Source organism: Corynebacterium stercoris (genome assembly GCF_024160105.1).
GTDB classification, from domain to species: domain Bacteria; phylum Actinomycetota; class Actinomycetes; order Mycobacteriales; family Mycobacteriaceae; genus Corynebacterium; species Corynebacterium stercoris.
Window position 1 is genome coordinate 1 of sequence record NZ_JAMFTQ010000005.1, and the last position, 54,669, is coordinate 54,669.

Annotated in this window: 58 protein-coding genes and 1 tRNA gene (1 of these 59 only partly in view); 39 read left to right on the top strand and 20 right to left on the bottom strand. The window is 66.1% G+C overall.

All coding sequences use genetic code 11. The features are described from left to right. Positions 1 to 11: 11 nt before the first annotated feature. Positions 12 to 1,193, top strand: coding sequence for an IS30 family transposase (locus tag M5J20_RS05455; protein WP_437177625.1), 1,182 nt, complete (start codon positions 12 to 14; stop codon positions 1,191 to 1,193). Between the two features lie 131 nt (positions 1,194 to 1,324). Here the strand turns inward: M5J20_RS05455 and rpsR are convergent, their stop codons facing one another. Genes rpsR through rpmB form a run of 4 tightly spaced genes read right to left on the bottom strand, consistent with a single transcriptional unit; the run spans position 1,325 to position 2,298 of the window. Further along, positions 1,325 to 1,573 carry a 30S ribosomal protein S18 gene (gene rpsR / locus M5J20_RS05460; protein ID WP_253577334.1) on the bottom strand — a complete coding sequence of 83 codons (249 nt, stop codon included), beginning with the start codon at positions 1,571 to 1,573 and terminating at the stop codon, positions 1,325 to 1,327. 15 nt (positions 1,574 to 1,588) lie between these two features. After that, a complete protein-coding gene (gene rpsN, locus M5J20_RS05465; protein WP_066530427.1) occupies positions 1,589 to 1,894 on the bottom strand; it encodes a 30S ribosomal protein S14 in 306 nt (101 codons plus the stop codon). Between the two features lie 3 nt (positions 1,895 to 1,897). Continuing rightward, on the bottom strand, positions 1,898 to 2,062 hold the full coding sequence (rpmG, locus tag M5J20_RS05470; RefSeq protein ID WP_006841072.1) for a 50S ribosomal protein L33: 165 nt from the start codon (positions 2,060 to 2,062) through the stop codon (positions 1,898 to 1,900). Beyond that, positions 2,062 to 2,298, bottom strand: a complete 237-nt coding sequence (rpmB, locus tag M5J20_RS05475; RefSeq protein ID WP_253577336.1) for a 50S ribosomal protein L28 — start codon at positions 2,296 to 2,298, stop codon at positions 2,062 to 2,064. Before rpmB ends, rpmG begins: the two co-directional genes overlap by 1 nt. Positions 2,299 to 2,506: 208 nt before the next feature. Here rpmB and M5J20_RS05480 point away from each other — a divergent pair, with 208 nt between their 5' ends. Further along, positions 2,507 to 3,802 carry a DUF418 domain-containing protein gene (locus tag M5J20_RS05480; protein ID WP_253577337.1) on the top strand — a complete coding sequence of 432 codons (1,296 nt, stop codon included), beginning with the start codon at positions 2,507 to 2,509 and terminating at the stop codon, positions 3,800 to 3,802. On the opposite strand, the gene mscL is transcribed toward M5J20_RS05480, so the two are convergent. Then, positions 3,738 to 4,160, bottom strand: coding sequence for a large-conductance mechanosensitive channel protein MscL (gene mscL, locus M5J20_RS05485; protein ID WP_253577339.1), 423 nt, complete (start codon positions 4,158 to 4,160; stop codon positions 3,738 to 3,740). The two genes, M5J20_RS05480 and mscL, sit on opposite strands and share 65 nt — an antisense overlap. A 226-nt stretch (positions 4,161 to 4,386) precedes the next feature. On the opposite strand from mscL, the gene M5J20_RS05490 reads away from it, so the two are divergent. From M5J20_RS05490 to M5J20_RS05520, 7 genes are all read left to right on the top strand, one after another. Beyond that, entirely contained in the window at positions 4,387 to 4,659 is a 273-nt protein-coding gene (locus M5J20_RS05490) for a type B 50S ribosomal protein L31 (protein ID WP_253577342.1), read from the top strand. Positions 4,660 to 4,680: 21 nt separating this feature from the next. Beyond that, entirely contained in the window at positions 4,681 to 4,854 is a 174-nt protein-coding gene (gene rpmF / locus M5J20_RS05495) for a 50S ribosomal protein L32 (protein WP_253577344.1), read from the top strand. Positions 4,855 to 4,954: 100 nt separating this feature from the next. After that, complete coding sequence (locus M5J20_RS05500) at positions 4,955 to 5,653, top strand: response regulator transcription factor (protein WP_253577346.1); 699 nt, start codon at positions 4,955 to 4,957, stop codon at positions 5,651 to 5,653. Continuing rightward, complete coding sequence (locus M5J20_RS05505) at positions 5,650 to 7,107, top strand: sensor histidine kinase (RefSeq protein WP_253577348.1); 1,458 nt, start codon at positions 5,650 to 5,652, stop codon at positions 7,105 to 7,107. Before M5J20_RS05500 ends, M5J20_RS05505 begins: the two co-directional genes overlap by 4 nt. A gap of 79 nt (positions 7,108 to 7,186) precedes the next feature. After that, a complete protein-coding gene (locus tag M5J20_RS05510) occupies positions 7,187 to 8,392 on the top strand; it encodes a S1C family serine protease (protein WP_253577350.1) in 1,206 nt (401 codons plus the stop codon). 55 nt (positions 8,393 to 8,447) lie between these two features. Further along, entirely contained in the window at positions 8,448 to 9,011 is a 564-nt protein-coding gene (locus M5J20_RS05515) for a MogA/MoaB family molybdenum cofactor biosynthesis protein (protein ID WP_253577352.1), read from the top strand. Positions 9,012 to 9,016: 5 nt separating this feature from the next. Then, positions 9,017 to 9,217, top strand: coding sequence for a hypothetical protein (locus tag M5J20_RS05520; RefSeq protein ID WP_253577353.1), 201 nt, complete (start codon positions 9,017 to 9,019; stop codon positions 9,215 to 9,217). On the opposite strand, the gene M5J20_RS05525 is transcribed toward M5J20_RS05520, so the two are convergent. Together M5J20_RS05525 and M5J20_RS05530 are read right to left on the bottom strand one after the other, a co-directional pair. Next, on the bottom strand, positions 9,214 to 9,825 hold the full coding sequence (locus M5J20_RS05525) for an SAF domain-containing protein (RefSeq protein WP_253577355.1): 612 nt from the start codon (positions 9,823 to 9,825) through the stop codon (positions 9,214 to 9,216). The two genes, M5J20_RS05520 and M5J20_RS05525, sit on opposite strands and share 4 nt — an antisense overlap. Positions 9,826 to 9,859: 34 nt before the next feature. Next, positions 9,860 to 10,447 (bottom strand): 5-formyltetrahydrofolate cyclo-ligase, encoded by a 588-nt coding sequence (locus M5J20_RS05530; protein ID WP_253577356.1) that lies wholly within the window; start codon positions 10,445 to 10,447, stop codon positions 9,860 to 9,862. 66 nt (positions 10,448 to 10,513) lie between these two features. Here M5J20_RS05530 and M5J20_RS05535 point away from each other — a divergent pair, with 66 nt between their 5' ends. The 6 genes from M5J20_RS05535 (at position 10,514) to M5J20_RS05560 (ending at position 15,377) form a co-directional block, all read left to right on the top strand. Further along, positions 10,514 to 11,485: a UTP--glucose-1-phosphate uridylyltransferase gene (locus tag M5J20_RS05535; RefSeq protein ID WP_253577358.1), complete on the top strand. Its 972-nt coding sequence runs from the start codon at positions 10,514 to 10,516 to the stop codon at positions 11,483 to 11,485. 33 nt (positions 11,486 to 11,518) lie between these two features. After that, positions 11,519 to 12,808, top strand: coding sequence for a molybdotransferase-like divisome protein Glp (gene glp / locus M5J20_RS05540; protein WP_253577360.1), 1,290 nt, complete (start codon positions 11,519 to 11,521; stop codon positions 12,806 to 12,808). Next, positions 12,809 to 13,468, top strand: coding sequence for a GNAT family N-acetyltransferase (locus M5J20_RS05545; protein ID WP_253577362.1), 660 nt, complete (start codon positions 12,809 to 12,811; stop codon positions 13,466 to 13,468). Positions 13,469 to 13,577: 109 nt separating this feature from the next. Then, positions 13,578 to 14,654, top strand: a complete 1,077-nt coding sequence (sepX, locus tag M5J20_RS05550) for a divisome protein SepX/GlpR (RefSeq protein ID WP_367614902.1) — start codon at positions 13,578 to 13,580, stop codon at positions 14,652 to 14,654. A gap of 72 nt (positions 14,655 to 14,726) precedes the next feature. Further along, positions 14,727 to 14,799: transfer RNA gene (locus M5J20_RS05555), tRNA-Ala, on the top strand. 65 nt (positions 14,800 to 14,864) lie between these two features. Then, positions 14,865 to 15,377: a cation transporter gene (locus tag M5J20_RS05560; RefSeq protein ID WP_253577366.1), complete on the top strand. Its 513-nt coding sequence runs from the start codon at positions 14,865 to 14,867 to the stop codon at positions 15,375 to 15,377. Positions 15,378 to 15,383: 6 nt separating this feature from the next. On the opposite strand, the gene M5J20_RS05565 is transcribed toward M5J20_RS05560, so the two are convergent. Both M5J20_RS05565 and M5J20_RS05570 read right to left on the bottom strand, forming a co-directional pair. Next, on the bottom strand, positions 15,384 to 17,042 hold the full coding sequence (locus M5J20_RS05565; protein WP_253577368.1) for a thiamine pyrophosphate-dependent enzyme: 1,659 nt from the start codon (positions 17,040 to 17,042) through the stop codon (positions 15,384 to 15,386). 33 nt (positions 17,043 to 17,075) lie between these two features. After that, positions 17,076 to 17,678 carry a DNA-3-methyladenine glycosylase I gene (locus M5J20_RS05570; RefSeq protein WP_253577370.1) on the bottom strand — a complete coding sequence of 201 codons (603 nt, stop codon included), beginning with the start codon at positions 17,676 to 17,678 and terminating at the stop codon, positions 17,076 to 17,078. A 52-nt stretch (positions 17,679 to 17,730) separates the two neighbouring features. Here M5J20_RS05570 and M5J20_RS05575 point away from each other — a divergent pair, with 52 nt between their 5' ends. Next, entirely contained in the window at positions 17,731 to 18,138 is a 408-nt protein-coding gene (locus M5J20_RS05575; protein WP_253577372.1) for a DoxX family protein, read from the top strand. Then, positions 18,131 to 18,757 (top strand): zf-HC2 domain-containing protein, encoded by a 627-nt coding sequence (locus M5J20_RS05580; RefSeq protein WP_253577373.1) that lies wholly within the window; start codon positions 18,131 to 18,133, stop codon positions 18,755 to 18,757. Before M5J20_RS05575 ends, M5J20_RS05580 begins: the two co-directional genes overlap by 8 nt. Before the next feature lie 4 nt (positions 18,758 to 18,761). Here the strand turns inward: M5J20_RS05580 and pmt are convergent, their stop codons facing one another. Further along, positions 18,762 to 20,357, bottom strand: coding sequence for a protein O-mannosyltransferase (gene pmt / locus M5J20_RS05585; protein WP_437177620.1), 1,596 nt, complete (start codon positions 20,355 to 20,357; stop codon positions 18,762 to 18,764). 40 nt (positions 20,358 to 20,397) lie between these two features. Here pmt and rsmI point away from each other — a divergent pair, with 40 nt between their 5' ends. The 9 genes from rsmI to M5J20_RS05630 all read left to right on the top strand — a co-directional run bounded on the left by rsmI (position 20,398) and on the right by M5J20_RS05630 (position 30,177). Beyond that, positions 20,398 to 21,258 carry a 16S rRNA (cytidine(1402)-2'-O)-methyltransferase gene (rsmI, locus tag M5J20_RS05590; protein WP_253577375.1) on the top strand — a complete coding sequence of 287 codons (861 nt, stop codon included), beginning with the start codon at positions 20,398 to 20,400 and terminating at the stop codon, positions 21,256 to 21,258. 88 nt (positions 21,259 to 21,346) lie between these two features. Next, positions 21,347 to 23,122 carry a BCCT family transporter gene (locus M5J20_RS05595; RefSeq protein ID WP_253577377.1) on the top strand — a complete coding sequence of 592 codons (1,776 nt, stop codon included), beginning with the start codon at positions 21,347 to 21,349 and terminating at the stop codon, positions 23,120 to 23,122. Positions 23,123 to 23,155: 33 nt separating this feature from the next. Beyond that, complete coding sequence (gene metG / locus M5J20_RS05600) at positions 23,156 to 24,991, top strand: methionine--tRNA ligase (RefSeq protein WP_253577379.1); 1,836 nt, start codon at positions 23,156 to 23,158, stop codon at positions 24,989 to 24,991. 163 nt (positions 24,992 to 25,154) lie between these two features. Then, entirely contained in the window at positions 25,155 to 25,817 is a 663-nt protein-coding gene (locus M5J20_RS05605; protein WP_253577381.1) for an HAD family hydrolase, read from the top strand. A 38-nt stretch (positions 25,818 to 25,855) separates the two neighbouring features. Further along, positions 25,856 to 26,887 carry a phosphate/phosphite/phosphonate ABC transporter substrate-binding protein gene (gene phnD, locus M5J20_RS05610; RefSeq protein WP_253577383.1) on the top strand — a complete coding sequence of 344 codons (1,032 nt, stop codon included), beginning with the start codon at positions 25,856 to 25,858 and terminating at the stop codon, positions 26,885 to 26,887. Between the two features lie 17 nt (positions 26,888 to 26,904). Further along, entirely contained in the window at positions 26,905 to 27,711 is an 807-nt protein-coding gene (gene phnC / locus M5J20_RS05615) for a phosphonate ABC transporter ATP-binding protein (RefSeq protein WP_253577385.1), read from the top strand. Next, entirely contained in the window at positions 27,711 to 28,520 is an 810-nt protein-coding gene (phnE, locus tag M5J20_RS05620) for a phosphonate ABC transporter, permease protein PhnE (RefSeq protein ID WP_253577387.1), read from the top strand. Before phnC ends, phnE (M5J20_RS05620) begins: the two co-directional genes overlap by 1 nt. After that, positions 28,521 to 29,405, top strand: coding sequence for a phosphonate ABC transporter, permease protein PhnE (phnE, locus tag M5J20_RS05625; RefSeq protein WP_253577389.1), 885 nt, complete (start codon positions 28,521 to 28,523; stop codon positions 29,403 to 29,405). It abuts the gene before it with no gap. Next, positions 29,368 to 30,177 (top strand): MurR/RpiR family transcriptional regulator, encoded by an 810-nt coding sequence (locus M5J20_RS05630; protein WP_253577391.1) that lies wholly within the window; start codon positions 29,368 to 29,370, stop codon positions 30,175 to 30,177. Before phnE (M5J20_RS05625) ends, M5J20_RS05630 begins: the two co-directional genes overlap by 38 nt. Positions 30,178 to 30,183: 6 nt before the next feature. On the opposite strand, the gene M5J20_RS05635 is transcribed toward M5J20_RS05630, so the two are convergent. Continuing rightward, positions 30,184 to 30,576, bottom strand: coding sequence for a DUF3806 domain-containing protein (locus M5J20_RS05635; protein WP_253577392.1), 393 nt, complete (start codon positions 30,574 to 30,576; stop codon positions 30,184 to 30,186). A gap of 12 nt (positions 30,577 to 30,588) precedes the next feature. Between M5J20_RS05635 and M5J20_RS05640 the strand changes: the two genes are divergently transcribed. From M5J20_RS05640 to M5J20_RS05675, 8 genes are all read left to right on the top strand, one after another. After that, a complete protein-coding gene (locus M5J20_RS05640) occupies positions 30,589 to 31,422 on the top strand; it encodes a TatD family hydrolase (RefSeq protein WP_253577394.1) in 834 nt (277 codons plus the stop codon). 181 nt (positions 31,423 to 31,603) lie between these two features. Then, complete coding sequence (locus M5J20_RS05645) at positions 31,604 to 32,737, top strand: resuscitation-promoting factor (RefSeq protein ID WP_253577396.1); 1,134 nt, start codon at positions 31,604 to 31,606, stop codon at positions 32,735 to 32,737. Between the two features lie 22 nt (positions 32,738 to 32,759). Beyond that, on the top strand, positions 32,760 to 33,608 hold the full coding sequence (gene rsmA / locus M5J20_RS05650; protein WP_253577398.1) for a 16S rRNA (adenine(1518)-N(6)/adenine(1519)-N(6))-dimethyltransferase RsmA: 849 nt from the start codon (positions 32,760 to 32,762) through the stop codon (positions 33,606 to 33,608). Next, positions 33,601 to 34,575 carry a 4-(cytidine 5'-diphospho)-2-C-methyl-D-erythritol kinase gene (locus M5J20_RS05655; protein WP_253577400.1) on the top strand — a complete coding sequence of 325 codons (975 nt, stop codon included), beginning with the start codon at positions 33,601 to 33,603 and terminating at the stop codon, positions 34,573 to 34,575. The genes rsmA and M5J20_RS05655 overlap by 8 nt, the downstream gene beginning before the upstream one ends. Before the next feature lie 24 nt (positions 34,576 to 34,599). After that, positions 34,600 to 35,259 carry an exonuclease domain-containing protein gene (locus tag M5J20_RS05660; RefSeq protein ID WP_253577402.1) on the top strand — a complete coding sequence of 220 codons (660 nt, stop codon included), beginning with the start codon at positions 34,600 to 34,602 and terminating at the stop codon, positions 35,257 to 35,259. Positions 35,260 to 35,273: 14 nt separating this feature from the next. After that, a complete protein-coding gene (locus M5J20_RS05665) occupies positions 35,274 to 37,067 on the top strand; it encodes an ABC-F family ATP-binding cassette domain-containing protein (protein ID WP_253577404.1) in 1,794 nt (597 codons plus the stop codon). A 152-nt stretch (positions 37,068 to 37,219) separates the two neighbouring features. Further along, a complete protein-coding gene (locus M5J20_RS05670; RefSeq protein WP_253577580.1) occupies positions 37,220 to 38,383 on the top strand; it encodes an NRAMP family divalent metal transporter in 1,164 nt (387 codons plus the stop codon). 28 nt (positions 38,384 to 38,411) lie between these two features. Continuing rightward, on the top strand, positions 38,412 to 39,194 hold the full coding sequence (locus M5J20_RS05675) for a putative hydro-lyase (protein ID WP_253577406.1): 783 nt from the start codon (positions 38,412 to 38,414) through the stop codon (positions 39,192 to 39,194). Here M5J20_RS05675 and M5J20_RS05680 read toward each other — a convergent pair. The 3 genes from M5J20_RS05680 to M5J20_RS05690 are packed head-to-tail and all read right to left on the bottom strand — an operon-like array spanning position 39,191 to position 43,253. Beyond that, on the bottom strand, positions 39,191 to 40,918 hold the full coding sequence (locus M5J20_RS05680; protein ID WP_253577408.1) for an acetyl/propionyl/methylcrotonyl-CoA carboxylase subunit alpha: 1,728 nt from the start codon (positions 40,916 to 40,918) through the stop codon (positions 39,191 to 39,193). The two genes, M5J20_RS05675 and M5J20_RS05680, sit on opposite strands and share 4 nt — an antisense overlap. A 26-nt stretch (positions 40,919 to 40,944) precedes the next feature. Next, the gene (locus tag M5J20_RS05685; protein ID WP_367614896.1) at positions 40,945 to 42,498 is read right to left on the bottom strand and encodes a 5-oxoprolinase subunit B/C family protein; all 1,554 of its coding nucleotides are present in this window, start codon (positions 42,496 to 42,498) and stop codon (positions 40,945 to 40,947) included. Then, entirely contained in the window at positions 42,495 to 43,253 is a 759-nt protein-coding gene (locus tag M5J20_RS05690) for a LamB/YcsF family protein (RefSeq protein ID WP_253577410.1), read from the bottom strand. The genes M5J20_RS05685 and M5J20_RS05690 overlap by 4 nt, the downstream gene beginning before the upstream one ends. Positions 43,254 to 43,361: 108 nt before the next feature. On the opposite strand from M5J20_RS05690, the gene M5J20_RS05695 reads away from it, so the two are divergent. Next, a complete protein-coding gene (locus tag M5J20_RS05695; protein WP_253577412.1) occupies positions 43,362 to 43,970 on the top strand; it encodes a hypothetical protein in 609 nt (202 codons plus the stop codon). Between the two features lie 43 nt (positions 43,971 to 44,013). Next, complete coding sequence (ppk2, locus tag M5J20_RS05700) at positions 44,014 to 44,865, top strand: polyphosphate kinase 2 (RefSeq protein WP_253577413.1); 852 nt, start codon at positions 44,014 to 44,016, stop codon at positions 44,863 to 44,865. Here ppk2 and M5J20_RS05705 read toward each other — a convergent pair. Genes M5J20_RS05705 through M5J20_RS05715 form a run of 3 tightly spaced genes read right to left on the bottom strand, consistent with a single transcriptional unit; the run spans position 44,862 to position 46,901 of the window. Continuing rightward, positions 44,862 to 45,434, bottom strand: coding sequence for a DNA-3-methyladenine glycosylase (locus tag M5J20_RS05705; RefSeq protein ID WP_253577584.1), 573 nt, complete (start codon positions 45,432 to 45,434; stop codon positions 44,862 to 44,864). The two genes, ppk2 and M5J20_RS05705, sit on opposite strands and share 4 nt — an antisense overlap. Further along, positions 45,431 to 46,222 (bottom strand): HAD family hydrolase, encoded by a 792-nt coding sequence (locus tag M5J20_RS05710; RefSeq protein WP_253577416.1) that lies wholly within the window; start codon positions 46,220 to 46,222, stop codon positions 45,431 to 45,433. Before M5J20_RS05710 ends, M5J20_RS05705 begins: the two co-directional genes overlap by 4 nt. Before the next feature lie 19 nt (positions 46,223 to 46,241). Beyond that, entirely contained in the window at positions 46,242 to 46,901 is a 660-nt protein-coding gene (locus M5J20_RS05715; protein WP_253577418.1) for a biliverdin-producing heme oxygenase, read from the bottom strand. A gap of 106 nt (positions 46,902 to 47,007) precedes the next feature. Between M5J20_RS05715 and M5J20_RS05720 the strand changes: the two genes are divergently transcribed. Together M5J20_RS05720 and M5J20_RS05725 are read left to right on the top strand one after the other, a co-directional pair. After that, entirely contained in the window at positions 47,008 to 48,009 is a 1,002-nt protein-coding gene (locus tag M5J20_RS05720) for a 3-hydroxyisobutyryl-CoA hydrolase (RefSeq protein WP_253577420.1), read from the top strand. A gap of 170 nt (positions 48,010 to 48,179) precedes the next feature. After that, on the top strand, positions 48,180 to 49,571 hold the full coding sequence (locus M5J20_RS05725) for a glyceraldehyde-3-phosphate dehydrogenase (RefSeq protein WP_253577586.1): 1,392 nt from the start codon (positions 48,180 to 48,182) through the stop codon (positions 49,569 to 49,571). Here the strand turns inward: M5J20_RS05725 and M5J20_RS05730 are convergent. Further along, complete coding sequence (locus tag M5J20_RS05730; RefSeq protein WP_253577422.1) at positions 49,535 to 50,347, bottom strand: HtaA domain-containing protein; 813 nt, start codon at positions 50,345 to 50,347, stop codon at positions 49,535 to 49,537. The genes M5J20_RS05725 and M5J20_RS05730 overlap by 37 nt on opposite strands. 132 nt (positions 50,348 to 50,479) lie before the next feature. On the opposite strand from M5J20_RS05730, the gene M5J20_RS05735 reads away from it, so the two are divergent. Beyond that, positions 50,480 to 52,504: an HtaA domain-containing protein gene (locus M5J20_RS05735; RefSeq protein WP_253577424.1), complete on the top strand. Its 2,025-nt coding sequence runs from the start codon at positions 50,480 to 50,482 to the stop codon at positions 52,502 to 52,504. 124 nt (positions 52,505 to 52,628) lie between these two features. On the opposite strand, the gene M5J20_RS05740 is transcribed toward M5J20_RS05735, so the two are convergent. Together M5J20_RS05740 and M5J20_RS05745 are read right to left on the bottom strand one after the other, a co-directional pair. Further along, a complete protein-coding gene (locus M5J20_RS05740) occupies positions 52,629 to 53,666 on the bottom strand; it encodes an HtaA domain-containing protein (protein ID WP_253577426.1) in 1,038 nt (345 codons plus the stop codon). Positions 53,667 to 53,762: 96 nt separating this feature from the next. Beyond that, positions 53,763 to 54,669, bottom strand: partial view of an HtaA domain-containing protein gene (locus M5J20_RS05745; protein WP_253577428.1) — the 3' portion only. It continues 80 nt past the right edge of the window; only the last 907 of its 987 coding nucleotides appear in the window; its start codon lies off the right edge, out of view — the gene reads right to left on this strand; the stop codon is at positions 53,763 to 53,765.

Consider the following 54,669-nt stretch of genomic DNA (forward strand, 5'->3'; position numbering starts at 1 on the left):
CTGCGTGTGGGATGGGGTTACGTGGTGCGCTTGATGTTGATAAGGGGGTGATTAAAACACGTGGTCGGCGTGTGCCGTTTGTGCCTGATGGCCAGGCAGTTTATCGCTATAAACGGCTTATGCAGGTTCTTGCGTATGTTGATGGCCGGGTCAGTGTTCCGGTGGAGGTGTTGCCGCAGGCTGCGGTGGAGAAGGTGATTGACCGGCGGTACTTGTCGTTGGTGGAGCGGGAGCGCATCGCGGATCGGGTGAATCGGAATTTATCGGTTCGGGCGATTGCGCGTGAGCTTGGGCGTGATCCGGGGACGATTTCGCGCGAGATTAGTCGCAATAGTGGTGATGATGGCATTTATCGCCCGTATGAGGCGCACCGGAAGTCAACGCTTCGGAGGTTTCGGCCGAAGGTGTCGAAGATTGCGGCGAATCCGCGGTTGAAACAGCAGGTGTGGCAGTGGTTGCGGATGGAGTTTTCCCCTGAGCAGGTGGCTGGCCGGTTGCGCAGGGAATTCCCTGGCGATGAGACTATGCATGTGAGTCATGAAACGATCTATCAAGAGCTGTATTGCCAGGCCAGAGGCGAGTTGAAGAAGGTGGTGGCCCATGCCCTTCGTACGGGGCGGACGCGGCGTAAACCGCGTGGTCAGCGTGTTGCGAGGAGTCGGTTTATTGATCCGATGATCATGATTGCCGATCGTCCTGCTGTTGTTGAGGATCGGGCTGTGCCGGGGCATTGGGAGGGTGATCTGATTATCGGTGCAGGTGGAAGGTCTGCGATTGGGACGTTGGTGGAGCGGACGACGCGGTATGTGATGTTGCTGCATTTGCCGGATGGGCATGGTGCGGTGGCGGTGCGTGATGCGCTGGTGGAGGCGATTATGACGTTGCCGCAGCATCTTCGGGGGTCGTTGACCTGGGATCAGGGTTCAGAGATGGCTGGTCATAGGTCGTTTAGCATTGCGACGGATTGTCCGGTGTATTTCTGTGATCCGGGGTCGCCGTGGCAGCGGGGGACGAATGAGAACACTAATGGGTTGTTGCGTCAGTATTTTCCGAAAGGTGCGGATTTGAGTGTTTATGGGCGGGAGGAGTTGGAGCTTGTTGCTCATCGGTTGAATTGTCGGCCGCGTAAGACGTTGGGTTTTGCTACTCCTGCGGAGCGGATGGCGGAGCTGTTAGGTTTAGCTGAAAGCTAGGAAATGTTGCAACGACCCCTAGAATCCGCCCTGCTAGCCAAACACGAAAAGACCCGCTCTCAACCCCGGTGGGGGAGAGCGGGTCTTTGTTTAGCCGAAGGCTACGCTGCTGACGTCGTTACCGCTAGGGTTTAGCGGCTGGTGAACGGCAGAAGAGCCATCTCGCGCGCGTTCTTCACGGCGGTGGCAACCTGACGCTGCTGCTGCGGGGTCAGGCCGGTGACGCGGCGGGAGCGGATCTTGTGGCGATCCGAGATGAAAAGACGCAGGGTCTCAACATCCTTGTAGTCCACGGTCTCAATGCCCTTGGCCTTGAGCGGGTTCTTCTTCGGGCGGCGGGACTGCTCCATGCGCGGCTTGCGGGTGTTATTGCGCTTCATAGTGTGCGTTCCTCCTTACCACGAAGACTTGCGGACGCCAGGCAGCTCACCGCGGTGAGCCATCTCGCGCATACGGACACGGGAAACACCGAACTTGCGGAGGTAGCCGCGCGGGCGGCCGTCACGCGAGTCGCGGTTGCGCACGCGCACCGGGGAGGCGTCGCGCGGCTGACGGTTGAGCTCAAACTGAGCGTCGAGACGGTCCTCGTCGGAGGTCTCCGGGTTGCGGATGATCGCCTTCAGCTCGTTACGGCGCTCTGCGTAACGTGCGACGATCTCCTTGCGCTGCTCGTTCTTAGCGATCTTGGACTTCTTAGCCATTGATTATCGCTCCTCGCGGAATTCGACGTGCTTGCGCACAACCGGGTCGTACTTCTTCAGCGTGATGCGATCCGGGTTGTTGCGCTTGTTCTTGCGGGTGACGTAGGTGAAACCAGTGCCCGCGGTGCTCTTGAGCTTGATAATCGGGCGAATATCGTTACGTGCCATTAGACCTTCTCACCTCGTGCGCGGATCTGGGCGACAACGGACTCGATGCCGTCGCGATCGATGATCTTCAGGCCCTTGGTGGAAACGGTCAGGGTGATGGTACGGCCCTCGGAGGGCAGGTAGAACCGGCGCTTCTGCACGTTGGGGTTCCAACGGCGCGAGTGGCGGCGGTGCGAGTGCGAGACGGTCTTGCCGAACTGCGGCTTCCGTCCCGTGACCTGGCAATGTGCCGACATGGGTTGACTTCCTTTACTTCTGCCGCCCACGCACTGACTGCAGGTGAGGAATGTCCCGGCAAAGGCGAGCGGAGTGAGGGCCGCTACCACGCATCGGAACAGGTGCAATCGGTTGACGCAGGCGTAAACGTGTACTTCGACAACAGCGAGAGACAACCCTACACGCTGGCCCGGCGTATTCCTAATCGCTTTTGTTAGCATCGCCGCCATGCAACACTCAGCCGCCAAGCGGGCGGAGTTCACCACCTACCGGCGCATTGTCGCCCTCGATGTCGCCCGCGGGCTGGCCATTTTGGGCACCCTGGCCACGAACATCTGGATCTTCGCCACCTGGAACCTGGACAGCAGTGTATTGGAGGCTGCACTCGACCCGAACTACACCGTCGCCGGCGAGATCGCCGACGTCGCCGCGCACGGTTCCGGGCTCGAGCTTGCCGACGCGCTTTTCAGCGGCCTGTCCTACTTAATCACCGACGGCAAGTTCCTCGGCCTGCTCACCATCATGTTCGGCATCGGCCTCGAGATCCAGCGCCAATCCGCCCTCAAGCGCGGCGAGCGCTGGCCCGGCCGCTACTACTGGCGCGCGGCCATTCTGGTCGGAGAGGGCCTGTTGAATTACATCTTCATCTTCGAGTTCGACGTGCTCATGGGCTACGGACTCACCGCGCTCGCCGTCGCGCCGATCCTGGCACGCAGCGAGAAAGTGCAGAAGGTCTGGATGTGGATCGGTCTCAGCCTGCACACGATCATCATGGCCCTAATTTCCCTCAGCGCCTTGTGGGTGGCCAACTGGGCCGGCGAGGAATGGCAAGAAGCGCAAATCGCCGCAGACGACGCTGCGGCTGCCGACGGGGGCCTGGCCCTGTACACCGACACCAGCAACTACTTCGACATGGTGCGCACGCGCCTCGCGGACTTTGTCAATGGCCGTTTCGAGATCCCGATCATGGTGCTGATGGGCCTCGGCGTCTTCATCCTCGCCGCGCGGCTGTACCGCGCGGGCCTGTTCCAGCCGGCGATGGCCGCGTTGCGGCGCAAGGTGATGCTCGTCGGCCTCGGCGTCGGCCTCCCGCTCGACTGGGGCCTGCGCCTGTTCGCCAGCGGCGCCGCGGCGGCGTTCACCCGCTACGTCAGCTCCACCGTCGTCGCCTTCGGTGTGCTCGCGCTGATCGCCGCGTACTACGTGAAACGAGACAACCGCCTCGGCGCTGTGGGCAGCGCTTTGGCGGCTTTGGGCAGGATGGCACTCACGTGCTATCTGCTTCAGAACATCTTGGCCTCCATCGTGTTCTACGATTTTGGCCTCGGCGCGGCCCGGGTGACTGCCGGTGAGTGGCAGACGCTGTGGGTCACGCTGATTTACCTGGCTCTGTGCGGGGTGCTGATCGGCTTAAGCCTTCTGTGGCTGCGGTTCTTCCCGCGCGGGCCCGTGGAGTTAGCTATGCATTGGGCGTACGAGGCGCCTGGCCGGGCTGGGCGGCGAGCAGGTCGCGGATCTCGCTGAGCAGCTCGGTCTCGGTCGGAGCCGGGGCCTCCGGGTCGATGCCCTTGCGGCGCTTCTGGGCCTCATCCAGCTTGTTCATCGGGGCAACGATGATGAAGTACACAACTGCCGCGATGAGCAGGAAGTTGATGATGGCGGTGATCAGCGCACCGAAGTCGATGAAGGTCGCGTCGTTGCCCGGGATGACGTGGACGCCGAGGGGGGAGAAGTCGACGCCGCCGATGGAAGCGATCAGCGGGTTGATGATGTTGTCCGAGAACGCCGTGACAACAGCGGTGAACGCTGCACCGATAACCACACCGACTGCGAGGTCGATGACGTTGCCGCGCAAAATGAAATCTTTGAAGCCCTGAATCATGCAAACTCCTTAATATAACCGTCTGTGGATGACGGCTGCACAATCTACAACAGGTCAGAGACTTCCGCGCAATTAGGAAACCCCGCTCGTGCGCAGTAATATATTGCGGGTTGTCTGGCGAATGCCGGACGAAAAGACCACGATCCCAACTCAGGCACGATCCCGCACGCCATTTTCCCGCGGCAGGAACCGACCTGAAGTTCAATCCTGAGGGAGACAGATCCATATGAGGAATGACATTCACCCGGATTACCACCCGGTGATTTTCCAGGACGCGAACACGGGCCACAAGTTCCTGACGCGCTCCACCCTGAAGTCCGACCGCACCGAGCAGTGGGAGGACGGCAACGAGTACCCGCTCGTGGTTGTCGATGTGACCGCTGAGTCCCACCCGTTCTGGACCGGCGCACAGCGTCTCATGGACACCGCCGGCCGTGTTGAGAAGTTCAACCAGCGTTTCGGCGGCATGGCCCGCCGTAAGAAGAAGTCCGCTAACTAAGGCCGGAGAGGAGACACTTAAATGGCAACCCCGAAGTTCCGTATGTCCCGCGCGAACACCCGCATGCGTCGCGCGCAGTGGAAGGCAGACAACGCTGACCTGCAGACCGTCAAGATCGACGGCCAGGAGGTTCGCATCCCGCGCCGCCTGGTGAAGGCTGCTCAGGCTGGCCTGATCGACGTCGAGCAGTTCTAAGCTTTACGACGATTCCCTGCGAAACCGGACCGTTCCGAGCGAACGGGTCCGGTTTTTTCATGCCCGGTGACCGGAAGATGCATCGTTTATGATGAGCCGTATGAAAATACTTGTCGTTGATGATGAGCAGGCGGTGCGCGATTCGCTCCGGCGCTCCCTGCGCTTCAACGGCTACGAGGTCGTGCTCGCCGAGGACGGCGAGGAGGCCCTGGAGAAGATCCGTACTGAGCGGCCCGACCTGACGGTGCTCGACGTGATGATGCCGAAGATGGACGGGCTCGAGGTGTGCCGCGTGCTTCGTGAGGAGGGGGACCTCTCGCCGGTGCTCATGCTCACGGCGCGGGAGGGCGTGGCGGACCGGGTCGCTGGCCTGGACGCTGGTGCGGACGATTACTTGCCGAAACCTTTCGCGCTGGAGGAGCTGCTCGCGCGCGTGCGCTCGCTGCTGCGCCGCACCCAGGACCTCTCCTCAGACGGGACCTCTCTGGAGGACGCGACGATCAGCTTCGAGGATCTCTCGCTGAACACCGAGACGCGCGAGGTGCACCGCGGCGAGCGCCAGATCACGCTCACGCGCACCGAGTTCTCTTTGCTGCACCTCCTGATGACGAATGCCCGCCGCGTACTCTCGCGCCAGCAGATCCTGGAGGATGTGTGGGGCTACGATTTCCCCACCTCAGGTAACGCGCTGGAGGTCTACATTGGTTACCTGCGCAAGAAGACCGAGCTGGAAGGGGAGTCGCGGCTGATCCACACCGTGCGCGGTGTGGGTTACGTTCTGCGGGAGAACGCTCCGTGATCCTGCGGCAATCTGCCGCGCTGTATGAGCTGCGCAACCCGGAGGACGATGGCGAGGCCCCGAGCTTCACGCCCGCAGCGCTGTTCGGATCGGGCCTTTCATTGCGCGCGCAGCTCGCCGCGCTGACAGGCATGCTGCTGGTGCTCGGCATCGTGCTCGCCGGCGGCATCGGCTACTGGGCCGCCACCGCGGCGCGCAACTCCGTGCTGGACATGGAGCTCAACGACCGCTCCTGCGCGCTGGTACACGAGATCCGCGAGATTGAGAGCAGGGATCCTGCCGACGTCCGCAGCGCCGTGAGCGCGTTCAAGGAAGCCAACCCCCTGGTCCGGGCTGCCGTTTCACCCACCTGGACGGAGGCGTTCATCGGCGACCCGGTGCCCGTTGGCGGCACCTTCATCCAACAGCCGAGCGGCGACGAGCGCTCCACGCGCTCCATCGGAGACAGCCGCGTTGTCGCGCTGCGCACCGCGGAGGGCGAGGTGGTCGCGCTCGCGCAGCACGTGGATCCGCACGGCAGAATCCTCGGGCGCGTCGGCGGCGCGCTGCTTCTGCTGTTCGGCCTCGGGGTGCTGCTCACCACCGCCGTGGTGTTGGTGGTTCCCGCCGTCGCCATCCGCCCCTTCGCCCGGCTCAAGGAAACCGTCGACGACGTGACGCGCACCGGCGAGCTGCGATTCGTCCCCGTCGAGGGCGATGACGAGTTGGCGAGCGTGAGCCGCTCCTTCAACGACATGGTGCAGACGCTGCAGAAGATGCGCACCACCCAAGCCCAACTCGTCGCAGACGCCGGCCACGAGCTGAAAACCCCGCTGACATCGATGCGCACCAACATTGAACTGCTCCTGCTCGCGCACCGGACTGGGCGTGCCGACGAGTTGCCCGCGGAGGAGCGCGAAGCCATCGAGCGCGACGTGATCGCCCAGATGGACGAGATGACCGCGTTGATCAGCAGCCTCGTCGACCTCGCCCGCGAGGAGGCCCCGGGCCAGGTGTCGGAGGAGTTCCGCCTCGACGAGGTACTCGACGAGGCAGCACAACGCTGCAACCGGCGCCGCCCCGACCTGTTTTTCGATGTCGCTCTGGAGCCCTGGTTGATGTACGGCGACCGCGACGCCATGCTGCGCGCGCCGCTGAACATCATCGATAACGCCGCGAAGTGGTCGCCGCCGGGCGGGAGGGTGCGTATTTCTCTTGAGGCATCGCAGCGCCGGGCAGTGCTCATGGTCGACGATTCGGGCCCCGGCATTCCGCCTGAGGAGCGCGAGCGCGTCTTCCACCGCTTCTACCGCGCGACCGAGACGCGGTCCACGCCCGGCTCGGGACTTGGCCTCGCCATCACCAAACAGGTGCTGGAACGCCACGACGCCAAGGTCTACGTGGAGGAGTCCGACGACGGCGGCGCCCGTTTCCGCGTCGTGTTCCCCGGCCGCGTGCCGCCCGACGGGGATTAAGCAAACGCACAGGCAACATTGCGCTTCGTGTTTCCCGCCCGGAAGTGACCCCACAGAGCAGTACGGCACAATGTCGCGCATGAGTACCGCCTACCCGCCGCAGGAACCGCACGGCACTGCACCCATCCCCGTTACTGACCCTTACGCCACCGCCTACGGGCCTACGGTGACGCAAGCGAACGTCGAGAAGCCCAAGCGCCCCAGTGTGTGGCCTGCGGTGGCGGCGGCGGTGGTGACCTCGCTCATCGTGGGCGCCGGCGCCGGGTACGTGGCGGGATCGGCGGGAAGCGGAAACGCGCAGCAGAGCGAAACCCAGAACGCGCTGGAGCAGCCGGTGCGCGAGAGCCTCGAGGAGGCGCCGGACGGGTCGGTGGAGAAGGTCGCTGCCGCGGTCTTGCCGACGGTTGTGTCCATCGAGGTGCAGGGCACGCGCGGTGTTGCGGAGGGCTCCGGGTCGATCATTTCTTCCGACGGCTACGTGCTCACCAACCACCACGTCATCGAGGCGGGGGCGAGCGAGCAATCCCAGATCACCGTGACGCTGAACGACGGCTCGCGGCACCCGGCCACCTACGTCGCGTCCGACGTGAACACGGACATCGGCGTGCTCAAGATCGAGGGTGTGACCGATCTGCCGGTCATCGAGTTCGGCGACTCGGACAGTCTGCGCGTCGGCCAGCAGGTGGTGGCGGTCGGCTCGCCGCTGGGGCTCTCCGCAACGGTGACCAGCGGCATCGTCTCCGCGCTCAACCGCCCGGTGCGCGCGGGGCAGGGCGGGGGTGAGAGCTCGCTCATGGACGGCATCCAGACCGACGCCGCGATCAACCCCGGCAACTCCGGCGGCCCGCTCGTGGACATGCAGGGCCGCCTCATCGGCATGAACTCGGTGATTGCGTCGCTGTCCTCCGGAGGGTTCGGCCGCTCCGCCTCCGGCGGGTCGATCGGCCTGGGCTTCGCCATCCCGTCCAACTTCGCGCAGCGCGTGGCGCAGCAGCTTATTGAGAGGGGCGAAGCCACCCAGCCGATGCTCGGCGTGCAGGTCAGCGTGCTCGAAAGCGGTACCGACGGCGCGCTTATCTCCGGTGTCCAGCCGGGCAGTCCGGCGGAGGCGGCCGGGCTTACAGCGGGTGAGACTGTCACGCGGCTCAACGACAGGCTCATCGATTCGGCCGACGCACTTATCGCGGCGACCCGTTCCCGCGGGTTCGGCGAGACCGTCACGCTCGAGGTGCGTTCGCCGGATAACTCCCTGAGAACGGTAGATGTGACGCTGAGTAGCGAGTAACATCCCACACGAACATTCCCGCCCTTGACGCCCGCGAGAGAGTAGGCAACAACGTATGTCTGTCCCCCAGGATTCGCTCGATTTCCTTGAGCCGGACGAGGAGCTGCTGCGCGCCTCCGAGCTGGAGGGCGATACGCCGAACACCCCGTGCGCCCTTGTGGTGCTGGTGGGGGACCGCCGCTTCGAGGGACCGGGCGATAAGACGCACACCATGGTCTCTGAGTTGCTCACGGAGATCGGCTTCCAGGTGGACGCGGTCGTGCGCGCGAAGTCGAAGAAGTCCGAGATCCGCAAGGCGATCGAGACCGGCGTGGTCGGCGGCGTCGACCTGGTGCTCACCATCGGCGGCACGGGCGTGGGCGCGCGCGACAAGACGCCGGAGGCCACCCGCGCGGTGATCGACAAGATGGTCCCGGGCGTCAGCCAGGCGATCCGCTCCTCCGGCCAGGCGTGCGGCGCGGTGGACGCATGCACCTCCCGCGGCATCTGCGGCGTGTCCGGCTCAACGGTGGTGGTGAACCTCGCGCCGAGCCGCCAGGCGATCCGCGACGGCGTGGCCACGATCGGCCCCCTAGTCCAGCACCTCATCGCAGAGCTCAACGAGCACAGCGTCGCGTAAGAACCATGGCGCCAGAACCCCGCCAGCGCCGGCGTGCCCGCCGCGTGGCAGACGTAGATTATGACCGCACTGCGGACACCGCCCCGGAGGGCGTGGAGACCGCGGCCGATGCGGAGCGCGTGGTCGAGCTCGACGAGTTCGCGGACGAGCAGCTCACCGGCAAGGAGTTCTACGAGAGCGAGCGCCCGCCCCACCACGGCGATTAGCCTGCGCTGAGCACCACCGTCAACGGGTCGGTGAGCGAGGCCGCCGCTACCGCGGCCGCCTGCGTTTGGCGCAAGAGCACCAGCACCGTGCCCGCTTCGCCGACGGTGACAATTCGCCCGCCAGCAGCGACGATCGCGGGGCCCTCGCCGATCACATCCACCCGCGCGCCGTGGCGCAGCATCGGCAAGATGTCCGGCTCAGCCAACGGCACCGGCACCATGGTGAAAGCCTCGCCGGGCGGTTCCTCGGCTACCAGGGCTGTGAAGAGGTCGGGGCCGACCAGCCGTGTCGCCGTCACCACCTCACCGGGCGCTGCGCCGGCGGCGAGGATCTGTCCCTCCGCCTGGGCAACCTCGGTGAGCGCCCCCTCCGGCACGATGGCCGCCGGCAGACGCACCGCAGCGAGATCCGCAGACGTGAGTACGGCACCGGCAGGCACGGGTGCGGCGAAGGTGAGGACGAGGGGGTCGGCGCTGCGTGCGTCGAGAAGCATGCTGCCCAGCGCAACCAGCACCAGCGCCGCGGCGAGTGCGCGCCGGACCAGAGTGCTGCGGTGGTGGCCGGGTCGTGTGATGGCGTGAAAGCGGTCTATAAATACAGTGTCCATGCGTATTAGACGCACGGATCGCGCCGCCGGTTCCCTAAGCGCGCGAAATCACCTTAAAGCTGCTCGGGGTGATCACGGCGGAGACGGGCACGTCGTGCGGGTCGTGGGGGACGGCGTCCAAGCATTCTTCGTCGTAGACCACGGCCGCGACGGGTACCTCAAGGCCGGCAAGGGCCCGATCGTAGTAGCCCGCGCCCTTGCCCAGGCGCATGCCGCGCACGTCCACCGCCATCGCGGGAGCGAGGATCAGCTCGCACGATTTCAGCACGTTGGAGTTGAAGCGGGGGCCTGAAGGTTCGGTAATGCCGAGCGCACCGGGACGCGTCGCGCCATCCGCCTGGGCCCACGCGAGAATGCCGTTTGGCAGCGAAATGGGCAGCCACACCTTGTGGCCCGCGGCGGCGAGGCGCGCGGGGAAGTCCGCAGGGCCGGGCTCGGAAGGCAGCGGGGCATAGGCGGCGACGGAACCGGAAACACCGAAGTGCGCGAGGCAATCCAGGGTGGCGCTAAGCAAACTTTCGTCGAGAAGCGCCTGAGCCCCGGGCTGCGCCTTGCGCTGAACGCGCTGGGCGGAGATCGCGGTGCGGAGTTCCTGCTTGCGGGCGGCAGTGGTCTCGCTCATGCGCACATCTTCCCACGGCCGAGTCGGATACGGGGCAGCGCGCGTAGGCGGGTAAACTCACACCTTATGCAGAAGTCTCACGATCTCGCCCCGGATTCCGCCCAGCCCGCCGTGCGCACGGTGGTGGTACCGGCAGCGGGCATGGGGACGCGGTTCCTCCCGGCCACCAAGACGGTGCCGAAGGAGCTGCTGCCCGTCGTGGACACCCCGGGCATCGAACTGATCGCGGAGGAAGCCGCCGCGCTCGGCGCGGAGCGCCTGGCCATTGTGGTCGCGCCGGAGAAGCAGGAGATAATGCGCCACTTCGGCGAATTCTCCGCGCTGCGCAACCGCCTTATGGAACGCGGCAAGGACGAGCAGGCAGAGAAGGTCTCCCGCGCGAACGGCTTGATCCATGCGGTGGCGGTGACGCAGGATGAGCCGCTGGGTCTCGGCCACGCGGTGGGCTGCGCCGAGGCCGCGCTGGATGCGGAGGAGGACGTTGTCGCCGTCATGCTGCCGGATGACTTGGTACTGCCGGCCGGGGTGATGGAGAAGATGGTGCGCGTGCGCGAGGAGTTCGGCGGTTCCGTGCTCTGCGCCTTCAACGTCACCGAAGATGAGGTGTTCAACTACGGCGTCTTCGACGTCGTCCCCGCCGACGGCGACGTGGCAGGCGTCGAGGTGCTCAAGGTGCGCGGCATGGTGGAGAAGCCGTCCAAGGAGGAAGCACCCTCCACGCTGGTGGCCACGGGCCGCTACCTGCTGGATCGCGCCGTGTTCGACGCGCTGACCCGCATCACCCCGGGCAAGGGCGGGGAGCTGCAGCTCACCGACGCCATCGAGCTGATGATCCAGGAAGGCCACCCCGTGCACGTGGTGGTGCACGACGGCAAGCGCCACGACCTGGGCAACCCTGGCGGCTACATTCCGGCGAACGTGGACTTCGGCCTGCGCGACGAAAAGTACGGCCCGGCGCTCTACACCGCCATCAAGCAGATCATCGCCGATTTCGAGGCGGAGCACCCCGAGGTGCTCGCCCGCGGCGAGCAGGCGTAGGCACACACCAACCAGGCGAGGGGAGCGGGGCCGATGCGCAGCGTTGAACAGCAGCTGGACATGGTCGTTGATGCCGCCGTGGTGCCGGAGCCTGTCCGCGTGGGCATCGGCGACGCCCTCGGGTTGATGTGCGCCGAGGAGGTCAGCGCCACCCGCCCGCTGCCGGGCTTCGCGCAGGCCGCGGTAGACGGCTACGCGGTGCGCGCCGTGGACGTGGGCGGCACCGCTGGGCTTTCCGCGCGTCACGACGCAAGCGATCAGCCCGACGCGGAAGCCCCCAAACCCGCCCGCGACGGCGCGCTGCCCGTGGTGGGTGAAGTGGCTGCCGGCTCGCAAAAGCCGCTCCGCCTGCAGCCGCGCCAGGCGGTGCGCGTGGCCACGGGTGCACCCTTGCCGACGCTTGCCGACGCCGTCCTGCCGCTCGAGTGGACCGACCGCGGCGTGAAGCGCGTGACCCCGACCCGGCCCGTCGGCAGCGGCGAATTTGTGCGCCGCCCCGGTGCCGACATCCAGCCGGGCGACATCGCCGTGCGCTCGGGCGCGGTCCTCGGCCCCGCCCAGGTGGGCCTGCTTGCCGCCGCCGGCCGCGACAAGGTGCTGGTCTACCCGCGTCCGCGCGTCACCGTGATGAGCTACGGCCTGGAGCTCGTGGATGTGGACCGCGAGCCAGGTCTCGGACAGGTCTACGACGTGGCGTCGTACGTGGTCGCCGCCGCTGCCGAGGAGGCCGGCGCGGACGTGCACCGCGTGGGCATCATAAACGCCGAGCCGCGCCGCCTGCGCGAGGTGGTCGCCTCCGCCGTGGCGCGCAGCGAGCTAGTCATCATCTGCGGCGCCGTCGGCGGCTCGGGCGCCGGCGCGATTCAGGACGTGCTCGGCGAGCTGGGGGAGGTGGACACCACCCGCGTGGCCATGCACCCCGGCTCGGTCCAGGGCTTCGCCCTGCTCGGCGACGAACGCGTGCCCGCCTTCCTCCTCCCCGCCAACCCGGTCAGCGCCCTCGTCATCGCGGAGACGATCGTGCGCCCTGCGATCCGCAAATCCCTGGGCAAGAGCTCGACCGGCCGCCGCGCCGTGCGGGCGCGCTCCCTGCGCGCTATCGAGTCGATCGGCGGGCGCCGAGGCTACGTCCGAGCCCGCCTCATGCGCGATGCGGACACCGGCGACTACCTGGTGGAGAGCCTCGGCACCGCCGACGGATCGCCGGCGCACCTGCTCGCCGGCTTCGCTGAGGCGAACGCGATGATCCGCCTGCCCGAAGGTGTGACCTACGTGCGCCCGGGCGATATCGTGGACGTTGAGTTTCTGCAGCAGCGGTCCTAGATGTTCGACCGTGTTCTCGCGCCCTTTCGCGCACCTACCCCGGGCTGGCCGGAATCCACCGGCGATGTCATCCTCCGCGACGGCTCCCACGTGCGCCTGCGCCCCCTCGCCTCGCGGGATGCGGAAGCCTGGATGCAGATGCGCATCCAGGACGAGAAGTGGCTGAAACCCGTCGAGCCCACCACGCAGGGCACGTGGCGCGACGCGCACTCGCCTGCGGCCTGGCGCAACAGCTACTTAAACCTCAAGCGCCTCGCCGCCGACGGCACGGTCGTGCCCTTCGTCATCGAGGTCGACGGGCATTTCGCCGGCCAGGTCACCCTCGGCAACATCCAGCACGGCGCGGTGAGCGAATGCTGGATCGGCTACTGGGTGTACTCGCCCTACATGGGCCGCGGCGTGGCCACCGCCGCCTGTGCTCTAGGCACGGACCACGCCTTCGGCCGGGTGGGCATGCACCGCGTCACCGCGACGTATTTGCCGTACAACCCTGCGTCGGGACGCGTGCTCAAAGCCTGCGGCTACCGCGAGGAAGGCTTCATGCGCCGCAACCTGCACATCGACGGCCAGTGGCGCGACCACCACTTCGTTGCGCTGAACATCGAGGACTTTCCGACGACCGCGGTGCAGCGCCTCGCTGCCGCGGGCCGCATCCGCTGAATTCGCCGGGCACTTTCACGGCGCGCCGGGCGGGTGAGTCTCGCGTGTGCCGATAGCGTGATGGGGAACAACCCTGGGTGAATTTTGTGACGAAAGGTGGCGCGTGCTGATGGGCAGCCCGAGCCTGATCATTCTGCTGATCATTGTCGTGTGGATCATCGTGCTGGCACCGCTGGTGCTGGGCAACAACAAGCCGATCCGCCGCTCCGGCGAAGGCTACGAGGAAACCCGCGTGCTGCTCGAGGGCGGCACCGCACCAGTTGCCACCCGCCGCCGCCCGAAGCTCACCGCTGCCGACGTGCACCGCCACAACACCGCGTCCGACGAGGACTACGAGGTCGTCGAGGCCGTGGCCGAGGAGGAGCAGGTGCTTATCGACGACACGAACGGGGCGCTGCGCCCGCTCTTCCCCAAGCGCGCCGGTTCGTCCCGCGTTGCGGTGATTGAGCAGCCCGTCGTCGAGGCAGAAGCAGAGGAGCCCGCGGACGCTGCGGCCGCCGAGGAGACGGAAACATCGGGCGGCTCCACCGCATACTCCGTGCTGAAGGCCGAGGCTGGCTCCACCGTCTACGAGGTCGACGAAGCGTACCTCGCGCCCTCCGACTTTGGCTACGAGGCAGAAGCCGAGCCGGATGCGGAAGCCGAGCTCGAGGACGAGGTAGAGCTGGAGGCTGAGACCGAGGAGGACGCGGAGGACGCGGAGGACACCGAGGTCGTCGAGGCGACCGAGGACGACCAGGCGTACGCCGAGACCCGCAAGGGCCGCGGCGGCTGGGATCCGAAGCGTGACGAGTTGATCCGCGCCGACCGCCAGAAGCGCCGCCAGCGCACCTTCCTGGGCCTCATCATCGCCTGCGTGATTACCTTGGTCGCCGCGACAGTCGCGGGCGGCTGGGTGTGGGTGCTGCCCGCCATCTCGATCGCGCTGACGGTGTGGTTCATGGTGGCGCTGCGCCGCGTCGTCAAGCAGGAGCGCGCCCTGCGTGCCCGCCGGATGCGCCAGCTGCGCCGCGCCCGCTTAGGCGTCGACACTGTGGAGCGCCCCGCCCCGGCAGCCGGCGAGCGCCGCCGCGCAGGCTCCGTGATCCTCAACTTGGACGACGAGAGCCCGGATTTCGACCACCTCCCGCGCTACCGCCAGCCGGAGCCGGACCACGGCCGCTTCCGCGAGGACCGCGTCGCATAACGACCCGATTAGCCCAGCTCACCCCGGCGATTTCGAGGTGGAGACGCGCGGGAGTAACCTTGCTCGCTGTGCGGGGCTATAGCTCAGTTGGTAGAGCGTCGCGTTCGCAATGCGAAGGTCAGGGGTTCGATTCCCCTTAGCTCCACAAATTCCCCCTCTCACCAGCGCAAATAGCGCCCGGTGAGGGGGGTTTCCCTTTGGCGGGGTAGCATGTCCCGGCGTGACCGCACAACGGATCCGCCGCGCCGTGCTCATCGTGGCGCTGCTCAACTTGGCCTACTTCTTTGTCGAGTCCTCGAAGACACCGCCATCAACCTGCTGGTGTTTGTCGCCGTCGCGTGGCCGGCCGAGCGCCGCCGCGCGGTGGGTGGCGTACTCGCCGGTTTGATCCTCATCCCGGCCATCGCGGCGATCGCCATGGTGGTGCACAAACTGCTCAACCAGGTCCCGCCGTCGGAAGGCTTGACGGTTACGGCGGTGGGTGCGCTCATCGTCAACCTCATCTGCGCCGTCATCCTCCTGCGCGTGCGCGATGCCGGCTCCTCGCTCACCACCGGCGCGTGGCTCGCGGCGCGCAACGACGCGCTGGCCAACATCCTGATCATCATCGCTGGCCTCATCATCGCCGCGGTGAACTTCTTCGCCTTCAAGGAGGTGTGGGAGGAATCCCGCGAGGAGCACGACTCGGTGGAGGAAGCCTTCGCCGAGATGGACTGCGACTAGCTCCGGTTACGCTTCGGCGCTGCCTTCCGGCGTGGCGTGGTCCTGATCCACGATCACGTGCAGCAGCGCCACCTGGCCGGCCTCGACCTGCTCGAAGGCCCGCGACACGGCCGCAGCAACCTCGTCGTTGCGCTCGATCTTCTCGGCCCATGCGCCCATCGACTGCGCCCACATGACAAAGTCAGGGTTCACCAGCTGCGTGCCCTCCACGCGGCCCGGATACGTCTTCTCCTGGTTCGCGCGAATCGTGCCGTACTGCTCGTTGTCCACCACGACGACCAGCATCGGCGTCTCGTAGCGCACGGCGGTGATCAGCTCCTGGCCGTTCATCATCAGCTCGCCGTCGCCGGTGAACGCCACCACGGTGCGCTCCGGATCGGCGAGCTTGGCCGCCATCGCCGACGCCACCGAGTACCCCATCGCGCCCAGCCGGGTCGCCAGCATGGACGGAAACGCGCGGGTGGGGAAGAAGCGCTGCGGCCAGAAGCAGTGGTTGCCCGCTCCGTAGGTGCACAGCGCCCGGGCATCGAGCTTGTCGACGATCGCTTCCATCACCGCGTACATATCCACCGCACCCTCGGGGAGGTCGGGGAAGCGGGCGTCGGCAGGCGGGATGGCGCTGAAGTCCTCGTGGATGCGCCGCGCCTCGGCGAACCACTCGCTGGTGTCCGGTTTGCCGCCCAGATCGAGGCTGTCCAGCGCCTTGGCGAAGGTGGCCGGGTCCGCGAGCACGTGGTGGGTGATCGCGCCGGAGTTGGCGATCTGGTCCGGGTCGACGCTGATCACCAGGTTCCTGCAATCCATGCCCTGGCGCAGCTCGAAATTGTCCGTGGGCTTGTCCCAAAGTTTGGCGCCGACCTGGATCAAAACGTCGGCACGCTCTAAAAGCTCCGCGGTCTTTTCGTTGCGGGCGGTGCCCAGCCAGCCGGCGTTGGCGGGGGAATCGAAGTTGATCTTGTCGCTGGAGCGCATGTCGTTGAGGACTGGGATTTGGTGCTCCTCGGCGAAGCGCTGCCACGCGTCGGCGGCGTCCTGCGTCCAGCCCTGGCCGCCCTCGAAGATGAGGGGGCGCTCCGCGCCGCGAAGCGCCGACGCCACGGCCTCGAGGTCGCTCGGAGAGACGGCGCCTGCGGCGCGGGTGTGGGGGCCGGAGATGGTTCCGGTGAATTCCTCGGCGATGATGTCCTCCGGCAAGCCCACCACCACGGGGCCGCGGCGGCCGGACGTGGCCAGGTGGAACGCGGCGGCGACGATGCGCGAGGCGCGCTCGGGGGCGTCCACCACGTAAACGCCTTTGGCGATGTCGCCGAACCAGGCGTTCACGTCGAACTCCTGGAAGGACTCGCGGTAGCGGTCCGCGGTGGGCACGAGGCCGACGAAGAGCACCATCGGCGTCTCGTCCTGCCACGCGGTGTAGAGGCCGATCTTGGCGTTCGCCGCCCCGGGGCCGCGCGTGACCATGCACACGCCCGCCTCGCCTGTGGCCTTGCCGTGGGCCTCCGCCGCGAAGGACGCGCCGCCCTCGTGGCGGCACACAATCGCGTCGACGGGGGAGTCGTGCAGGCCGTCCAGCACGGCGAGGAAGCTCTCGCCGGGCACGAGGAAGGCGCGCTTGACCCCGTGGGCCTCGAGGGTTTTCACAATGGCTTCGCCAACATGCGTCATGCCACCCAGGATGCCGACGAATTTTCCCGCGCGCTACACCCACACCCCCGACGCGCCGCGCCGCCAGGTGCCCACCAGGTTGGTGTCCACGATGCCCACGGACTCCATGAGCGCGTACATGGTCACTGGGCCGACGAAGGTGAAGCCCTTGCGCTTCAGGTCTTTCGCGAGCTGCACGGACTCGGGCGATTGGGAGGGCACGTCCGCCGCCGTGAGCGGCACCGGGGTGGTGTCGGGCTGGTAGGACCAGATGAACTCGGCGAGGTTCGTGCCCTCTTCTCGCAGCGCGAGCGTCGCCTTCGCGTTGGTGAGCGGGGCGAGGAGTTTTCTGCGGTTGCGGATCAAGGAAGCGTCGGCAAGCAAATGCTCGATGCCCTCCATGGCGGCGACCTTGTCCGGGTCGAAGCCGTGGAACGCGGCGCGCAGGGCCTCGCGGCGGGTGAGGATGAGCCGCCACGACAGGCCCACTTGGAAGCCTTCGAGGCAGAGGCGCTCGAACATGCCGGCCTCGTCGCGCACGGGCATGCCCCATTCGGTGTCGTAGTAGTGGCGCAGGAGGGGGTCGGTGACAGCCCAGGGCGGGCGCGCGAGTCCGTCGGGGCCGATAACTGGAGTGAGGTTTTGAGAAGCTGTCATACGTATTCGACTCCTCTCGAAGCGGTTTGGTTCCATGAGTAGGCTAATTCGCATGAATAGGCCTGCCGTGCGCGACTTTGCGCTCCTGTTGTTGCGCATTGTGCTTGGCGTGGTGTTCGTGGCGCGCGGCTACCAGCACTGGTTCGGCACCGGCATGCGCGCGTTCGGCTCCGAGCTATCCAAAGCCGGGGTGCCGCAGCCGCAGGTCAGCGCCTACCTCGCCGGCACGGTGGAGTTGATTGCCGGCACGTTTATCATCATCGGGCTTTTGACCACTATCGCGGCCTCGATTCTGGTGCTGCTCACCCTCGCCGCCGGCTACTTCGTGCACCTGGATAACGGCTTTTTCGCCGACACCAGCGGCGTGGAGTATCCGCTGGTGCTGGCCGCGTCCCTGTTCATGATTGTGGTGTTCGGCACCGGCCGCGCCAGCCTCGACGGGGTGCTCACCCGTGATTGAGCACGATCAGATCCAGGCCGCGCTCTCCGCGCGGCTCGACGGGGAGGCGCATTCGCTTGACGACGCAGTGGTGGACGCACACGTCGCCCAGTGCCCCGAATGCAGCCGCTACTGGGAGCGCTCCGTGGCGCTCTCCCGCGAGCTGAAGGCCGCGGAGATTGAGCCGCCGGACCTCGCCGACGTGATTCTGGCCGGGGTGAGCGACCCGTGGCGCAAAATGGCGCAGCGCCGCATGGTCACCCTCGCGATCGGGCGGCTGGCGCTGGTGGCGATGGCGCTGGTGTGGGCCGTGTGGGGCATCGCGCTGATGGCGAACCCCGAGACCACCGACCCGGCGGCGACCTCCTTTGCGGCAGTGCGACTCGGTGTGGCGCTGGCGCTCGGGCTCACCGCGTGGCGCCCGCGCCAGGTGCCGGGCGTGCTGCTCATCGTGGGCACGATGTTCACGTTTACCGCGGGCTTTGCGCTTCGCGACGCTCTTTTGCACTACGGCGAGTATCCCTTGAGCCTCGTCCTTGTACCGCTGGCCACGCTGGTGGCGCTGGTGTGGACGTGGGCCGCCGACCGCGGTATCGAGGTGCGCCGCGCGTGGTCGCTGCTGAACGCGAACCCGCTGTAGATGTTTAGCGCCAGCTGGGCAGCCACATGAGCGACTGGTAGTAGCTCTCCGGCACCATGAGCCCGTAGAAGATCGGGCCCCAGTAGATGAAGCAGGCCGCCACCAGCGCGAGGTAGATAACCACGGCGAACTGGCCGGAGGTGACGGTGGCGTCGGCGAGCTTGCGCAGCCACGGCCACGTGAGCGGCCGGCCCCTCTGCGCGATGTTGCCCAGCGCGAGCGCGATGAGGACTGCGGTGAAGGGCACCAGCGCGGTGGCGTAGAAGAAGTACATCTGGCGGTCGAAGGCCGCGAGCCACGGCAGGAAGCCCGCCATCCAGGCGATGAACGGCACCATCACGCGCAGGTCGCGGCGAGTGATCCACGCCCACAGCGCCCACAGCAGCACCGGCACGGTGAGCCACCAGATGGCCGGGGTGCCGAAGAGGTAGATCATCTCCCGGCAGGTGCCGCCGTTGCCGCACTCAATGTCCGTGGCGGAGTAGTAGAGGATCGGGCGGGCACCCACCAGCCACGCCCACGGCTTGGAATCCCACGGGTGGGAGTGGCCGGAAGAGCTGGTGAGCGAGCCGTGGAAGTTCAGCACGGAGAAGTGGTAGTACAGCCACCCGGCGACCGGCTCCGGCAGGTTGGTCAGCCAGGGCCAATCGGAGCCGGCAATGGTGCCGTCGGCAAGCGAGTGGCGGTACACCGAGGTCTCGGAAGCGAACCACGCGCGCCAGGACCAGATGTAGAGCAGCGCCGGGAGAAGCACGATCGTCGCGAGCGCCGGCGGCACGTCCTTGAGCAGGGCGCCGGCCAGCGGCTTCTCAACGCCGTAGCGCTTGCGCAGCCACAGGTCCCAGAATGAGCCGAGCAGGCCGAAGAAGGCGATGTAGTAGAGACCCGACCACTTCACGCTCAGCGCGAGGCCGAGCAGCACGCCGGTGGCGAAGCGCCACCAGCGGAAACCCATGCGCGGTCCCAGGGGGCCGGCCTTGTCCACCTCGCCGGCCAGCCAGGCGTCGTGCCAGCGGTGGTGGATCTGGCGCATGTCGCCCGCCAGCGTCCACGCGGCCATCACGATGAACAACACCTGGAAAATGTCCAGCATGCCGAACTTGGCGGCGACGAGGAGGACACCGTCGAAAAGCGCGATAATGCCCGCGAAGATGCCGATCGAGGTGGACTGGCTCACCCGCCGCGCCAGCAAAAACACGAAGACGACCACGGCCGCGCCGAAGAGCGCCGTCATGATGCGCCAGCCCAGCGGCGTGTAGCCGAACAACGTCTCACCGGCCGCGAGCAGCTGCTTGCCCAGCGGCGGGTGCACCACTAGGCCATAGCCCGGGTTGGACTCGATGCCGCCCAGTACCGGGTTGAACGAGGAGCGCACCATATCCCAGCCCTGCGGCACGTAGTGCTTCTCATCGAACACCGGTGTGCCGGAGCTCGTCGGCTGCGTCAGGCCCAAAAAGCGGGTGAACAGTGCCAACGCGGCGATGACGGCGGTAGCTACAGAGTCGCGCCTCGTCCACGGCACGGTAACGGGCGCGCCCGGCGCCGGACGCTTCGGGCGGGTGGCGCGGGGCAGCTGGGGCGTGGCGGCGACGGTACTCACGCAGATGGATATTAGCTGCCCTCCCGTACACTCACGGGCTATGGCCTCCGATGCACAGACCACACAGCCCGCGCTGCCCGCCACCGGGGTGGTGCTCGCGGCCACGCCGCTGGGCAACATCGGGGACGCCACCGACCGGCTGCGCGACGCGCTCGCGAACGCCGATGTCATCGCGGCGGAGGATACGCGCCGGGCCCGGGCGCTCGCCGCGGCGCTCGGGGTCGCACCCCGCGGGCGCATTGTGTCCAACTTCGACCACAACGAGGATGCGCGACGCGAGGAACTCCTGCGCGACGCCCGCACCGGCGTGGTCCTGGTGGTCACCGACGCCGGCATGCCGATCGTGTCCGACCCGGGGCTTGCACTCGTCGCCGCCGCGCACGACGCCGGCGTGCCCGTGACCTGCATCCCCGGGCCGTCCGCCGTGACCACGGCACTGGCGCTGTCCGGGCTCAACGTGGGGCACTTCATTTTCGACGGTTTCGCACCGCGCAAAGCCGGCGCCCGCGAGACGTGGCTCGAATCCCTGCGCGGGGAGCGGAGGGCCGTGTGCTTCTTCGAGTCGCCCCACCGCATCGAGGCGACGCTGCGCGACGCGGCGCGGGTGCTGGGGGAGGACCGCCGCGCTGCGGTCTGCCGCGAGTTGACGAAGACCTACGAGGAGGTCAAGCGCGGCACACTCGGCGAGCTGGCGGCGTGGGCTGCGGACGGCGTGCGGGGGGAAATCACGGTGGTCATCGAAGGTGGGACGGCGGAGGCTGCGGATCCGGAGGATTTGGTCGCCGAGGTGCTGCGCCGCGTCGACGCTGGTCAGCGAATGAAAGATGCGGCCAAAGACGTCGCAAAGGAGCACGGCGTGAAGGGCGGCGAACTCTACGACGCTGTCCTTGCGCAGCGGTAGCACAGCTTTCCCCGGTTCGCGGTCCTGGGGTTAGCTCCTGTAACCTGCGGGGGTCATTGATCATCCCTATATGTTTCGAGGAAACTTCATGTCCCAACGTGATGCAACCGAAAAACCGATAGCTACTGACCAATCGGAACCAACCGACCAGACCGCCACCAGCGAACTCGCGTCCATGATCGCCGCCGACCGCCGCGGCGACCTCGCGGAGGCCACACTCCCCGAAGACACTGTGGAGATGCAGTCCGAGGCGAAGGACGCGCCGATCGACCTCGCCATCGTCATCCCGCTCGTGGTCATCGTCGCAGCTGTCGTCGGCTGGGCGCTGGCCACCCCGACCGGCTTCACCGAGTTCGCCGACGCCGCCTTCGCGTGGGTCATGGAGAACGTCGGCTGGGCCTTCATCTTCTTCGGCACCGCCTTCGTGGTGTTCGTGCTCGTCGTCGCCCTGTCCAAGTTCGGCTCGATCCGCCTCGGCTCCAACGATGAACAGCCGGAATTCCGCACCTCATCCTGGATCGCCATGATGTTCGCGGCCGGCATGGGCATCGGCCTGATGTTCTTCGGCGCCTCCGAGCCGCTCGCGTTCTACACCGGCGGCGTGCCTGGCCACGAGCCGAACGAAGTGGGCACTGCCATGGCGCAGACCATGTTCCACTGGACGCTGCACCCCTGGGCGCTCTACGCCATCGTCGGCCTCGCCATCGCGTACTCCACCTTCCGCCTGGGCCGCAAGCAGCTGCTCAGCTCCGCGTTCATCCCGCTCATCGGGCAGGAGCGTGCCGACGGCTGGTTGGGCAAGCTCATCGACGGCTTCGCCATCTTCGCCACGATCTTCGGCACCGCCTGCTCCTTGGGCCTGGGTGCCATCCAGATTTCCTCCGGCCTCGAGGCCAGCGGCTTCGTGGACAACCCCTCGGACAAGCTGATCATCGGCATCGTCGCCGTGCTCACTCTGGCCTTCCTGCTCTCCGCCATGTCGGGTGTGGGCAAGGGCATCCAGTGGCTGTCCAACTTCAACATGGTTGTTGCCGCGCTTCTGGCCATCTTCGTGTTCGTGCTCGGCCCGACCGTGTCCATCCTCAACCTGCTGCCGACTTCCATCGGCATGTACCTGCAGCAGTTCTTCGAGATGGCCGGCCGCACCGCCGAGTCCGCCGACGGTGAAGCCGGCGGCTTCCTCTCCGGCTGGACCATCTTCTACTGGGCGTGGTGGGCGTCCTGGTCCCCGTTCGTGGGCACCTTCCTGGCCCGCATCTCCCGCGGCCGCACCATCCGCGAGTTCTGCCTCGGTGTGCTGCTCGTCCCGTCTGGCCTGTCCACCGTGTGGTTCGCCATCTTCGGCGGCACCGCAATCAAGCTGGAGCAGGAGGGCGCGTCCATCGCGGGCGCCAGCAACGAGGAGCAGCTGTTCAACCTGCTGCACACCCTGCCGGGCGGCTACTTCATGGGCATCTTCGCGGTGATCCTGCTGGGCACCTTCTTCATCACCTCCGCCGATTCCGCGTCCACCGTGATGGCCTCCATGTCCCAGAACGGCCAGTCCAGCGCCAAGCCGTGGCTCGCCGCCATCTGGGGCGTAGCTACCGCAGCCGTAGGGCTGACCATGCTGCTCATGGGCGGCGCCGACAGCCTTAACGCGCTGCAGAGCGTCACCATCGTGGCCGCGTCCCCGTTCCTGATCATCCTGGTAGCGCTGATGTTCGCGATTGTCCGCGACGTGTCGAACGATTCGCTGTACCTCGCGCAGAAGGAGCAGGAGCGCTTCGCCCGCAAGCTCGCCATTGAGCGCCGCGCGCACCTGGATCAGCTCGAGTTCGACGAGCGCCGCCGCCAGATGGCGCGGATGCTGAAGCGTCGATAAGCGCCCAAGCCCCCATAACTTATGCTTGGGGGCATGAGTGCATCCCAAAACGTTCTTGTCTGCGTCGCGTGGCCGTATGCGAACGGCCCGCGCCACATCGGCCACGTCGCCGGGTTCGGCGTGCCGTCCGATGTGTTCGCCCGCTACCAGCGGATGACCGGCAAGAACGTGCTCATGGTCTCCGGCACTGATGAGCACGGCACCCCGCTGCTGGTGCAGGCGGACAAGGAAGGCGTGACCGTCAAGGAACTCGCCGACCGATACAACGCCCAGATTGTTCAGGACCTGGCGGGCCTGGGCTTGAGCTACGACCTGTTCACCCGCACCACCACCCGTAACCACTACGCGGTGGTGCAGGAGCTGTTCCGCGGCCTCTACGCCAACGGCTACATGGTCAAGGAGACCACCCAGGGCGCGATTTCCCCGTCCACTGGCCGCACCCTGCCGGACCGCTACATCGAGGGCACCTGCCCAATCTGCGGCGCCACCGATGCCCGCGGCGACCAGTGCGACACCTGTGGCAACCAGCTCGACCCGGCCGACCTGATCAACCCGGTGAGCAAGATCAACGGCGAGACGCCGGAATTTGTGGAGACGGAGCACTTCCTCCTCGACCTCCCCGCGCTGCACGACGCGCTCGAGGCGTGGCTGTCCACGCGCGAGGAGTGGCGCCCCAACGTGCTGAAGTTCTCCCTCAACCTGCTCGAAGACATGCGCCCGCGCGCCATGACGCGCGACATCGATTGGGGTATCCCCGTGCCCGTCGAGGGCTGGGAGGACAACCCGGGCAAGAAGCTCTACGTGTGGTTCGACGCCGTGGTGGGCTACCTGTCCGCTTCCATCGAGTGGGCGGCTCGCTCCGGCAACCCGGACGCGTGGAAGGACTTCTGGCAGGACCCCGCCACCGAGGGCTACTACTTCATGGGCAAGGACAACATCACGTTCCACTCCCAGATCTGGCCCGCTGAGCTGCTGGGTTACGCGGGTCTCGGCTCCAAGGGTGGGGACGAGGGCCCCCTCGGGCGCCTGAACTTGCCGACGGAAGTGGTCTCCAGCGAGTTCCTCACCATGTCCGGCTCGAAGTTCTCCTCCTCCAAGGGCGTGGTGATCTACGTCAAGGACTTCCTCGCCGAGTTCGGCCCGGACCCGCTGCGCTACTTCATCGCCGTTGCCGGCCCGGAGAACAACGACACCGACTTCACCTGGGACGAGTTTGTCCGCCGCGTGAACAACGAACTGGCGAACGGCTGGGGCAATTTGGTCAACCGCACTGTATCTATGGCGCACAAGAACTTCGGCCAGGTACCGGTGCCGGGCCCGCTCGAGGAGGCGGACGAGCGCATCCTGGCGCTCGCCGAGTCCACTTTCGAGTCTGCAGGCGCAGACCTGGGCGCGGCGCACTTCAAGAGCGCCATCACCAAGATCATGCACGTCGTCGGCGAGGCGAACGCCTACATCGCCGAGATGGAGCCGTGGAAGCTGGCCAAGGACGAGGCCCAGCGCGAGCGCCTGGCCACCGTGCTGTGGACGGCGCTGCAGGTCGTGTCGGACTGCAACACCATGCTCACCCCGTTCCTGCCGCACACCGCGCAGCGCGTCCACGAAACCCTCGGCCGCGAGGGCGTGTGGGCCGCGGAGCCGCGCATCGAGGAGGTCGTCGACGACGCCGAGTTCGACCTCGTCGGCGTCGGCCTGCCCGAGCAGGGCCAGACCTACCTGACCATCACCGGTGATTACGGCGCGGAGCAGGCCGAGTGGGGCCGCGTCGAGGTGGTGCCGGGCACGGAGCTTGCGAAGCCGCAGCCGCTGATTGCCAAGCTCGATCCGGAGCTCGGCGAGACCGGTCCCGAATGGGCGCCGGTGCAGTAACTACAAGAACATCTATCAGGAGCCGCTCGCTTGTCGACGGCTCCTTTATGCATTTCACCTAAAATTTTATGCATTTCACCTAAAATTCACATTGCGTGGACGGAGTGTTCACATTGCATAGTTATTGTGAACGCATCGTCCAAGTTTGAGGGAGACCGTAGAAGTGACTCGCAGTGTGATCTTCGACTTCGATGGAACGCTCGCCATCGGGCACGGGCCGGTGGTGGCGTACGCCAAGCAGGTGGCACCGTCCGCTGGCGCGGACTTCGTCCAGCGAGTTGAGGAGGCGCTGCGCACATTCGATGCCGGCCGTTCCACCTACCGCGATGGTTACCACGTCGTGGGGGAGCTGGCCGCGCAGGACGGGGTTTCTTCCGGGACGATGAACCAGGCCTACCAGGCCAGCCGTGAAATCTTGGGCACCGCGGAAGCGCCCGTTGCAGCACCCGAAGGCCTCGCCGGCCTGCTGGAAGCGCTGCGCGAGCACGCGGAGCTGCACCTCGCAACAAACGCGCCCGGAGTCGGAGTCGAGCAAGTCCTCGACTCCTGGGGCGTGCGCCACCTCTTCGATCACCTGCATTTCAGCGTCGGCAAGCCGGATGGGCTTTACCCGATCTTGCGCGAAGCCCTCCAGCTGGGGCCGGTGATGGCAATCGGCGACATCGTCGAATTCGACCTGCAGCCGGCGATCGACCTCGGAGCGGATACCGCCCTCGTCGGCGCAACTGCTGCAGAGTCGGACGCGGACGTGACGCTGCGCGGGGAAACGCTCAACGATCTTCGCGGCGAGCTTGTCACCTGGGCTGCGCAACCCCCCACCCAGTAACCCTCCCACACCACGCCCCACCCCGAAAGGTCAAACCCATGCGTAAGTCTGCTCTCGCCCTCGGCGCGCTGGTCACCACCGCGGCGCTTTCCCTCACGGGCTGCTCCTCCGACTCCAACAGCGACGCCACCAGCGCCACCAGCGCCGCCGCCGACGACAAGGCGAACTGGCCGAAGTCCATCACCATCTCCCTCGTCCCGGCCACCGAAGGCGAGAACCTCGCCGAGGCGCTCAAGCCGCTGACCAGTTACCTCTCCGAGAACCTCGGCATCGAGGTCAACGGCGTGGTGGCGAACGACTACGCCGCGACCGTCGAGGCCATCGGCGCGAATCAGGCGCAGGTGGCCATCACCGACGCCGGCTCCCTGTACAACGCCATGAAGCAGTTCGACGCTGAGCTGCTCCTGCGCGATGTCCGCTTCGGCGCCACCTCCTACGCCTCCGTGGCCTACACGAACAACCCGGACAAGTACTGCAAGGATGAGCCGGTCATGGCCACCTACGAGGCCTCCAAGACCGAGTTCAAGTACTGCAACGGCATCGAGAAGGCCGGCGAGACCGCCAGCGGCCAGGGCCCGGCGGCTACCGACGCACTGAAGAACATCGAGCCGGGCACCAAGGTCGCCATGCAGGCAGCCACCTCCCCGGCCGGCTACCAGTACCCGATTGTCACCCTCGAGGATGAGGGCGTGGACGTGGACAAGCTCACCCAGGTTCCGGTGCAGGGCAACAACAACGCCATGCTCGCCGTCCTGAAGGGCGATGCCGAGGTCGGCTTCGGCTACTGGGATGCCCGCGCGTCCATCATCAAGGAGGCCCCGGAGGCCGCCACTGACATGGTCGCTTTCGCATACACCGAGATGATCCCGAACGGCGGCGTGGTTGTGGCGAAGAGCCTGCCGGAGGACCTTAAGGCCAAGCTGGCTGAGCTCATGGACACCTACGTCGATTCCTCCGACGAGGCGAAGCAGGTCATGCAGGACCTGGTCGGCCTGACCGACTGGACCAAGGACACCAACCAGGCTGAGATCGAGCGTTACGGCGAGATCTACACCCGCTTCAAGTCCTAAGCGCCTAAGGAACCGACATGCAGCAAGATCGTGCCGGCCGCGCCCGCGAACCGTGGCCCATCGTGCTCGAGAACGTGTCAGTGACCTACCCGAACGGGACCCAGGCACTGAAAAATGTCTCGCTGAACATCGAACCTGGCGAGATGGTCGCAGTCGTCGGCCTCTCGGGTTCCGGCAAGTCGACGTTGATCCGCACGATCAACGGGCTGGCTGAACCCACCGCCGGGCGGGTCAGCGTTGGCCCTTACGTCATCAATGAGCTCAAGGGCAGGCAGCTCCGCGAGGCGCGGGGGCAGATCGGCATGATCTTCCAGCAGTTCAACCTGGCGGAGCGCACGGACGTGTACCACAACGTCCTCGTCGGCAGCTTCGCCCGCAACCCCTGGTGGCGCACCCTCTTCGACCGGCCGACCGAGGAGGACAAGGAGCTCGCGCTGCATTCCCTGGACTCCGTCGGCATGCTGGAGAAGGTCTGGGCGCGCGCCGGGGCGCTTTCCGGCGGCCAGAAGCAGCGCGTAGCCATCGCGCGGGCGCTCACCCAGCAGCCAGCTGTCATGCTTGCCGATGAACCCGTCGCCTCCCTCGACCCGCCGACCGCCCACTCGGTGATGGCCGACCTCATGCGAATCAACCAGGAGCAGGGCTTGACCGTCCTGGTCAACCTGCACGTCATCGACCTCGCCAGGCAGTACACCACGCGGCTGATTGGCCTGCGCCAGGGCGAGCTCGTCTACGACGGGCCCACCGCGGAGGCCACGGACGCCGATTTCGAGCAGATCTACGGCCGCCGCGTCCAGCCCGGCGATGTGGTGGGGAAGCACTGATGACCGCGCCGACTAGGCGGCTGACGCTGCCCGAAAAGCCGACCAACCGCACGCGGGCGTTGCTCATTGTCGCCGCTTTCGTCGCCTTCACCGCGCTTACAATGACGCCGCAGATCGGCGGCATCAATGTCGACCTCCTGTCGATCGCGCAGAACTGGCGCAACGGCGCTGAGAAGCTCCTGCAGATGCTGCAGCCGAACTTCGCGTTCTTGCCCCGCACGGCGCGCCCGATGCTGGAGACGCTGCAAATGGCCGTCGTCGGCGCAGTGCTCTCCGCCGTCGTCTCTGTGCCGCTGACGCTCTGGGCAGCGAGCCCGACCAACCCGAACAGCATCGGCCGCACCGTTGTGCGCACGCTGATCAACATCATGCGTTCCGTGCCGGACTTGGTCTACGCCTCGATTCTCGTGGCCATGGTCGGCGTTGGCGCGTTGCCCGGCGTGATCACCCTGTTCCTCTTCGACCTCGGCATCGTGGTCAAGCTTGTCTCCGAGGCGATTGACTCCGAGGACCACGCCTACATCGAGGCCGGACGCGCAGCTGGCGGCACGCAGTTCCAGATCAACCACACGATGGCGCTTCCCGAGGTCATGCCGCTGTTCATGAACCAGTGGCTCTACACCTTGGAGCTCAACGTGCGCGTCTCCGCGATCCTCGGCCTCGTCGGAGCGGGCGGCATCGGCCGCCTCCTGGAAGAGCGCCGCTCCTTCTTCGCGTACGACGACGTTTCCATCATCATCCTCGAGATCCTCGTGGTTGTGGTGCTGGTGGAGATGCTGTCGAACTGGCTGCGAAAGAGGCTGGTCTAAGTGTCGTTGCAACTCCCTTCGAAACCACGGAAAACGTACGAGACGATCATCTCGGTAGTCATCGCCCTAGTCATACTCGCTTCCTTCGTCTCCCTGCGCATCACGTGGAGCGATCTGCCCCAGGTGCCCGCCCAGGTGTGGCACTACCTTAAGCTGATGTTCGAGAACCCCGACTGGTCGCGCCTCCCGCGCGCACTGATGGAGATGTGGCGCTCCATCTCGATGGCGTGGATCGGCATGATCGGCACCGTGATTCTCTCGATCCCGCTCGGCATGCTCGCCGCCCGCGGGGTCGGACCGGCGTGGCTCCGGGCGCTGTTGCGCGGACTGTTCGCGGTGATCCGCGCGTTCCCGGAAGCCGTCGTGGCGATCATCCTGCTCACCGTCACTGGCCTCACGCCGTTCACGGGCGCGTTGGCGCTGGCAATCTGCGGCATCGGCCAGCAGTCCAAGTGGGCGTACGAGACGATCGAGTCACTTCCGCCGGGTCCCGCCGAAGCGGTCCGCGCAGCCGGCGGCACCACCGCCGAGACGGTGCGCTGGGCGCTGTGGCCCCAGGCCGCTCCGGCTCTGATCTCGTTCGCGCTGTACCGCTTCGAGATCAACATCCGAACCTCCGCGGTGCTCGGCATGGTCGGCGCCGGCGGTATCGGCGACATGTTGTCGAACTACACCAACTACCGTCAGTGGGACGTGGTCGGCATGACGCTGATCGTGATCATTGTCGCCACGATGATCGTCGATGCAATCTCCGGCGCCATCCGCCGCCGGATTATGAGAGGAGCTACCGTCCGTGCCACCGTCGCCGAGCCCGGAAGCGATGCCGAGCGTGAGGATCGCCGCCGCGATGTCCTCATTGCAGCCGAAGGAACGGGCGGTCGCTGAAGCCATTAGCGCCGACCCGGCAACGGCCGTGGAGATGACGGCGCAGCAGCTCGCGGACCACGTGGGCGTGAGTCGCGCCAGCGTGGTCCGCACCGCGCAGAGCCTGGGTTACTCCGGCTTCCCGCAGTTGCGGGTGGCGCTGGCGCAGCAGATCGCCGGCGCGCCGCAGGCTTCCGCAGTGAGTGGGGAAGGATCACCGCTGGATACGCTGCGGCACAACGTAGCGGAGTTCTCCCGCCGCCTCCACGCATCCTTCGCCGCGCTCGACGAGGCATCGTTCTCCCGCGCGGTGCACCTCCTCGACGCCGCGGATCGGGTGCTCGTCGTGGCGAACGGCCTTTCCGCCCCGCTGGGCCTCGACCTCACACAGCGGCTCATCTCCGCCGGCCGCCCCGCAGAATTCCACGCCGACGCGATGACGCAGCGCATCGCCGCGCACTCCCTCGGGGAAGGGTCGGTGTGCTTCGTCTTCTCAGGTTCTGGAGCGAACCGCGCCACGCTCGATGTCGTGGCGCAAGCCCGCGCAAGCGGGGCGGCCATCATCGCGGCCACGTCCTTCGCCCCCTCGTCGCTGACCGATCTCGCCGACGTCGTGCTGCTCGTCCCGCCGGTGGATCCTTCCTTCCGTGCGGAGTTGTTGCACACCTCGCGCGCGGCGCTCATGGTGCTTACCGAGCAGCTGGTTGAGGCGCTCCACGCCGAGCGCGGCGAGCGCAGCACAAGGTGGCGCGCGGCGGTGCTGGACTTGGTCAGCGAATCCCTGGAGGGCTAGCCCGAACTACAAAAACTGCCCGATGAACGTCGTGAGTTTCCCGGGCTCCTCGTCCTCGAAGCGCTGATCCACGACGATGAGGGGAGCGGTGTACTTCTGGTCCGCGCCGCCGGCGTCGCGGACGACGACGAGGTCGGTGCCGTAATCGTCGATAAGCAGCTGCCACGTAAACCCCTCGCGGACCAGGGCTTCACCGAGTGCGGTGCCGTAGAGGCGCGCTGTCTCGCCGCGCGGGTAAGAGCGGCGCACGTCGGCCGGGAGTGCGAGGTAATCGGTGAGTTCCGCCTCGAACTGGCCGACGACGTCGGTGACTGCACCGCCGATGCCGCGTCCGGCAGCCTCGGCGAGGTCGCTCTCCAGCTGGCGGCGGGTAGCGGAATCCAAATCTGTGAATGCCATAGGGTTGATCCTATGAGCAAGAAGCCGCGCCCCACGCCCGTGCCCGCCGAACGCGTTGACGGGCTGATCGACGCCCACACGCACCTTGCGTCCTGCCGGGCTCGCTCGCCCGAGGAGGTCGACGCGATTGTGGCGCGCGCCGCCGACGCGGGTGTCGCGCGGATCTGCACGGTCGGCGACGGCCTCGAGGAAGCGGAGCTCGCGCTCGCTGCCGCGCACTTCGACGAGCGCGTGTACGCCGCATGCGCCATCCACCCCACCCGCGCGCACGAGCTCGACGACGCCGCCCGCGCCCGCCTGACCGAGATGGCGGCCGACGAGCGCTGTGTGGCGATCGGGGAGACCGGCATCGACACGTACTGGCTGCAACACGATGCCGAGGGCACAGCGCCGCTGAACGTGCAGGAGGAGGCGTTTCGCTGGCACATCGATCTCGCGGTGCAGACCGGCAAGGCGCTCATGATCCACAACCGCGAGGGCGACGCGGAGATCATGCGCATTCTCGCCGACGCGCCGCGGCCGGAACACGTGATCCTGCACTGCTTCTCCTCGCCGCTGGATGTGGCGCGCGAGGCGCTGGACCGCGGCTACGTGCTCAGCTTCGCCGGCAATGTCACGTTCAAGCGCAACGAGGAGCTGCGTGAGGCGGCGGCGCTCGCGTCTGCGGGGCAGTACCTTATCGAGACCGACGCGCCGTACATGACGCCGGAGCCGTTCCGCGGCGCGCGCAATGAGCCGGCGCTGATCGGCCACACGGCGAATGTGGTCGCCGAGGCGCGCGGAATCACCCCCGAGCAGGTGGCGCAGGAGGTCGGCGAGACCTTCAGCAGGGTCTACGGTTTGTAGTTTCTGGACGCACGGGAGGGGCTTCAGAGGCGCATGTGAATCGTGTGCCGAATGTGACGTGCTTGCCGGCACGAACCTCGGCAACGGCCTTGTCTTCACCGTTTCGTTACCGTACCGTGACCAGGGTTGGATCGTTTCCCGGTCCTGGACTGTTACAGAACTTGCAAGGATGCGCCTCCCTATGTCCCGTCAGATCAAGCGGATCAACCCGTCCACCACCTCCATGCCGAAGCGCGTCGCCGCGGGCGTCGTCGCCGGCGCGGTGATCGTCGGCGGTGCCGGCACGGCGCTGGCAGCCCAGAAGAACGTCACCATCGACGTCAACGGCGAGGCGACCCACATCAAGACGTTCTCGGGCAACGTAGAGGGCGCGCTCCAGGCCGCCGGCGTGCAGGTCGGCGCGCAGGACCTTGTCTACCCCGCCCCTGCCGACGCGCTGGCGAACGGCGACACCGTCACGGTGCGCACCGCGAAGCCTGTAGCTGTGGTCATCGACGGCGTGACCCAGCGCCTCACATCCACCGCCGCCACCGTCGGCGAGCTCATGGAGGAGGCGGGCATCGACGCCGCAGCGGCCACGGACATCGATCGCGCCCAGCGCGTCACCGAGGGCCTCAGCATCGACGTGACCACCCCGAAGGTGGTCGCCATCACCGACGCGGGCCACACCAACTTCACCACCGAGACCGCGAAGACCGTCGGCGCCCTGCTGGCCGCCCGCGGCATCGCCGTGGATTCCGACGACCGCGTGAACCACCCGCTCGATGCGCCCGTCACGCCGAATATGGACATTGTCATCGACCGCGTCGAGGTAAAGCGCACCTCCGAGATCGTGGCCGTGGAGGTCGCCCCGAACTACGTCGACGACCCGAACCTGGAGGCGGGCACCGAGGAACTGCGCGAGGAAGGCGCGCTCGGCGAGACCGTGTTCTACTACCGCACCACCTACGTCAACGGCGAGGTCGAAAACCAGGAGACCGTCGGCGAGCAGGAGACCCGCGCGCCGAAGGCGGCCACCATCGCCCGCGGCACGAAGCAGTCTGCGCCGTCCGCCCCAGCCGTGGCCGGCGGCTCCGTGTGGGACGCGCTCGCCGCGTGCGAGTCCGGCGGCAACTGGGCGATCAACACCGGCAACGGCTACTACGGCGGCCTGCAGTTCTCCGCCTCCACCTGGGCGGCCTACGGCGGCACCCAGTACGCGCCGACCGCGAACCTGGCGACCCGCGAGCAGCAGATCGCCATCGCGCAGCGCACCCAGGCATCCCAGGGCTGGGGCGCGTGGCCGGCGTGCACCGCGGCGCTGGGCATTCGCTAGCCGACGTTTAAACTGGGCACCCATGAGCGATTCCCACCTCCTGGGCCCGGTCGAGATTCGTGAGCTCGCCGCAGAGCTCGACGTCACGCCGACGAAGAAGCTCGGCCAGAACTTCGTCCACGATCCGAACACGGTGCGCCGCATCGTCGCCGCCGCGGATCTTGCGCCCGACGACGTGGTTATTGAAGTCGGCCCGGGTCTCGGTTCGCTGACCTTGGGGTTGATCGATACCGCCTCGCAAGTCATCGCCCTTGAGATTGACCCGCGCTTGGCGGGTCGGCTGGAAGCGACCGTCAGCACGCGTGCGCCCGAGTACGCCGAGCGCCTGACCGTGATCAATATCGACGCGCTTAAGGTCACGCGCGAGCACATCGACGCGACGCCGACCGCGCTGGTGGCGAACCTGCCCTACAACGTCTCCGTGCCGGTGCTGCTGCACCTCCTCGCCGAGTTCCCCACGATCCGCCGCGTGCTGGTCATGGTGCAAAAAGAGGTGGCGGACCGCCTGGCCGCGCAACCGGGGTCGAAAATTTACGGCGTGCCCAGCGTGAAGGCCGCGTTCTACGGCGACGTGTCGCGCGCGGGCACCATCGGCAAGAACGTGTTCTGGCCGGCGCCGAACATCGAGTCGGGGCTCGTGCGTATCGACGTCAGCGACGAGCGTGACCGCGCGCTCCGCAGTGCCGTCTTCCCGCTGGTGGACGCGGCCTTCGCCCAGCGCCGCAAGACGCTGCGCTCCACACTCGCCGGCGTTTTCGGTTCGCCCGCGGCCGCCGAGGAGGCGCTGCGCGCGGCGGGCATCGACCCTGGCCTGCGCGGCGAGGCGCTCAGCGTGGACGACTTCGTCAGGCTGGGTGAGCAGCGTGGATAGCTTCGGCGAGGTTTTCGCGGCGAGCGCGCCCGCGAAAGTGAACCTGCACCTCGGCGTGGGCGAGGCGCGTGCCGACGGCTACCACGACCTGGTCACCGTCTTCCAGGCCGTGGACCAGCTCGACGACGTCAAACTCGTCGTCGAGGCGCACACCGCCACCGAGGGCAGCGTGGTTAACGCGATCTATACGAACCTCCTCATGGACATCGAGGTCGCGGAGGACCTGGACACGCCGTCCAACCTCGCGTGGCGCGCCGTCGACGCCGCCGTCAACGCCTTCTGGGCCGAGCACCCCGGCGCGGCGCTGCCGCGGATCCGCATCGAGGTCACCAAATCCATCTTCGTCGCCGGCGGCATGGCGGGCGGTTCCGCCGACGCCGCCGCCGCGCTCGTGGCCGCGAACGCATACCTCGAGCGTTTCGGGGGCTCGGCGCTTTCCGACGACCGCATCCTCGAGATCGCCAAGACCCTCGGCGCCGACGTGCCGTTCGCGCTCATGGGCGGCAACGCGCTCGGCACCGGCCGCGGCGACGAACTCGTGGAGATGCTCGGCCGCGGGGAGTATTGGTGGCTGTTCATCAACCCCGGCACATCGATTAGCACCGGCAAGGCCTTCGCTCTGCTGGACGACATGCGCCACGACAACCCCGCGCTGGTCCCGCACCTGGACACCACCGCAGTGGCCCAAGCGCTCACCTCCGGCAATCCCGCGCAGCTGGGTGCCGCGCTGCACAACGACCTGCAGCCCGCGGCACTGAAGATGCGCCCGCAGATCACACGCATCATGGCGCTCGCCGAGGCGGCTGGCGGCCGCCCGATAGTCTCCGGCTCGGGCCCGACCATCGCGGTGCTCTGCGACGACGAGCAGCACGCCAAGCGCGCCTACTACGCCATCAACCCACACCTCAGCGAGGGCATGGACATCCTCCTGGCGAAGGGGCCTGCGGAGGGCGCAACGCTGCTGTAGCCGAACGGGTGTACGATTCGCGGCATGGCCCTCATCGATTCGCTGCGCTACTACCTCGACGGCACCACCGCGGAGATCGAGCGGCAGCTGCCCGAAACTGCGGCGGGGAAAGGCAAGGCGGCGAAGTACCTGCCGTCGGTAAGCGAACTGCTCAAAGGAGAGTACGTCACCGTCGACTTCGAGACTGCGAACCGCGTCGGCGGGGCGTCCGCGTGCCAGGTTGCGCTGGTGAAGGTGCGCGACGGCGAGCTGACGGGGCAGATCTGCACGTACCTGCGCCCGCCGGAGGAGCACATCGCCTTCGAATTCAGCCACATCCACGGCATCTACCGCGGCGACGTGGAGGACGCGCCGAGCTGGTTCGACATCGCCGACGAGGTGGTCGAATTCGTCGGCGACGCTCCCGTGTACGCCCACAACGCCACCTTCGACGCGGCTGTGTGGAGCGGCCTCGACCGCTACTTCTTCACCGGCACCATGCCGAAGCGCCTTTACTGCACCGCCCGCATGGCCCGCCGCCTGTTGCCGGAGTTGCCGGACCACAGGCTGCCCACCGTCGCCGCGTATTGCGCGCCGGGCTTCCAGCTCGCCCACCACCGCGCCGACTCCGACGCGCTGGCCTGCGCGCACATCGTCGCCCAATTCCAGCGCAGCCGGGAGCTGCACCCGCTCTTGCCTGCGTAGAATGAGCACCCGCTATGGCTAACCTGATCAACCTCGAAAACGTCTCCAAAACGTGGGGGCTGAAAACGCTGCTCGACGGCGTCTCCCTCGGCGTGCAAACCGGCGACCGCATCGGCATCGTCGGCGTCAACGGCGGCGGCAAAACGACGCTGCTGGAAGTGCTCACCGGCATCGAGCCGCCGGACGCTGGCCGCGTCTCGCACAACTCCTCTTTGCGCATGGCGGTGGTCACCCAGCGCTTCGAGCTTGACGACGCGTTGACTGTCGGCCAAGCAGTCGTCGAGCCCCTGGGGTTGCAGACCTTCGAGTGGGCCTCCAATGCCAAAGTGCGCGAGGTGCTGCAGGGTACCGGGGTCGCTGCGCTCGGCCTGGACACCCCCGTCGGCCAGCTCTCCGGCGGTGAGCGCCGCCGCGTGAACCTCGCCGCCGCGCTCGTGCAGGACCTGGACCTGGTGGTGCTCGACGAGCCGACCAACCACCTCGATGTGGAGGGCGTGCAGTGGCTCGCCGACCACCTGCTTTCCCGCAAGCTTGCCGTTGTGGTGGTCACGCACGACCGTTGGTTCCTCGACACCGTGGCCACCCTGACCTGGGAAGTGCACGACGGCCAGGTCGACGTGTACGAGGGCGGCTACAACGACTGGACCTTCGCCCGGGCCGAGCGCGCCCGCCAGGCCGACGCGGTGGAGCAGCGCCGCCGCAACCTCGCCCGCAAGGAACTCGCGTGGCTGCGCCGCGGCACCCCGGCCCGCACCTCCAAGCCGCGCTACCGCATTGAAGCGGCCGAGGCGCTCATCGCCGACGTACCCGCTCCGCGCGATTCCGTCGAGCTCATGGCGTTTTCTAAGCAGCGCCAGGGCCGCGTGGTGATTGAGCTGGAGGACGCGCGCATCGACGCCCCCGACGGCCGCACCCTTGTCGACCACCTCACCTGGCGCCTCGCCCCGGGCGAGCGCATCGGCTTGGTCGGTGTGAACGGCTCAGGCAAGACGACGCTCTTGCGCACCCTCGCCGGCGAGTACCCGCTGGCGGCCGGCAAACGCATCGAGGGACAGACCACCCGCATCGGCTGGCTGCGTCAGGAGCTCGACGACCTCGACCCGACCCGCCGCGTCATCGACGCCATCGAGGACGTGGCCACTTACATCGAGCTGGGCAAGGGCCAGCTGTCCGCTTCCCAGCTCGCCGAGCGGCTCGGCTTCTCTCCGAAACGCCAGCGCACGCCGGTGGGCGACCTCTCCGGCGGTGAGCGGCGCCGCCTGCAGCTCACCCGCGTGCTCATGAGCGAGCCGAACGTTTTGCTGCTCGACGAGCCGACGAACGACCTGGACATCGACACCTTGCAGGAACTCGAAGACCTGCTGGACAACTGGCCGGGCACGCTCGTGGTGATCTCGCACGACCGCTACCTCATCGAACGCATCGCCGACGTGACGTATGCACTGTTCGGCGACGGGCAACTGACCAACCTCCCCGGCGGCATCCAGCAGTACCTCGACCGGCGAGCCGCGGCCCAGGGGCAGGCGGGGGTGCTGGATCTTGGAGAGGAGAAAACAAACGGCGTCAAGCAAAAGGCAATTTCTTCCCAGGAGGAACGGGAGCTGCGCAAGCGGATGAACGCGCTGGAGAAGAAGATCGAGAAGGTGGACGCGCAGGCAGAAGCGCTGGAGGCCGAGATCGCGGCCTTGTCCGAGGCCGGGGATTTCGCGGCGATCGGGGAGAAAAACCGGGAGCTTGCCGACGCTCGTGAGGCCCGCGACGAGCTGGAAATGGAATGGCTTGAAATTGTGGAGCGACTGGAGGGTTAGCTCGGCTAACATAACCCGGGTCACATTCACTACATGTTGAAAGGGGTGTCACTTTGACCTCTCCAGACCCGGCTTCGCGCGGTGGTTCTACCGCTGTGACCTCGGATTCCTCCACGCCAATGCCGGCAACTGCGCCGCGCGGCATCGGACCCATGGTTGGCGCCGTGTTCCTGATGGCGACCTCGGCCATCGGCCCGGGCTTCCTCACCCAAACGTCCGTCTTCACCGTCAGGATGGGCGCCGCGTTCGCGTTCGCGATCCTGCTGTCGATCCTGGTAGACATCGCCATTCAGCTCAACGTGTGGCGCATCCTCGGTGTCACCCAGCTGCGCGCGAGCGAGCTCGCGAACAAGATCGTCCCAGGTCTGGGTTGGTTCCTCGCAGTCCTCGTTGCTGCGGGCGGTTTGGTGTTCAACATCGGCAATATCGCAGGTACCGGGCTGGGTCTGAATGCGCTTGCCGGTGTGAACCCGAAGATCGGCGGCGCAATTTCGGCCGCTATTGCGATCTTTGTGTTCTTGTCCCGCCGTGCCGGAGTAGCGCTCGACCGGATCGTGGGCGTGCTCGGCGCGATCATGATCCTTCTGATGCTCTACGTCGCCATTGTGTCGAACCCTCCGGTGGGTGAGGCCCTGAAGCAGACGGTCCTTCCGGATGATGTCGATTTCAAGGTGATCACCACCTTGATCGGCGGCACCGTTGGCGGCTACATCGTGTTTGCTGGCGTGCACCGTTTGATCGACGCGGGCGCAGCAGGTCCTGAGAACATCAAGAGCATCACCAATTCGGCCGTTACCGGCATCATCGTCACCGGCATCATGCGAGTGCTCCTCTTCCTCGCAGTGCTGGGCGTGGTTTCTACCGGTGTTGCGTTGTCTAAGGACAACACCGCCGCCGATGTCTTCTTCAACGCCGCTGGTGAGATCGGTCTGCGAATCTTCGGCCTCGTGTTGTGGGCAGCTGGCCTGTCCTCCGTGATTGGCGCGTCCTTCACCTCTGTGTCGTTTTTGACCAAGCAGGGCTACGACGAGAAGAAGCGCGGCTGGATCACGGTTGGATTCATCCTGATCTCCGCCGTCATCTACCTCTTCATCGGCTCCGCACCGCAAAAACTGCTCATTTTCGCGGGCGCATTCAATGGCCTGATCCTTCCCATCACGTTCGCGATCATTCTTTACGCCGCTTGGCGCCGCAAGGATCTGCTGGGCGACTACAAACACCCCACCTGGATGCTCATCATCGGTGCGCTGGTGCTGGTGCTGACCTTCGTGATGGGCGGTATCGCGCTCTTTGGCCTGAAGGCACTCTTGGCATAGCGCTGAGTGCGGCCGTAGCCTTGAAGGCATGTCTGCCGCCACTATGACCCCACGCGAAGCCCGCGCGTTGTTCCGCCACGAAAATGTGGCAACAACCGCGGGCTTTTCCGCTGGTTACGCCCAAGCCAACCTGATCGCGCTGCCCAGCCGCTACGCGTTCGACTTCCTGCTTTTCGCGCAGCGCAACCCAAAGCCGTGCCCGCTGCTCGGGGTGCTCGAGGCCGGGCAGACCAGCTCGGCGCTCCTGGCGGGCGGCGATATCCGCACCGATATCCCTGCGTACCGCGTGTATAAGCACGGCGAGCTGGTCGCGGAAACCACGGATGCCACCGAGTACTGGGAAGAGGACATGGTGTCCTTCATCATCGGCTGCTCATTCACCTTCGAGCAGGCACTCTTAGATAACGGGGTGCCCGTGGCGCACATCGAGCAGGGGCGCAACGTGCCCATGTACGTGACCAACATTGACTGCGAGCCCGCGGGTGTGTTCGCGGGCAAGATGGTGGTTTCCATGCGCCCCATCCCCGCTGCGCAGGTGGCAGATGCTGTCCGCGTCACCTCGCGTTACCCCGCGGTGCACGGCGCGCCGATTCACGTGGGGGAGCCAGGCGCGATCGGCATTCAAGACCTCGCCGCCCCCGATTTCGGCGAGGCCGTGGACATCCCCGCAGGCATCGTCCCGGTGTTCTGGGCCTGCGGCGTGACTCCGCAATCAGTGGCCATGCACTCCAAGCCCGAGCTGGCGATCTGCCACGCGCCGGGCAAGATGCTGGTCACCGACGCGCGGGATCTCGCCTACCAGGTGCCCTAAGAGATCGTCGCGAGCGTAGCGTTCGCCTTCACGCGCTCGCCCTGCTTGGCCACGATGGAGATCTGACCGCCACGCGGCGCCTTGACGGTGGATTCCATCTTCATGGCCTCGATCGTGGCCACCGGGTCGCCCTTGGCCACGTTGTCGCCGTCAGCAACGAGCCACTGCACCACGGTCGCCTCGTACTTGGTGGTCACGGCACCAGCTACGTCACCGCCGGCGGCGGGGGCGCTTTCAGCGCCCTGCGTGCCGACGCCCGCCCCAAGCAGCGCCACCGGGAATCCAATCTGGTGCAGCTTGCCGTCGATCTCCACGACAACGTTCGTGCGCTCCTCGTAAACGTGCTCGATGTCCACGGCGCCGTGGTTGCGGGACGGGGTGTAGTTCTTGTCCACCCAGTCCGTGTACACGTCGAGGGAGTCGCCGCGCAGCTCGGAGGAGCGAATCATGTCGAGGTGGAACGGCAGCACCGTGCGCACGCCGCGGATGTCGAACTCGCTGAGTGCCTGTTCCGCGCGGCGGATCGCGGCGTCGCGGTCCGGACCCCACACGATGAGCTTCGCCATGAGCGAGTCGTAGTAGGCGGGGATGGTGGTGCCGGTCTTCACACCGCTGTCGACGCGGATGCCGGGGCCGGTGGGAACGTCGAAGCGCGTGATGGTGCCGGGGGAGGGGGCGAACCCGTTCACGACATCTTCGCAGTTGATGCGGAACTCGAATGCGTGGCCGTCAAGCTGCGGATCCTGGCCCGCGAAGGAGAGCGGCTGGCCGTCCGCGATGCGGAACTGCTCGGCGATGATGTCAACGCCGCTCACAACCTCGGTGACGGGGTGCTCCACCTGCACGCGGGTGTTCACCTCGAGGAAGGACACGGTGCCGTCCTCGGAGACGATGTATTCCACCGTGCCCGCGGAGACGTAGCCTGCCTTCGCGCAGATGTCTCGCGCACCGTTCTCAATGGCTTCGCGCTGCGCATCGGTGAGGAACGGCGCCGGTGCCTCTTCGATGAGCTTCTGGAAACGGCGCTGCGTGGAGCAGTCGCGAGTGCCCAGCACGGCGACGTTACCGTGGGTGTCCGCCAGCACCTGCGCCTCAACGTGGCGCGGGTTGGTCAGGAACTTCTCCACGTAGCACTCGCCGCGGCCGAAGGCTTCCTTTGCTTCGCGGCCGGCGGACGCGAAACCCTCCTCGATATCGGCCTCGTCAAACACGACCTTCAAGCCGCGGCCGCCGCCGCCAAACGCGGCCTTAATCGCGATCGGCATGCCGTGCTCCTCGGCAAAGTCGCGCGCCTCCTCCCAGGTTGAGAGCGGCTCCGGAGTGCCCGGTGCGAGCGGCGCGCCCACCTCAACCGCAAGTGCGCGGGCGGAGAGCTTGTCTCCCAAAAGCTCGATGGATTCCGGCGAGGGGCCGATCCAGGTCAGGCCCGCGTCTTGGACGGTGCGGGCGAAGTCGGCGTTTTCGGAAAGAAAGCCATACCCCGGGTGAAGGCAGTCGGCGCCCGCGCGGTGCGCGATGTCGATGAGGGCCGGGATGTTCATGTACGTCTCGGCGGAGGTTTTACCTGGCAGGAGGTAGGCCTCATCCGCCACCAAGGTGTGGGGCGCGCCAGTGTCCGGCTCGGAGTAGACGGCGATGGAGCGGATGCCCAGCTGGCGTGCGGTGTGGGCGATGCGGACGGCGATTTCGCCGCGGTTCGCAATCAGTACGGCGTTGAGTGTCATTGTGCTGTCTTTCTGTTGGCGGCTGGCTAGGCAGAGGGGTCGAAGCGTTCGAAGCGGATGGTTCCGCCCGGCGGGAGTTGTGCGGCGATGTCGACATCTTCATTGATCACGGTGGCGATCACGGGGTACCCACCGGTCACCGCGTGGTCGCGGAGGAAAAGCACCGGCTGGCCATTCGGCGGGATCTGCACTGAGCCGGCCACCATGCCTTCGCTGGGGAGTTCGCCCTCGCGGGCGCGCTCGAGGGGTTCCGCGCTTTCGAGGCGAAGCCCGACGCGGTTCGAGTCGGAGGTGACTGCGAACTCGGTGTTCAGGAAGCGTTCGACAGTTGCGGCATCGAACCAATCGTCGCGAGGCCCGAGCACGCAGCGCACGGTGCCCGTCGTTTTCCCGTTCTCGTGGGTGACGCGCAGCGGGTTGCTGAGCAGCGAATTCGCGCTATCCGGGGGTGTCAGCGCCATTGCGATCCTGTCGCCCGCCTGAATCGGGTCCGGACCGAGGCCGGAAAGCATGTCGGTGGCGGCGGAATCCAGCTCGGTGTCGGCGATGAGTCCGCCTCGCACGGCGATGTAGGTGCGCATGCCGAGCGTTGCCGGTGCGACGACGAGCTCGGCGCCCGCTGGGACGATCGTCGGCGTCGCGAGGAGCACGGGCCGGCCGTTGATCGTCACTTTCGCCTCCGCGCCGGTGATGCACACGACCGTCTCGGCGAGCGCGGTCAGAGCGCAACCGCCGATGTTTTCCAGAAGCGTCGCGTTGCGCTTGTTGCCCACGGCGGCGTTTGCGGTGCGTGCCGACGCTCGGTCCGCCGAACCCGACGTGGTCACACCCAGATTGGCGTTCCCCTGCCGGCCAAGGTCCTGGTACAACGTCTGCAAACCGGGGTCATCGACGGAAAAGATCGGGCGGCGCGCGGGCCGCTCGAGGTGGCGGTGGTAGGTTTCGGCACCGTCGGCAAGCGTATCGACGGCCGTGTATCGCACTCGATCCCCGGGGGCGACCAGCGCGGGCGGGTGCTTGGAGGAGTCCCACATCGGCGCGCTGGAGCGGCCGATCAGCTGCCATCCGCCAGGGGAGGTCCGGGGGTAAATTGCGGAGAATTCGCCCGCCAGTGCCACGGAGCCGGCGGGGACCTCAGTGCGTGGCGACGTTAGGCGCGGCACGCTGAGCGCGCGTTCCGGCGATTCCGGCACGCAGTAGGTGAAACCCGGGGCGAAGCCGCCGAATGCCGCTGTCCACGTGGTCGATGTGTGCCAATCGATGAGGCTATCGACGCTCATCTTCAAATGTTCAGCCAGCGATTCGAGATCGGCACCGTCGTAAAGCACCTCGATGGTGATGTCGCGCGGTGCGGTGCGCTGCGCATGCTCGGGCCGGAACTGTTCCAGGGCGCGCGCTGCCTGCGCGGTAGCCGCCGGGGCATCGAAGGTGATGAGGACGGTGCGCGCGGCGGCGACAACATCCGTCTGGCGGTCGAGCGGGTTCGCGCTCAGCGCCGCGTGCCAGTCCATGACGGATTCGAGGTCGGGCAGGTCGACCATGAGTGCGCGCGACCCGACGCGCTTGATCTGCGCCGTCACAGGAAGCTCCGAATCTCCACGCCTTCAGCGGCGAGGCGAGCGACAACGCTGCGCGTCATCTCGACCGAACCGGGGGAGTCTCCGTGCACGCACACGGACTCCGCGCGCACGTCAACCTTGGTGCCGTCGATCGCGGTGACGGAGCCGGTGGTTGCCACCTGCAGCACGCGCTGGGCGACAGCTTCTGGGTCGTGCATGACGGCGTTCGGCTCGCGGCGGGACACGAGCGTGCCATCCGGGTTGTACCCGCGGTCGGCGAACGCCTCGCGGATGACGCGCAGGCCAGCCTGCTCCGCAATGTCAACGGCAATCCCGCCGGGCAGCAGCATCAGCGGAAGGTCAGGGCTGTACGCCTTCACGCCGTCGACCACCGCGCGGGCATGCGCCTCGTGGTGGACGATGGTGTTGTACAGTGCGCCGTGCGGCTTGACGTAGCTGACCTTGGTGCCGTTCGCGCGGGCGAGCGCGTCCAGGGCACCGATTTGGTAAAGGATTTCATCCGCCAGCTCACCCGGTGTGTAATCCACGAAGCGGCGGCCGAACGCTGCCGGGTCGTTGTAGGCGGGGTGCGCGCCGACGGTCACGCCCGCGCGCGCAGCGTCTGCGAGCGTGCCAGCGATGGAGTGGGGGTCACCTGCGTGGAAGCCGGTGGCCACGTTTGCGCTGGAGACCATGCCCAGCATCGCGGCATCATCCGCAACCGGGTTGCCCGCGGTGGTTTCGCCGAGATCGGCGTTGAGATCAATTGCGTACATAGTCCTGTTATACCGCCGTAGTGACCTATCCCACGCCGAATGGGCGGGAGTTATTTCGGCCCGGCGCGTCGCAGCGACAGATGAGACAGATGTGACACAATCGCACGTATGTGGACTAACGGACATAATCGCCGCGGTGCTGTCGTGATCGCCGCAGCTCTCGCGCTCGGCGCTACCGCCGCCCCCGCATCAGCGCAGGGTGCCAGCTTGGACTTTGGCAACCTCTCTTCCCACGCGAATTTCCCCCTTCCGCAGGTGCCGCCTATTGACGTGCCGCGCGGCCTGGTTGACGGCGCGAAGAAGGTCGGCATCACCCTGCCGGAGCGAATCACTTTTGGGTGGGACGTCAGCGATAACCCGCCGTCCCTGGTGTCGGAGGAGTACTTGGTGGCGGAATCCGATAAGCAGCTGACCAAGGAGGGCCACCGCAAGGACCCGGAGGCGCAGGCGATCGCGGAGGCGTGGGCGCAGCAGGCTGTGCGCGGTGAGGCCACGTTCACCGGCGATGTCGGCCGCGGCACCACCGGCACTGAGAAGGGCAAGGGCCAGATTTACAAACTCGACCCGCAGCAGGCGGCGGAGCGCGTCACCTTCCTGCAAAGGGACGAAGTGATCGAGGCGGTGGAAACCACGCCGACGAAGGATCCGAAGCGCTACGGCGTGGCAGCCACCCGCGACGGGGAGACGATTTACCTGGTGGAGTACTTCCTGAACTAGCCGCTGGCGGTGCCTCCCGGTCGATCCGTTACGGTTGGGAGGTATGAGCGAGAAGAAACCCCCGAAGCTGTCGCGCAAGGCCTACGAAAAGGAGCTCCTGCGGCTCCAGGCGGAACTTGTGGCCATGCAGCAGTGGGTCGTGGAAACCGGCGCCCGCTTGGTCATCATCATGGAGGGCCGCGATGCCGCAGGTAAGGGTTCCGCGATCAAGCGCATCACCCAGTACATGAACCCCCGCACCTGCCGCATTGAGGCGCTGCCGAAGCCAACCGAGCGCGAGCAGGGCCAGTGGTATTTCCAGCGTTACGTGGAAAAGCTGCCGGCCGCGGGCGAGATCGTCATCTTTGACCGCTCCTGGTACAACCGCGCCGGTGTCGAGCGCGTCATGGGCTTTTGTACCTCTCAGGAGTACCGCCGCTTCCTCCACCAGGCCCCGATCTTCGAGCGCCTGCTTGTTGAGGACGGCATCATGCTGCGCAAGTACTGGTTCTCGGTGTCCGATGAGGAGCAGTACAACCGCTTCGTCTCCCGCCGCGAGGATCCGCTGCGCCAGTGGAAGCTTTCGCCGATGGATCTTGAATCCATCACCAAGTGGGAGGAATACTCCCGCGCGAAGGATGAGATGTTCATCCACACCGACATCCCGTCCGCGCCGTGGTACACGGTCGAGAGCGAGGACAAGAAGCGTTCCCGCATCAATGTGATCTCCCACCTCCTCTCGACAATCCCGTACGAGCACGTCAAGCCGGATCTGCCGGAGATCCCGCCGCGCCCGGAGATTACGGATTACACCCGCCCGCCTCGCGAGGAGTTCCGCTACGTGCCCGACGCCGCCGCGAAACTCGAGCTAGATGCCGACCCCAAGAAGAAGCACAAGAAGAACAAGAAGCATTAGCTTTTCGACGCTCGTGGGTACCCACGCGGCGTCGAAACCGTGCGATTGCCCGGGATCCAGAACCGCAGCGGGGCACTAGCGTTCTTCGAAATGCCGATGCGCGGCCCCGCCACCCATTCCGGCTCCGCGTCTCTCGGCGTGAGTGCGACCGGGGTGCCGTTATCCGGCAAGGTCAGACCCAGCGCCTGGCCCAAGTTCCCGGGCCCGCGGGCGAGGTTTTCAAAAGGAATGAGCGCGTGATCCGCCCGCTGCCTGCGCTCGCGGGCCAGCTCCTCGCCGGCCACAACTTCGCCGCCGCGCATGAGGCAGCCTTGGCCGTCGCCCTCCGGCGCGCACACGATGTTGCCGTTGTGGTGGATGCCGTAGGAGAAGTACACGTACAGCCGCCCGGGCGGGCCGAACATGGTCGCGTTGCGGGCGGTTTTCCCGTTGAATGTGTGCGCCGCCGCGTCCGCCGCGCCGAGGTACGCCTCCACCTCCGTGAGCCGGATACTCACACCGTGCATGGTGATCACGCAACCCAGAAGTTGCGGCGCAACGACGTCGGCAGGCAGGGAGAAGTCGATCACAGCCACGCCTTGAGCTTTTCGACGGCAGCTTCATCCGCGTTCGTGCCCACAACCTCATCCGCGATCGCTTTGAGGTCGTCGTGGGCGTTGCCCATCGCCACGGCGTAGCCGGCTGCGTTGAGCATGCCGTAGTCGTTGAGGTAGTCGCCGATGGCGGCGGTGGCTTGGTGGTCGATCGAGAGAGCGTCGGCAAGCGAAAGCAGCGCAACACCCTTGTCCGCCTCTGGGTGCATGATGTCCAGCCAGTGCTTCGAGCTCACCAGCGCGCGCAGCTCGGGCACGAGGGACTCGACCCACGGCAGCGCGTCGGCCTCAGCGTCGGACGCGACGTAGAGGGCGATCTTGATGACGTCGTTCAGCGGCGCCTCTGTCAGCGACGCGAAGGTTTCGCGCGAGTGGTAGTACTTGGCGATCTCCTCGTCGATCTCCGCGGGCAGATCGTCGCGCGTGTAGCAGACCGACGGCGCGCACACCACGACGTACGCGGTGAACGGCGCGTCCTCGAGCGCGGCGACCAAGCGGGCGACCGGCGCTTCGTCCATCGGCGTGGTGGAGACAATCTCCCCCTTATGCCACACTGCGGCACCGTTTTCCGCGATGAATGTGTCCGGTTCGTCGCGCTCAAACATTGACCGCAACGTTGCAAGTTGGCGACCAGAGGCGGGGGCGACGACGAGGCCGGCAGAGCGGGCGTCGGCAAGCACTTGCCAAAAGCTCTCCGGAACAGTGCCGGTGGGGGTGAGCAGTGTGCCGTCCATGTCGAGGGCGACGAGTTTGGGGGAAGTCACACCGGCCAGGGTAGCGCCGCTACCCGGCAGCGCGGTCGAGGGAGCGGAACACGCCCATGTTCAGACCGAAAGCGCGCTTGGCGGTCTCGATGAGCGCGGTGGTCTCGTCTTCCGTCAGCGCCATCTCATCCAGCGCAGCCTTGTACGCCTTGCGGTACGGCGGAATCTTGCCGATCTCGGCGAAGTCGTAGAAGTGCAGCGCCTCGTCCTCGAGGCCGTAGTGCTGCGCGAACACGCGGGCCAGCACCTGGCCGCCGGAGATGTCGCCCAGGTAGCGCACGTAGTGGTGGGCGATCACGGCGGGGCCGTCCTCCGCGCCGAGAGCGTTCAGCTCCGCCACGTACTCCTCGGTCGCCTCCGTCGCCGCCGCGTGCTCGCGCCAGTCTGCGCCGAGGAGGGCGGCGAGGTCCGCCTCCAGAGCGGGGACGCGCTCCAGGCGCGGGTCTGCGACGAGCGCCACAGCCGGGTGGGAGGACGCGCGGCGTACCGCTGCCTCGAGCGCCGTGTAGATGTGCCAGTACTGGACGGTGAGCCGGGTTACGTCGTCCTTGCTCAGCTCGCCGTGCGCGAGGCCCGCCATGAAGCGGGAGTTCTCTGCCTGGTCGTGCGCTGCGGCGGTGTGCGCCTTCAGCGCTTCGGAAAGCTGCTGGCTGGCCGGTTTCGTCAGAGTCTCAGTCATACTTCATAGGGTATAGGCAAGGCTGGCCTAAGTTCAATCCTCCTAAAGGTGGACAGTGTGCAGAATATTAGGCACGCGCCGCCGTGTGATGTGGAACACTGGGCGCATGACTGAAGCAACTGCGACGAATGAACAGCTCGTGATCGCGGAGGTGCGCGGCACCACCGGCGTGCTTACCCTCAACCGCCCCAAGGCGCTGAACTCCCTGAACTACGACATGATCAAGGTGATCGACCAAGCCGTGCGCGCATGGGCCGAGGACGATGCCGTGGAGCAGGTGGTCATCCACTCCAACTCGAAGCACTTCTGCTCCGGCGGCGACGTCAAGACCGCTCGCCAGCTCATCCTCGACGGCGACGAAGCGCATTGCGACGAGTTCTTCGCCGTGGAGTACGAGATGAACAACTTCATCGCCGACTTTCCGAAGCCCTACGTTGCGCTCGTTTCCGGCGTGAACATGGGCGGCGGCATGGGTGTCTCCGCGCACGGCTCCCACTTCGTCGTCGCCGAGGGCGCGTTTGCCTCGATGCCGGAGATGAACATCGGCTACATCACGGACGTGGGCATGAGCTGGACTCTGCAGAACCTGCCGAAGCACCCCTCGACCAACCTGGGCAAATTCCTCGGGCTCACCGGCTACCGCCTCACCCCCGACGACATGCTCGCGCTCGGCCTGGCCACGCACAAGGTGGGGAGCTTGGAGGGGCTCGTCGACCGCATCGTGGAGGAAGGCCTGGGCGTGCTCGACGAGGTCGCGCTTGAGGCGGGGGAGAGCGAGCTCGCCCGCTGGTTCGACGAGATCGAGGCGACGTTCGGCGGGTCCTGGGAGGAGATCCAGGCGCGTCTCGACGGCGACTTCAAGACCTTCGTCGACGAGCTCACCGCCAAGGCATCCCCGTCCGCGCTGGTCGCGGCCGCCGAGCTGTTCGAGGCCAACGCCAACCAGGATCTCACCGGGGCGCTGGAGAACGAGCGGGTGCTCGGCGAGCTCGTGCGCCGCGAGCCGGACTTCGCCGAGGGCGTGCGTGCCGTGCTGGTGGATAAGGACCAGTCGCCGACGTTTGAGCCGCAGCCGGACGCAGCGAAGTACCGCAAGGTGCTGCGTTAGGGGTAACCCCGAGCCGGGAAAGTCGGCCCGCGGGGCGGTTGCGGACGATAGACTTGGGGGTGACCTATGGGCTGTTATTGCCCCCGAGTCTCACATTGTTAAGGAGCGACGTGACCGAGACCACCAACCCCCGCGACGACTGGAACCACAAGCTTGAGCTTGCGCAGGAGATGCTGCCGCTGATCAGCCGCCTGCACCGCGAGCACAACGCGGTGACCTCGATCTACGGCCGCCTCCTCGTCGGCGTGACGGACATTGACATCATCAAGGCGCACCGCTACGCCCGCCGCATCGAGGAGAAGGAGCTGCCGCTCGACGAGACGCTGCCGATCCTCAAGGAGCTCGTCGAGATGGATCTCGGCACCGCCTCCATTGACCTCGGCCGCCTCGCGCGCGAGTACCGCAAGTCCGAGGGCCAGGACCTGCGCGCCTTCCTGGAGCAGGAGCTTGCCGACGTTGTCGGCACCTCCTCCGAGCTCGAAGCCCGCGACGTGGTCCTCTACGGCTTCGGCCGCATCGGCCGCCTGCTCGCCCGCATCCTGATCGCCCGCGAGGCGACCTACGGCGGCGTGCGCCTGCGTGCTGTCGTCGTGCGCAAGAAGGGCGACGAGGACATTGTCAAGCGCGCCTCCCTCCTGCGCCGCGACTCCGTCCACGGTGCGTTCAACGGCACCATCACCGTCGACCGCGACAACGACATCATCTGGGCAAACGGCACCCCGATCCAGATGATCTACGCCAACAACCCGTCTGAGATCGACTACACCCAGTACGGCATCGACAACGCCATCGTTGTCGACAACACCGGCGCTTGGCGCGACCGCGACGGCTTGTCGCGCCACCTCGAGGCCAAGGGTGTTGACCGCGTGCTGCTCACCGCGCCGGGCAAGGGCGACATCCCGAACATTGTCTACGGCATCAACCAGGACATGATCGGCGACAACCGCGTGCTCTCCGCCGCATCCTGCACCACCAACGGCATCACCCCGGTGCTGAAGGTGATCAATGACCGTTATGGCGTGGTTCACGGCCACGTGGAGACCGTCCACTCCTACACCAACGACCAGAACCTGGCCGACAACTTCCACAAGGGCCCGCGCCGCGGCCGCGCCGCCGGCCTGAACATGGTGCTCACCGAGACCGGTGCAGCCAAGGCCGTATCCAAGGCGCTGCCGGAGTTCGCCGGCAAGCTCACCGGCAACGCCATTCGTGTGCCGACGCCGGATGTTTCCATGGCTGTGATCAACCTCGAGCTGGAGACCGAGGTGGAGAAGGAAGAGGTCAACAACTTCCTGCGTCGCGTGTCCACGGACTCTGAGCTGCGCCAGCAGATCGACTACATCAACTCCCCGGAGGTCGTATCCACTGACCTGCTCGGCTCCACCCACGCTGGTGTTGTCGACGGCCTGGCCACCATCGCCACCGGCAAGCACCTGGTGCTCTACGTCTGGTACGACAACGAGTACGGCTACTCCAACCAGGTCGTGCGCGTGGTCGAGGAGATCGCGGGCGTGCGCCCGAAGATCTACCCGGCGCGTAAGGAGCCGAGCGAGATCAAGTAATTCGCTCCGAGCACGGCGAGTACTGCAAGCAGGGCACCAGCGATGCCGATCGTCTTCGCGTCGGCGGCTGCGCTGCCCTGCGCTTTGAATTTCTGCTCTTCGTGAGGTGCCGGGGTGGGTGCTCCACCCTCGGGGTGGAACTCAAGGGCGATGTTCAAGCGGCCGTCGTCAAGCGTTGTGCCCTCGCTGTAGTTGAGAAGCGACGCGGCACCACCGGCGGCGAGTGTGGGGGTCACCTCCGCCGTGTAACCGTCGTCCGCTGCGGCGGTGATGGGGCGGGGGAGGGTGAAGGTTGCCAACGCGGCGTCGTCAGCGATTTTGCGCTCGGCCCGGGCGCCCGGAAGGCCGCCCTCAACGATGTAGTCGGCTGTCAAGGTGGCCTGTGTTGAGCCGGTGACGAGGATCTTGAGATCGTCGTAACGCAAGTTCAGGCCCCACGTCCCGCCCTTGCCCAAGCCAGCGTGGCCGTAGAAGTGCAACGAGCCTTCGAGATCGATAACGGTGCGGTCCTGGCCGACGACGGTGCCTTGCGGGTTAACCGGGAACTCGAAATTGGTCACCTTGCCTTTGGCATCGGTGATCGCCTTCGTGCCGTTCGCGGTATGGATTTCGCCGCCGGCGATGCCTTGGACATAACGCAGGAACGATGCCTTGATCGGCCATGTGACGGACCCTGCGACATCAGTCAAGACGGGAGTTTTTGCGTTGGCGACGGGGGTAAGAAATGCGGAAGCTGCCACTGCGACGGCGGTGCTGAACGACGTGAATTTCCTCATACGAGATAGGTTAGCCTGCGATTACTTACTGTGCCCTTATTTTCGCGAAAACTTGATGGCTACCCCCTATGGTAAGGCTCGCCTCAATATGCTTAGCTTAAGCTTACCTGTAGCCTACTAGGAGGGAACTTCATGAGAACTAGGAAGTTGTTTGTGAGCGCAGCCACCTTCGCGCTCGTTGCCGGCGCCGTGCCCGTGCCATCCGCAATCGCGGCCGAAGCGTTGCCGAACATTCAGGACGCGCGGCTTGATTGGAACCTGAAGCGGTCATTCAGCAACTACATCACTGGCATGATCGCCCACGGCAAGGTTGAAATCGGTGAGCCTGCAGACATCGACAACTTCGGCGGCTTTTTGGTGCACAATCCGCCGAATCACAAATGGCAGCCGCGAGAAGCGCCCCTCAAGTACGGCTTTAAATTCAACCCGGATAATTCCCAGCTCGATGCAAACGGCAATGGCGTGCTGGCGTTCGACGGTTCGGTGCGCTGGACCGGCCACAAGAGCTTCGCCCCGCCTGGCCAGGATTATGGCTTGGACATCCAGTTTTCGGACGTAAAGGTCAAGGTGGAGGGCACCAGCGGCAAGCTTTTGGTCGACTACTGGGTGCGCGGCAGCAACATCAGGGGGAACCAGGAAGCTCTCGACGAGAAGGGCGACGACGCAGTCTTTGCGACGTTCACGTTGCCTAACCCGGTGAAACCGTCGGCAGGGGGAAGCTTCAACACCTCCCCCGATGGTGTCACGAAGGACAGCGGCATTGAAACCACGCTCACCGATGAAGGCGCGAACAAAGTGATGATCGGCTTCTACGAAGCCAAGCAGTACGATGACGCGCTCTTCGACTTGAAGGTTGACTTTGAGTCCCAGGAATCCATGTCCGACCGTGAGAGCGCGGCGAAGGCGGCTGCTGACGATGTCGCGCGTGCGGAAGCTGCAGTAGATGCCGCCAAGGGCGAGATCGCGAAGATTAAGGACGCAGAGAAGAGGTCTGAACTGCAGGCGAAGCTCGATGCGTCGGCAAGCAAGCTCGAGACCCTGCGAACAGCTGCCGTAGCCGTGAAGCAAGCACGCACCGGTGAGCAGGCGAAGGTATCCGCGGCAGACGTGAAAAAATCTGCTGATGCGGAGGTCGCGGCAATTGACGAAGTCAAGGTTGCCGCTATTGAAACCGTGAAAGCGGAAGGCGATGCCGCAGCAGCTGAAGCTGGCGCACTCACCGCGGCGAAGCAGACTGCCGCCGAACGTGCCGAGCGTGCCGAGAAGGCTGTTGCGCAGGCCAAGTCGGAGGCTGAAAAAGTCAAGGATGAGGCGAAGAAGGCCGCGTTGATGAAGCGGCTGGAAGAAGCGGAGAAGGAAGCCTCGAACGCCCGCGCCGCCTCTGATCGGGCGCAGGCTGCTGCTACCTCTGCCGAAGCCAACGCCGAGGCACAAGCTGCAAAGGTGGCAGCCGATAGGGCAATCGCGACCGCTGAGGCCGCAGAGCAAGAAGCCGAAGATGCCGCTAAGGCAGAGCGGGCAGAGCAGCAGCAGGCCGCTGCTGCCGCGAAGCAGGCAGTCGACAGCGCTGAGTCTGAGATCATTGCGGCGAAGACCGCCGTGGAGGCGGCAAAGCAGGCTGCCGCAAACCCCAAGGATCCCGCCAACAAGCCCCAACTCACCGAGAAGCTCAAGGAGGCCGAAGAGGCTCAGAAGGTGGCCGAGGAAGAGCTGGCGAAGGCGAAGGCCGCGACGGACAACGCAAAGAAACAGGAGCTTGCCGGTGCAGCCAAGAGCGCGGCCTCCAATGCAGTCGCTGCAGCGAACGCAGTGAAGGAGCTAGCTGCAAAGCCTAAGCCGGAGACCAAGCCCAACCCGGAGACCAAGCCCAACCCGGAGACCAAGCCCAACCCGGAGACCAAGCCCAACCCGGAGACCAAGCCCAACCCGGAGACCAAGCCCAACCCGGAGACCAAGCCCAACCCGGAGACCAAGCCGAGCCCGCCGGCAGGTACGACTGATGCCGCTGCTCTCGAGACCGGCCTGACCGTGTTGGCCATTATCTCCAGCATTGCTGGCGTCCTCGCTGTTGCGGGTGCAGCCATTGTCAGCTTCGCTCCCGCGCTGATCCCGGCACCTGTTGCAGCGCTCTTGAAGAGTGTCGGTATCGCTATTTAGTCGCGAACCGTAACTCCACAAAAGAGGGGACCGCCTACAAGGCGGCCCCCTCTTTTTTACGGGCCAAAACAGGACACAAAAACCGGTCCTGACGCAATTTCGGGACCGGTCTGAGGGGAGAAGATTAGTGCTTCATCCCCTGCATGATCTGCGGCAGCCATTGCTGGCCGACGAAAGCAAGTGCGCCACCGAACGCAAGGAGGCTGACCAGCGTAATAATCACCGGCACGATGATCTTGGTGTTACCGATGTCGTTGTTGCCGGAGGAACCTTCTGGCGTGTTCGGCTGAGTTGGCTGCGCCGAGGTCGTCGCAGGCGTGCTGCTTTCGCTCGGGGCCGGCTTCGAGGAAGACGGCTGGGCGGAAGAGCTCGGCGCCGACTTCGTGGAAGACGGCGCTGCGGGAGCACTCGGGGCCGGCTTCTGCAATTCCTTGAAGTCGATCTTGAGATCGAGAAGAGCGTCAGTGTATTCCTCAGCTTTGTAGAAGCCGATCATGACCTTCTTGGCGCCCTCTTCGGTGAGGGTCGTCTTGATGCCGCTGTCCCTGGTGACTCCGCCTGGAGAGGTGGTGAAGGATCCGCCTGCGGTCGGCTTGATCGGCTCAGGAAGCGTGAAAGTCGCGAAAACGGCGTCGTCGCCGCGCTCGTTCAGAGCGCTCTGGTCGCCGGTGATGTTGGTGCCGCGTACGACATAGTCCAAGCTGATTTTGCCGGCAGTGCCATCGACGTGGACCTTGACATCGGAGAACTGGACATCGAGACCATGGTCTTGACCTTCAGGGGCGAACGCCTTGTGGCCGGTCCACCGGACAGAACCATCGAACGCCAGCACACCCTTGCCGTTGGCATCCAGGTTGGAACGCTGCGGGTCAAGCTTGAAGCCGTACTTCAGCGGCGCTTCGTCTCGCTGAAAATTCTGGCTAGGCGGTTTGTGCTCGAGGAAGCCCTTGAAGTTCGTGGTATCGGCGGGGGCGTTGACCGTCACCTTGCCCTTAGCGATCGGGCCGGTGACGTAGTTGCTGAATGACCGCTTCAGGTTCCAGTCCAGGCGACCGCTCGCAATCCCCGGAACCTCCGTCGCCGCAGAAGCCTGCGGAGCAACCACAGCGCCGCCCAGCAGGGCGAGGGCGGTGACCGGAGCGAGCAGTTGGTGTGTTCTCATAAATCCTCCTTAAAGGAACTAGGTAAACCTCACCTAATTATGGTAGTGCTAACCTATCTCACAGGCAAGGGGGATTCCCCGCAAAGGTGGCGCCCATTATTTGGGCAGCCTGGGCTTTAAGAAGCGCTCGAACGCGAATTTGCTGAATCCGGAAAGAACGCCCAGCAAACCGAACGCCGCAATAGCCAATGTCACGCCGGTGGTAATGCGTTCTGCTGGCGAACCCTTGTCCGTTGAGCTGAGTTCTTTCCAGGTGGGGCCGCTCTGCGGAACCGGCACAGGGACACAAGTTGTCGTTGTCGGGGCCGGGGCCGGGGTCGCCGCGGGAGGCGCGGGCACGCTCTGGCCGCTGCCGGCAAAAGAAACGGTCAGGTCGAAGAGTGCGTCGTCGTACTCGATGGGCTCGTAGAACCCGATCATCACCTTCTTCGCGCCTTCCTCCGTAATCGTCGTCGTCGCGCCGCTGCCCTTCGTAATCCCGTCGGGGGAGGTGTTGTAGGTTTTTCCGGCGGCCGGGGTGATCGGCTCGCTGAGAGTGAAGGTGGCGAAGACGGCATCGTCGCCGCGCTCGTTCAGGGCGCTCTGGTCGCCGGTGATGTTTGTGCCGCGGACCCAGTAATCCACCGAAATCTTGCCCGCGGTGCCATCGACGTGCACCTTGACGTCGGAGAATTGGATGTCCAGGCCGTATTCCTGACCCTGCGGGGCGTAGGCCTTGTGGCCGGTCCACCTCACCGCGCCGTCGAACGCCAGCACGCCCTTGCCCCCGGCATCGAGCGTCGAGTTGGCCGGGTTGAATGCGAACCCGTACTTCAAGGAAGCGTCGTCAGGCTGGAAGCGCTGGGATGGCGGGTTGTGCTCGAGGAAGCCTCCGAAGTGCTGCACATTCGCGGGGGAGACGACCTCGATCTTGCCCTTGGCAATCGGCCCCGTGATGTAGCTGGAAAACGTGCGCTTGAGGTTCCAATTCAAGCTCGCGGCATCGATGGCGGGGACCGTCGCA

Coding starts and splice junctions, on each gene's coding strand:
- M5J20_RS05720 (WP_253577420.1), top strand. CDS start 47,008: ATGACTGAAGCAACTGCGACGAATGAACAGCTCGTGATCGCGGAGGTG.
- mscL (WP_253577339.1), bottom strand. CDS start 4,160: ATGATTCAGGGCTTCAAAGATTTCATTTTGCGCGGCAACGTCATCGAC.
- M5J20_RS05725 (WP_253577586.1), top strand. CDS start 48,180: ATGCTGCCGCTGATCAGCCGCCTGCACCGCGAGCACAACGCGGTGACC.
- M5J20_RS05560 (WP_253577366.1), top strand. CDS start 14,865: ATGTCCCGGCGTGACCGCACAACGGATCCGCCGCGCCGTGCTCATCGT.
- M5J20_RS05565 (WP_253577368.1), bottom strand. CDS start 17,042: ATGACGCATGTTGGCGAAGCCATTGTGAAAACCCTCGAGGCCCACGGG.
- M5J20_RS05665 (WP_253577404.1), top strand. CDS start 35,274: ATGGCTAACCTGATCAACCTCGAAAACGTCTCCAAAACGTGGGGGCTG.
- M5J20_RS05595 (WP_253577377.1), top strand. CDS start 21,347: ATGTCCCAACGTGATGCAACCGAAAAACCGATAGCTACTGACCAATCG.
- M5J20_RS05490 (WP_253577342.1), top strand. CDS start 4,387: ATGAGGAATGACATTCACCCGGATTACCACCCGGTGATTTTCCAGGAC.
- phnE (WP_253577387.1), top strand. CDS start 27,711: ATGACCGCGCCGACTAGGCGGCTGACGCTGCCCGAAAAGCCGACCAAC.
- M5J20_RS05525 (WP_253577355.1), bottom strand. CDS start 9,825: ATGGACACTGTATTTATAGACCGCTTTCACGCCATCACACGACCCGGC.
- rpsR (WP_253577334.1), bottom strand. CDS start 1,573: ATGAAGCGCAATAACACCCGCAAGCCGCGCATGGAGCAGTCCCGCCGC.
- M5J20_RS05730 (WP_253577422.1), bottom strand. CDS start 50,347: ATGAGGAAATTCACGTCGTTCAGCACCGCCGTCGCAGTGGCAGCTTCC.
- M5J20_RS05675 (WP_253577406.1), top strand. CDS start 38,412: ATGTCTGCCGCCACTATGACCCCACGCGAAGCCCGCGCGTTGTTCCGC.
- rsmA (WP_253577398.1), top strand. CDS start 32,760: ATGAGCGATTCCCACCTCCTGGGCCCGGTCGAGATTCGTGAGCTCGCC.
- M5J20_RS05480 (WP_253577337.1), top strand. CDS start 2,507: ATGCAACACTCAGCCGCCAAGCGGGCGGAGTTCACCACCTACCGGCGC.
- M5J20_RS05500 (WP_253577346.1), top strand. CDS start 4,955: ATGAAAATACTTGTCGTTGATGATGAGCAGGCGGTGCGCGATTCGCTC.
- rpmG (WP_006841072.1), bottom strand. CDS start 2,062: ATGGCACGTAACGATATTCGCCCGATTATCAAGCTCAAGAGCACCGCG.
- phnD (WP_253577383.1), top strand. CDS start 25,856: ATGCGTAAGTCTGCTCTCGCCCTCGGCGCGCTGGTCACCACCGCGGCG.
- M5J20_RS05740 (WP_253577426.1), bottom strand. CDS start 53,666: ATGAGAACACACCAACTGCTCGCTCCGGTCACCGCCCTCGCCCTGCTG.
- M5J20_RS05530 (WP_253577356.1), bottom strand. CDS start 10,447: ATGAGCGAGACCACTGCCGCCCGCAAGCAGGAACTCCGCACCGCGATC.
- rsmI (WP_253577375.1), top strand. CDS start 20,398: ATGGCCTCCGATGCACAGACCACACAGCCCGCGCTGCCCGCCACCGGG.
- M5J20_RS05510 (WP_253577350.1), top strand. CDS start 7,187: ATGAGTACCGCCTACCCGCCGCAGGAACCGCACGGCACTGCACCCATC.
- M5J20_RS05635 (WP_253577392.1), bottom strand. CDS start 30,576: ATGGCATTCACAGATTTGGATTCCGCTACCCGCCGCCAGCTGGAGAGC.
- M5J20_RS05680 (WP_253577408.1), bottom strand. CDS start 40,918: ATGACACTCAACGCCGTACTGATTGCGAACCGCGGCGAAATCGCCGTC.
- M5J20_RS05640 (WP_253577394.1), top strand. CDS start 30,589: ATGAGCAAGAAGCCGCGCCCCACGCCCGTGCCCGCCGAACGCGTTGAC.
- ppk2 (WP_253577413.1), top strand. CDS start 44,014: ATGAGCGAGAAGAAACCCCCGAAGCTGTCGCGCAAGGCCTACGAAAAG.
- M5J20_RS05515 (WP_253577352.1), top strand. CDS start 8,448: ATGTCTGTCCCCCAGGATTCGCTCGATTTCCTTGAGCCGGACGAGGAG.
- M5J20_RS05660 (WP_253577402.1), top strand. CDS start 34,600: ATGGCCCTCATCGATTCGCTGCGCTACTACCTCGACGGCACCACCGCG.
- rpmF (WP_253577344.1), top strand. CDS start 4,681: ATGGCAACCCCGAAGTTCCGTATGTCCCGCGCGAACACCCGCATGCGT.
- sepX (WP_367614902.1), top strand. CDS start 13,578: ATGGGCAGCCCGAGCCTGATCATTCTGCTGATCATTGTCGTGTGGATC.
- rpsN (WP_066530427.1), bottom strand. CDS start 1,894: ATGGCTAAGAAGTCCAAGATCGCTAAGAACGAGCAGCGCAAGGAGATC.
- M5J20_RS05455 (WP_437177625.1), top strand. CDS start 12: ATGGGGTTACGTGGTGCGCTTGATGTTGATAAGGGGGTGATTAAAACA.
- M5J20_RS05545 (WP_253577362.1), top strand. CDS start 12,809: ATGTTCGACCGTGTTCTCGCGCCCTTTCGCGCACCTACCCCGGGCTGG.
- M5J20_RS05630 (WP_253577391.1), top strand. CDS start 29,368: ATGTCCTCATTGCAGCCGAAGGAACGGGCGGTCGCTGAAGCCATTAGC.
- M5J20_RS05645 (WP_253577396.1), top strand. CDS start 31,604: ATGTCCCGTCAGATCAAGCGGATCAACCCGTCCACCACCTCCATGCCG.
- glp (WP_253577360.1), top strand. CDS start 11,519: ATGCGCAGCGTTGAACAGCAGCTGGACATGGTCGTTGATGCCGCCGTG.
- phnC (WP_253577385.1), top strand. CDS start 26,905: ATGCAGCAAGATCGTGCCGGCCGCGCCCGCGAACCGTGGCCCATCGTG.
- M5J20_RS05520 (WP_253577353.1), top strand. CDS start 9,017: ATGGCGCCAGAACCCCGCCAGCGCCGGCGTGCCCGCCGCGTGGCAGAC.
- metG (WP_253577379.1), top strand. CDS start 23,156: ATGAGTGCATCCCAAAACGTTCTTGTCTGCGTCGCGTGGCCGTATGCG.
- M5J20_RS05690 (WP_253577410.1), bottom strand. CDS start 43,253: ATGTACGCAATTGATCTCAACGCCGATCTCGGCGAAACCACCGCGGGC.
- M5J20_RS05575 (WP_253577372.1), top strand. CDS start 17,731: ATGAATAGGCCTGCCGTGCGCGACTTTGCGCTCCTGTTGTTGCGCATT.
- M5J20_RS05535 (WP_253577358.1), top strand. CDS start 10,514: ATGCAGAAGTCTCACGATCTCGCCCCGGATTCCGCCCAGCCCGCCGTG.
- M5J20_RS05570 (WP_253577370.1), bottom strand. CDS start 17,678: ATGACAGCTTCTCAAAACCTCACTCCAGTTATCGGCCCCGACGGACTC.
- M5J20_RS05670 (WP_253577580.1), top strand. CDS start 37,220: ATGGTTGGCGCCGTGTTCCTGATGGCGACCTCGGCCATCGGCCCGGGC.
- M5J20_RS05695 (WP_253577412.1), top strand. CDS start 43,362: ATGTGGACTAACGGACATAATCGCCGCGGTGCTGTCGTGATCGCCGCA.
- M5J20_RS05715 (WP_253577418.1), bottom strand. CDS start 46,901: ATGACTGAGACTCTGACGAAACCGGCCAGCCAGCAGCTTTCCGAAGCG.
- rpmB (WP_253577336.1), bottom strand. CDS start 2,298: ATGTCGGCACATTGCCAGGTCACGGGACGGAAGCCGCAGTTCGGCAAG.
- M5J20_RS05735 (WP_253577424.1), top strand. CDS start 50,480: ATGAGAACTAGGAAGTTGTTTGTGAGCGCAGCCACCTTCGCGCTCGTT.